This is a genomic window from Paenibacillus sp. LjRoot56 (genome assembly GCF_964253335.1).
Lineage (GTDB): Bacteria > Bacillota > Bacilli > Paenibacillales > NBRC-103111 > Paenibacillus_E > Paenibacillus_E allorhizoplanae.
The window spans coordinates 230,687-288,357 of record NZ_CAXURV020000004.1; the positions used below are offsets into that span (position 1 = coordinate 230,687).

Annotated in this window: 56 protein-coding genes and 1 pseudogene (2 of these 57 running past the window's edge); 14 read left to right on the forward strand and 43 right to left on the reverse strand. The window is 43.5% G+C overall.

All coding sequences use genetic code 11. The features are described from left to right. On the forward strand, positions 1-1,110 hold the 3' portion of the coding sequence (gene ablA, locus ACSQ8O_RS26690) for a lysine 2,3-aminomutase (protein WP_436244133.1). Its footprint begins 288 nt before the window's first position; 1,110 of the gene's 1,398 nt are visible here — the last part of the coding sequence; the start codon falls outside the window, past its left edge; its stop codon occupies positions 1,108-1,110. 348 nt (positions 1,111-1,458) lie between these two features. Here ablA and ACSQ8O_RS26695 read toward each other — a convergent pair whose 3' ends face one another. The 5 genes from ACSQ8O_RS26695 to ACSQ8O_RS26715 are packed head-to-tail and all read right to left on the reverse strand — an operon-like array spanning position 1,459 to position 5,789. Next, positions 1,459-2,748, reverse strand: coding sequence for a peptidase (locus ACSQ8O_RS26695; protein ID WP_436244134.1), 1,290 nt, complete (start codon positions 2,746-2,748; stop codon positions 1,459-1,461). 34 nt (positions 2,749-2,782) lie between these two features. Next, positions 2,783-3,445, reverse strand: a complete 663-nt coding sequence (locus ACSQ8O_RS26700; RefSeq protein WP_436244135.1) for a 3-oxoacid CoA-transferase subunit B — start codon at positions 3,443-3,445, stop codon at positions 2,783-2,785. After that, positions 3,412-4,143, reverse strand: coding sequence for a CoA transferase subunit A (locus tag ACSQ8O_RS26705; RefSeq protein WP_436244958.1), 732 nt, complete (start codon positions 4,141-4,143; stop codon positions 3,412-3,414). The genes ACSQ8O_RS26700 and ACSQ8O_RS26705 overlap by 34 nt, the downstream gene beginning before the upstream one ends. After that, the gene (locus ACSQ8O_RS26710; RefSeq protein WP_436244136.1) at positions 4,143-5,495 is read right to left on the reverse strand and encodes an aspartate aminotransferase family protein; all 1,353 of its coding nucleotides are present in this window, start codon (positions 5,493-5,495) and stop codon (positions 4,143-4,145) included. Before ACSQ8O_RS26710 ends, ACSQ8O_RS26705 begins: the two co-directional genes overlap by 1 nt. Before the next feature lie 30 nt (positions 5,496-5,525). Beyond that, on the reverse strand, positions 5,526-5,789 hold the full coding sequence (locus tag ACSQ8O_RS26715) for a YokU family protein (protein ID WP_436244137.1): 264 nt from the start codon (positions 5,787-5,789) through the stop codon (positions 5,526-5,528). 186 nt (positions 5,790-5,975) lie between these two features. Between ACSQ8O_RS26715 and ablB the strand changes: the two genes are divergently transcribed. Next, the gene (gene ablB / locus ACSQ8O_RS26720) at positions 5,976-6,833 is read left to right on the forward strand and encodes a putative beta-lysine N-acetyltransferase (protein WP_436244138.1); all 858 of its coding nucleotides are present in this window, start codon (positions 5,976-5,978) and stop codon (positions 6,831-6,833) included. Between the two features lie 29 nt (positions 6,834-6,862). Here ablB and rpoN read toward each other — a convergent pair whose 3' ends face one another. Continuing rightward, a complete protein-coding gene (gene rpoN, locus ACSQ8O_RS26725) occupies positions 6,863-8,170 on the reverse strand; it encodes an RNA polymerase factor sigma-54 (RefSeq protein WP_436244139.1) in 1,308 nt (435 codons plus the stop codon). Between the two features lie 473 nt (positions 8,171-8,643). Here rpoN and ACSQ8O_RS26730 point away from each other — a divergent pair, with 473 nt between their 5' ends. Continuing rightward, positions 8,644-9,681 carry a stalk domain-containing protein gene (locus ACSQ8O_RS26730; RefSeq protein ID WP_436244140.1) on the forward strand — a complete coding sequence of 346 codons (1,038 nt, stop codon included), beginning with the start codon at positions 8,644-8,646 and terminating at the stop codon, positions 9,679-9,681. A gap of 148 nt (positions 9,682-9,829) precedes the next feature. Here the strand turns inward: ACSQ8O_RS26730 and ACSQ8O_RS26735 are convergent. From ACSQ8O_RS26735 to ACSQ8O_RS26755, 5 genes and pseudogenes are all read right to left on the reverse strand, one after another. Next, a pseudogene (locus tag ACSQ8O_RS26735) lies at positions 9,830-10,048 on the reverse strand (helicase-related protein); the annotation flags it as partial. Positions 10,049-10,091: 43 nt separating this feature from the next. Next, the gene (locus tag ACSQ8O_RS26740) at positions 10,092-11,300 is read right to left on the reverse strand and encodes a GTP-binding protein (RefSeq protein ID WP_436244141.1); all 1,209 of its coding nucleotides are present in this window, start codon (positions 11,298-11,300) and stop codon (positions 10,092-10,094) included. A gap of 97 nt (positions 11,301-11,397) precedes the next feature. Next, positions 11,398-12,336 (reverse strand): metal ABC transporter substrate-binding protein, encoded by a 939-nt coding sequence (locus tag ACSQ8O_RS26745; protein WP_436244142.1) that lies wholly within the window; start codon positions 12,334-12,336, stop codon positions 11,398-11,400. A 15-nt stretch (positions 12,337-12,351) separates the two neighbouring features. Then, positions 12,352-13,221 (reverse strand): metal ABC transporter permease, encoded by an 870-nt coding sequence (locus tag ACSQ8O_RS26750; RefSeq protein WP_436244143.1) that lies wholly within the window; start codon positions 13,219-13,221, stop codon positions 12,352-12,354. Then, positions 13,167-13,874 (reverse strand): metal ABC transporter ATP-binding protein, encoded by a 708-nt coding sequence (locus ACSQ8O_RS26755; protein ID WP_436244144.1) that lies wholly within the window; start codon positions 13,872-13,874, stop codon positions 13,167-13,169. The genes ACSQ8O_RS26750 and ACSQ8O_RS26755 overlap by 55 nt, the downstream gene beginning before the upstream one ends. Before the next feature lie 266 nt (positions 13,875-14,140). Between ACSQ8O_RS26755 and ACSQ8O_RS26760 the strand changes: the two genes are divergently transcribed. Both ACSQ8O_RS26760 and ACSQ8O_RS26765 read left to right on the forward strand, forming a co-directional pair. Then, positions 14,141-15,100 carry a permease gene (locus ACSQ8O_RS26760; RefSeq protein ID WP_436244145.1) on the forward strand — a complete coding sequence of 320 codons (960 nt, stop codon included), beginning with the start codon at positions 14,141-14,143 and terminating at the stop codon, positions 15,098-15,100. 30 nt (positions 15,101-15,130) lie between these two features. Then, entirely contained in the window at positions 15,131-16,087 is a 957-nt protein-coding gene (locus ACSQ8O_RS26765) for a TIGR03943 family putative permease subunit (RefSeq protein ID WP_436244959.1), read from the forward strand. Between the two features lie 25 nt (positions 16,088-16,112). Here ACSQ8O_RS26765 and ACSQ8O_RS26770 read toward each other — a convergent pair whose 3' ends face one another. The 3 genes from ACSQ8O_RS26770 to ACSQ8O_RS26780 all read right to left on the reverse strand — a co-directional run bounded on the left by ACSQ8O_RS26770 (position 16,113) and on the right by ACSQ8O_RS26780 (position 19,234). Continuing rightward, entirely contained in the window at positions 16,113-16,823 is a 711-nt protein-coding gene (locus ACSQ8O_RS26770; protein WP_436244146.1) for an AAA family ATPase, read from the reverse strand. 183 nt (positions 16,824-17,006) lie between these two features. Then, complete coding sequence (locus tag ACSQ8O_RS26775; RefSeq protein WP_436244147.1) at positions 17,007-18,485, reverse strand: Lsa family ABC-F type ribosomal protection protein; 1,479 nt, start codon at positions 18,483-18,485, stop codon at positions 17,007-17,009. 104 nt (positions 18,486-18,589) lie between these two features. After that, positions 18,590-19,234, reverse strand: a complete 645-nt coding sequence (locus ACSQ8O_RS26780) for a peroxiredoxin-like family protein (RefSeq protein WP_436244148.1) — start codon at positions 19,232-19,234, stop codon at positions 18,590-18,592. 188 nt (positions 19,235-19,422) lie between these two features. On the opposite strand from ACSQ8O_RS26780, the gene ACSQ8O_RS26785 reads away from it, so the two are divergent. Both ACSQ8O_RS26785 and ACSQ8O_RS26790 read left to right on the forward strand, forming a co-directional pair. Next, the gene (locus ACSQ8O_RS26785; protein ID WP_436244149.1) at positions 19,423-20,445 is read left to right on the forward strand and encodes an ATP-binding cassette domain-containing protein; all 1,023 of its coding nucleotides are present in this window, start codon (positions 19,423-19,425) and stop codon (positions 20,443-20,445) included. Next, the gene (locus tag ACSQ8O_RS26790) at positions 20,442-21,254 is read left to right on the forward strand and encodes an ABC transporter permease (protein WP_056621616.1); all 813 of its coding nucleotides are present in this window, start codon (positions 20,442-20,444) and stop codon (positions 21,252-21,254) included. The genes ACSQ8O_RS26785 and ACSQ8O_RS26790 overlap by 4 nt, the downstream gene beginning before the upstream one ends. Before the next feature lie 99 nt (positions 21,255-21,353). On the opposite strand, the gene ACSQ8O_RS26795 is transcribed toward ACSQ8O_RS26790, so the two are convergent. Together ACSQ8O_RS26795 and ACSQ8O_RS26800 are read right to left on the reverse strand one after the other, a co-directional pair. Then, positions 21,354-22,313 carry an NAD(P)-dependent alcohol dehydrogenase gene (locus ACSQ8O_RS26795; protein WP_436244960.1) on the reverse strand — a complete coding sequence of 320 codons (960 nt, stop codon included), beginning with the start codon at positions 22,311-22,313 and terminating at the stop codon, positions 21,354-21,356. A gap of 48 nt (positions 22,314-22,361) precedes the next feature. Beyond that, positions 22,362-23,663, reverse strand: a complete 1,302-nt coding sequence (locus ACSQ8O_RS26800; RefSeq protein ID WP_436244150.1) for a DUF4309 domain-containing protein — start codon at positions 23,661-23,663, stop codon at positions 22,362-22,364. Between the two features lie 265 nt (positions 23,664-23,928). Here ACSQ8O_RS26800 and ACSQ8O_RS26805 point away from each other — a divergent pair, with 265 nt between their 5' ends. Both ACSQ8O_RS26805 and ACSQ8O_RS26810 read left to right on the forward strand, forming a co-directional pair. Beyond that, the gene (locus ACSQ8O_RS26805) at positions 23,929-24,486 is read left to right on the forward strand and encodes a DUF2569 domain-containing protein (protein ID WP_436244151.1); all 558 of its coding nucleotides are present in this window, start codon (positions 23,929-23,931) and stop codon (positions 24,484-24,486) included. Between the two features lie 253 nt (positions 24,487-24,739). Beyond that, positions 24,740-25,144, forward strand: a complete 405-nt coding sequence (locus ACSQ8O_RS26810; protein WP_436244152.1) for a CBS domain-containing protein — start codon at positions 24,740-24,742, stop codon at positions 25,142-25,144. Between the two features lie 74 nt (positions 25,145-25,218). On the opposite strand, the gene ACSQ8O_RS26815 is transcribed toward ACSQ8O_RS26810, so the two are convergent. From ACSQ8O_RS26815 to ACSQ8O_RS26845, 7 genes are all read right to left on the reverse strand, one after another. Then, positions 25,219-26,343 carry an HD-GYP domain-containing protein gene (locus tag ACSQ8O_RS26815; RefSeq protein ID WP_436244153.1) on the reverse strand — a complete coding sequence of 375 codons (1,125 nt, stop codon included), beginning with the start codon at positions 26,341-26,343 and terminating at the stop codon, positions 25,219-25,221. A 137-nt stretch (positions 26,344-26,480) separates the two neighbouring features. Continuing rightward, a complete protein-coding gene (locus ACSQ8O_RS26820; protein WP_436244154.1) occupies positions 26,481-26,984 on the reverse strand; it encodes a hypothetical protein in 504 nt (167 codons plus the stop codon). 152 nt (positions 26,985-27,136) lie between these two features. After that, positions 27,137-27,328 carry a YgaP family membrane protein gene (locus ACSQ8O_RS26825; RefSeq protein ID WP_436244155.1) on the reverse strand — a complete coding sequence of 64 codons (192 nt, stop codon included), beginning with the start codon at positions 27,326-27,328 and terminating at the stop codon, positions 27,137-27,139. A 154-nt stretch (positions 27,329-27,482) separates the two neighbouring features. Then, entirely contained in the window at positions 27,483-28,265 is a 783-nt protein-coding gene (locus ACSQ8O_RS26830) for a Crp/Fnr family transcriptional regulator (RefSeq protein WP_436244156.1), read from the reverse strand. A 12-nt stretch (positions 28,266-28,277) separates the two neighbouring features. Then, the gene (locus ACSQ8O_RS26835; protein WP_436244157.1) at positions 28,278-29,369 is read right to left on the reverse strand and encodes a GerAB/ArcD/ProY family transporter; all 1,092 of its coding nucleotides are present in this window, start codon (positions 29,367-29,369) and stop codon (positions 28,278-28,280) included. Further along, on the reverse strand, positions 29,366-30,529 hold the full coding sequence (locus ACSQ8O_RS26840; protein ID WP_436244158.1) for a Ger(x)C family spore germination protein: 1,164 nt from the start codon (positions 30,527-30,529) through the stop codon (positions 29,366-29,368). The genes ACSQ8O_RS26835 and ACSQ8O_RS26840 overlap by 4 nt, the downstream gene beginning before the upstream one ends. Then, complete coding sequence (locus ACSQ8O_RS26845; RefSeq protein ID WP_436244159.1) at positions 30,526-31,920, reverse strand: spore germination protein; 1,395 nt, start codon at positions 31,918-31,920, stop codon at positions 30,526-30,528. Before ACSQ8O_RS26845 ends, ACSQ8O_RS26840 begins: the two co-directional genes overlap by 4 nt. A gap of 269 nt (positions 31,921-32,189) precedes the next feature. Between ACSQ8O_RS26845 and ACSQ8O_RS26850 the strand changes: the two genes are divergently transcribed. Then, positions 32,190-32,663 (forward strand): DUF2975 domain-containing protein, encoded by a 474-nt coding sequence (locus tag ACSQ8O_RS26850; protein WP_056621603.1) that lies wholly within the window; start codon positions 32,190-32,192, stop codon positions 32,661-32,663. Positions 32,664-32,812: 149 nt separating this feature from the next. Here ACSQ8O_RS26850 and ACSQ8O_RS26855 read toward each other — a convergent pair whose 3' ends face one another. The 9 genes from ACSQ8O_RS26855 to ACSQ8O_RS26895 all read right to left on the reverse strand — a co-directional run bounded on the left by ACSQ8O_RS26855 (position 32,813) and on the right by ACSQ8O_RS26895 (position 44,120). Beyond that, positions 32,813-34,051: an ankyrin repeat domain-containing protein gene (locus ACSQ8O_RS26855; protein WP_436244160.1), complete on the reverse strand. Its 1,239-nt coding sequence runs from the start codon at positions 34,049-34,051 to the stop codon at positions 32,813-32,815. 217 nt (positions 34,052-34,268) lie between these two features. After that, positions 34,269-34,847 (reverse strand): S-layer homology domain-containing protein, encoded by a 579-nt coding sequence (locus ACSQ8O_RS26860; RefSeq protein ID WP_436244161.1) that lies wholly within the window; start codon positions 34,845-34,847, stop codon positions 34,269-34,271. A 7-nt stretch (positions 34,848-34,854) separates the two neighbouring features. Further along, entirely contained in the window at positions 34,855-36,129 is a 1,275-nt protein-coding gene (locus ACSQ8O_RS26865) for a neutral/alkaline non-lysosomal ceramidase N-terminal domain-containing protein (RefSeq protein WP_436244162.1), read from the reverse strand. A gap of 1 nt (position 36,130) precedes the next feature. Next, a complete protein-coding gene (locus ACSQ8O_RS26870; RefSeq protein WP_436244163.1) occupies positions 36,131-37,348 on the reverse strand; it encodes a DegT/DnrJ/EryC1/StrS family aminotransferase in 1,218 nt (405 codons plus the stop codon). A 9-nt stretch (positions 37,349-37,357) separates the two neighbouring features. Next, positions 37,358-39,100 (reverse strand): hypothetical protein, encoded by a 1,743-nt coding sequence (locus ACSQ8O_RS26875; RefSeq protein WP_436244164.1) that lies wholly within the window; start codon positions 39,098-39,100, stop codon positions 37,358-37,360. A gap of 42 nt (positions 39,101-39,142) precedes the next feature. Beyond that, positions 39,143-40,378, reverse strand: coding sequence for a DegT/DnrJ/EryC1/StrS family aminotransferase (locus ACSQ8O_RS26880; RefSeq protein WP_436244165.1), 1,236 nt, complete (start codon positions 40,376-40,378; stop codon positions 39,143-39,145). A gap of 164 nt (positions 40,379-40,542) precedes the next feature. Further along, entirely contained in the window at positions 40,543-42,165 is a 1,623-nt protein-coding gene (locus tag ACSQ8O_RS26885; RefSeq protein WP_436244166.1) for a hypothetical protein, read from the reverse strand. A 122-nt stretch (positions 42,166-42,287) separates the two neighbouring features. After that, positions 42,288-43,175, reverse strand: coding sequence for a carbohydrate ABC transporter permease (locus tag ACSQ8O_RS26890; RefSeq protein WP_436244167.1), 888 nt, complete (start codon positions 43,173-43,175; stop codon positions 42,288-42,290). Between the two features lie 15 nt (positions 43,176-43,190). Then, positions 43,191-44,120 carry an ABC transporter permease gene (locus ACSQ8O_RS26895; RefSeq protein WP_056621596.1) on the reverse strand — a complete coding sequence of 310 codons (930 nt, stop codon included), beginning with the start codon at positions 44,118-44,120 and terminating at the stop codon, positions 43,191-43,193. Positions 44,121-44,308: 188 nt separating this feature from the next. Between ACSQ8O_RS26895 and ACSQ8O_RS26900 the strand changes: the two genes are divergently transcribed. Next, complete coding sequence (locus tag ACSQ8O_RS26900; RefSeq protein WP_436244168.1) at positions 44,309-45,694, forward strand: extracellular solute-binding protein; 1,386 nt, start codon at positions 44,309-44,311, stop codon at positions 45,692-45,694. A gap of 81 nt (positions 45,695-45,775) precedes the next feature. On the opposite strand, the gene ACSQ8O_RS26905 is transcribed toward ACSQ8O_RS26900, so the two are convergent. Both ACSQ8O_RS26905 and ACSQ8O_RS26910 read right to left on the reverse strand, forming a co-directional pair. After that, positions 45,776-46,051, reverse strand: a complete 276-nt coding sequence (locus tag ACSQ8O_RS26905) for a hypothetical protein (RefSeq protein WP_436244169.1) — start codon at positions 46,049-46,051, stop codon at positions 45,776-45,778. Next, positions 46,048-46,308 (reverse strand): hypothetical protein, encoded by a 261-nt coding sequence (locus tag ACSQ8O_RS26910; RefSeq protein ID WP_436244170.1) that lies wholly within the window; start codon positions 46,306-46,308, stop codon positions 46,048-46,050. The genes ACSQ8O_RS26905 and ACSQ8O_RS26910 overlap by 4 nt, the downstream gene beginning before the upstream one ends. Positions 46,309-46,321: 13 nt before the next feature. Between ACSQ8O_RS26910 and ACSQ8O_RS26915 the strand changes: the two genes are divergently transcribed. From ACSQ8O_RS26915 to ACSQ8O_RS26925, 3 genes are all read left to right on the forward strand, one after another. Then, positions 46,322-46,459 (forward strand): AraC family transcriptional regulator, encoded by a 138-nt coding sequence (locus ACSQ8O_RS26915; RefSeq protein ID WP_436244961.1) that lies wholly within the window; start codon positions 46,322-46,324, stop codon positions 46,457-46,459. A 114-nt stretch (positions 46,460-46,573) separates the two neighbouring features. Next, on the forward strand, positions 46,574-46,717 hold the full coding sequence (locus ACSQ8O_RS26920; protein ID WP_157257064.1) for a hypothetical protein: 144 nt from the start codon (positions 46,574-46,576) through the stop codon (positions 46,715-46,717). A 37-nt stretch (positions 46,718-46,754) separates the two neighbouring features. Then, positions 46,755-47,756, forward strand: coding sequence for a metallophosphoesterase family protein (locus tag ACSQ8O_RS26925; protein ID WP_436244171.1), 1,002 nt, complete (start codon positions 46,755-46,757; stop codon positions 47,754-47,756). A 302-nt stretch (positions 47,757-48,058) separates the two neighbouring features. Here ACSQ8O_RS26925 and ACSQ8O_RS26930 read toward each other — a convergent pair whose 3' ends face one another. From ACSQ8O_RS26930 to ACSQ8O_RS26970, 9 genes are all read right to left on the reverse strand, one after another. Next, a complete protein-coding gene (locus tag ACSQ8O_RS26930) occupies positions 48,059-49,402 on the reverse strand; it encodes a sugar phosphate nucleotidyltransferase (protein WP_436244172.1) in 1,344 nt (447 codons plus the stop codon). Between the two features lie 39 nt (positions 49,403-49,441). Further along, on the reverse strand, positions 49,442-50,557 hold the full coding sequence (locus ACSQ8O_RS26935) for a glycosyltransferase family 4 protein (protein WP_436244173.1): 1,116 nt from the start codon (positions 50,555-50,557) through the stop codon (positions 49,442-49,444). Then, positions 50,554-51,378: a DUF6492 family protein gene (locus ACSQ8O_RS26940; RefSeq protein WP_436244174.1), complete on the reverse strand. Its 825-nt coding sequence runs from the start codon at positions 51,376-51,378 to the stop codon at positions 50,554-50,556. Before ACSQ8O_RS26940 ends, ACSQ8O_RS26935 begins: the two co-directional genes overlap by 4 nt. Positions 51,379-51,514: 136 nt before the next feature. Beyond that, positions 51,515-52,612, reverse strand: coding sequence for a toxic anion resistance protein (locus ACSQ8O_RS26945; RefSeq protein WP_436244175.1), 1,098 nt, complete (start codon positions 52,610-52,612; stop codon positions 51,515-51,517). A 6-nt stretch (positions 52,613-52,618) separates the two neighbouring features. After that, positions 52,619-53,278, reverse strand: coding sequence for a hypothetical protein (locus tag ACSQ8O_RS26950; protein ID WP_436244176.1), 660 nt, complete (start codon positions 53,276-53,278; stop codon positions 52,619-52,621). 143 nt (positions 53,279-53,421) lie between these two features. Continuing rightward, entirely contained in the window at positions 53,422-54,219 is a 798-nt protein-coding gene (locus tag ACSQ8O_RS26955) for a carbohydrate ABC transporter permease (RefSeq protein ID WP_436244962.1), read from the reverse strand. 152 nt (positions 54,220-54,371) lie between these two features. Further along, entirely contained in the window at positions 54,372-55,253 is an 882-nt protein-coding gene (locus ACSQ8O_RS26960; protein WP_436244177.1) for a carbohydrate ABC transporter permease, read from the reverse strand. A gap of 66 nt (positions 55,254-55,319) precedes the next feature. Next, complete coding sequence (locus ACSQ8O_RS26965; RefSeq protein WP_436244178.1) at positions 55,320-56,648, reverse strand: ABC transporter substrate-binding protein; 1,329 nt, start codon at positions 56,646-56,648, stop codon at positions 55,320-55,322. A 127-nt stretch (positions 56,649-56,775) separates the two neighbouring features. Then, on the reverse strand, positions 56,776-57,671 hold the 3' portion of the coding sequence (locus ACSQ8O_RS26970) for a response regulator transcription factor (RefSeq protein ID WP_436244179.1). Its footprint extends 565 nt past the window's final position; the window shows 896 of its 1,461 coding nt (coding positions 566-1,461); its start codon lies beyond the right edge, outside the window; the stop codon is at positions 56,776-56,778.

The window sequence follows — 57,671 nt, forward strand, 5'->3', positions numbered from 1 at the left end:
GATCTTGAAGATCCTCTTTTCGAAGATGAAGATTCCCCTACCCCTGGACTAACACATCGATACCCGGATAGAGTGCTGTTCTTGGTAACGAATCAATGCTCCATGTACTGCAGATACTGCACGCGCCGCCGTTTCTCTGGTCAGGTGGGTATGGGCGTTCCGAAAAAGCAGTTGGATGATGCGATTGCTTATATTCGAAATACCCCGGAAGTGCGGGACGTACTGCTGTCTGGTGGAGATGGCTTATTAATTAACGACAATATTTTGGAGTATATTCTGAAAAATTTGCGAGCGATCCCCCACGTGGAAATTATTCGGATCGGTACTAGGGCTCCTGTTGTTTTCCCGCAGCGGATTACAGAGCATCTGTGCAATATTATCCGCAAATATCACCCCGTATGGTTAAATACGCACTTTAATCATCCTCTGGAAATTACGGATGAAGCGAAAAAGGCCTGCGAAATGTTAGCGAATGCCGGTGTTCCACTTGGCAATCAATCCGTCATTCTCGCGGGCATCAACGATAGCACCTATATCATGAAGAAGCTCATGCATGATCTTGTGAAAATTCGTGTGCGTCCCTACTACATTTATCAGTGCGATTTATCCGAAGGCATCGGTCATTTCCGTGCACCAGTGTCCAAGGGACTTGAGATTATTGAATCTCTTCGCGGTCACACCTCAGGGTATGCGGTGCCTACCTTCGTCGTTGACGCACCTGGCGGCGGTGGAAAAATTGCGCTTCAACCCAACTATCTCATCTCACAAAGTCAGGATAAAGTAATTTTGCGTAATTACGAAGGCGTTATTGTGGGGTATCCCGAGCCGAAAAACTATATACCAGGCCGTGCAGATGAATATTTCAACGAAGTGTACGGCATCCAAAAACAGCCGGAAAGCACCGGCATTATTGCCCTCATGAAAGATGAAAAATTCAACTTAGTGCCAGAAAATTTGCGCCGAATTGGTAGAAGAAAGACGTATCAGGAAACACCTGATCACCTGTCGCTGAAGGATCGACGTCCAATGCGGGATGAAATGAAGGATAAATTGATGAAGGCTCAGCAGAAAGAGAAGAAAGTGAGTGCAACAGAGCTGCCGATTGAATAATCGAAATTTCGGTAGCTCTACAGAACAGGCAAATGATGAATAACTGGATTTCCTGTAGCTAATATGACTAAAATGGCACTCAAGAGGCAGATAACTGGATTTCCTACAGGTAATTCAGCGATAACTCCCCAGAATACCTCAACTCGGCTGAAATATCTGGAGGTTTTCCAGCTAAACTCAGAGTTGGCGGAATCGGCTTGAGATTAGCTGTATGTTTTCCATTTATCGTGTCAGCTTGCATGAGGCGCACCTGCTGGGAGCGCTTGAAAATATCCTTATACACAAAAAGCACCTATTATAGGTGCTTTTTGTGCTGCCAAACCACCTGCGCCCTCAAACGCAACATCCCTATGCCTCCGTCTCATCCAAACCACACCACTGAATGATGGTCATGGCGATAATCTCCGCAGCCTCGAACACACGTTCCAGCTCAATATGCTCATTCGGATAATGGGCAACTTGTGTAATCCCTGGACCGAAAACGATACAAGGAGTATCACCAACCTGGGTGAGTAACCCACCGTCTGTCCCCCATGGGGAGGCTTCGATCACGGGTTCTTCCTGTTTAACCGCACGGAATTGCTGCATAAGCACCTGCATGAAAGCATGTTCGGGATCGACGTTGCCTGGCACCCATTGCGCGCCGAACCACTCCACACTTGGCGGGTGGTCTTCGAACCACGGGTCTTTCTCGCTCAGCCTCGCCATCCACTGACGCATTTCCTCCTTGGCGCCATCAAGCGTTTCCACCGGAGCGACGCCCATGCGCCCCTCCAACTTAACCGTATCGGAAACAGACGATGGCCAATTACCTCCCTGAATAACGCCGATATTAATGGGTATCGGAATCGGATTATTGGCATACAACGGATCTGTGATCCGTGCATTTCGTTCCACCTCAAGTTCCCTAATATGCTGAATGACAGCGATGCTTTTCTCAATTGCGCTAACACCTTCATACCGAGTTCCACCATGTGCCGAGCGCCCTTTCACCTCTATCCGGAACCACATAGAGCCTTGTTGCTTTGGAAAGATGTGCAAATTGGTAGGCTCGGGAATGAGCGCTGCATCGGCCTTATAACCTTTTACAATGGCAGCCAAAGTCCCCGCTCCTCCACTTTCTTCTTCAATGACACTTTCGAAAATAACATCGCCTTTCAACTTAATCCCGAGACTCTGAACAGCCTCGATCGCCATGAGCAAAGAGACATTCCCGCCTTTCATATCCGTTGCCCCGCGACCATACAGCATACCGTCCACCACATGACCGCTAAATGGATCATCATGCCATTGTGCTCGATTTCCTTCTGGCACGACATCCATGTGACCATTTAGTAAGAGAGAACGTCCGCCTCCGACACCTTTCAAAACACCAACCACATTCGGACTCCCTGTAAACTGGTTTCTTGGGGAACAAAAATACGGATGTGTCGCCAGTACCACACCATCGGGTTCCCACAGATCAACGTCGAGCGATAGCTCCAGCAATTTGTCGGCGATGAGGAATTGAGCCCTCTGTTCATTCCCTTGTGTACTGGGCATTGTTACCAACTTCTGAAGAAACTCTGTGCCGTCCTCACGATGAAGACTTATCCATTCATGAATGTGCTTTTGCAGCTCAACTAGACTAATAGGCAAAGGAATTCCCTCCTTCAAACCATTCTCTGGCAGATTACGGGATGTACACAATGGTTTCAGGAATAAGTAAGGCAGCCTCCGTATGTCGAACAACTTCTTCTACCGTATAGGGCAGCATGACTTCTTTTAAAATCAACCCTTGCTCCGAAACTTCCATGACAGCCATTTCCGTTATGATCAATTTCACACAGGCCACTGCAGTTAGGGGCAAGTCGCATTGTTTTTTAACCTTAGACTCCCCATTTCGGTTGACATGGTTCATGAGAACGATGACTTTTTTGGCTTTTTGCGCAAGCTCCATCGCTCCTCCGATTCCCGCCACCCGTTTCCCAGGTACGATCCAATTCGCGAGATCCCCTCGTTCACTCACCTCTAGTGCCCCAAGGATCGTAATATCGATACAGCCTCTTCGTATCATGGCAAAAGCAATCGCACTATCACAGTAGGAAGCGCCAGGATGAATCGTGATTGGGTATCCGCCAGCGTTGCACAGGAAAGCATCTTCCTCCCCTGGAAGAGGTGCACCACCCGCGCTCAATATGCCATTCTCTGCGTGAAAAACGACATGAATACCCTCAGGTACATAATCCGCAACCTTCGTCGGAATACCGATACCTAGATTAACAGCCATCCCGTTCTTCAATTCTTGAGCAGCCCGCTTTGCTATTCGGTCGCGGGTTTCTTTTCCCATACCCATTCCCAAGTCACCCCTCTGCTCAAGATCACCATATCCACGAAAATGCCTGGTGTGACTATACTTTCAGGGTCCAGCTCGCCGAGTGGTACAATCTCATCGACTTCGGCGATCGTTATTTTGCCCGCCATAGCGACGAGTGGATTTAGATTTCTACCGCTTTTATCATAGATGAGATTCCCGTATGGATCGGCTTTTCTCGCATGCACGATGGCAACATCTGCCGTCAAAGCCGGCTCTACCAGATACGTTTTCTCGTCGATAGACACGATATTCTTTCCCTGCTCCATGATCGTTCCGACGCCGACATCCACCAAGATCCCGCCTAGCCCAACACCACCGGCCCGAATTTTTTCACATAGTGTTCCTTGCGGGTAAAAAACGACTTCCATGGTGCCTTGCTCCATCATTTGACCAGCGTTAGGATTAGAACCAATATGGGAAGCAATGACTTTCTTCACACGTCCTGCCGTAACTAAACGCCCGATGCCGATGTGGGGAAATCCCGTATCATTGCCAATAATGGTTAAGTCCCTAGCACCCTTTTGAAGGATGCCCTCGACTAATGTAGGCGGCGTTCCAATCCCTCCAAACCCACCGAACATCAACGTACACCCATTCGATATCGATTGAAGCGCTTCTTCCAAGCTTCTCACTTTGCCTTCGCCTTCGTTCACACGAGTATCCGCTCTTGGCACCATCATATCTCCTCCAATGTGGATGGGGTAAGCTCTGCCATGACTTCCCGAATGGATTCAGCCAATATCCCCACAAGTTGGTCCATTTCCTCTTCAGAGATAATCAAAGGTGGTGCAATAATAATCGCATCCCCTTCCCCGTCGATCGCACCAGCAGCAGGGTATACAAGCAACCCTTTCTGAAAGGCATTCTCGATGATCCTAGACGTAACACCTAATCCAGGTGCAAATGGTTGCTTGGTAGTCCGATCCGCAACAAATTCGATAGCCAGAAGCAGCCCTTTGCCTCTCACATCACCGATGATCTCGATCCCATCAGCCAATAGGCGCAGCGCGTTCAATAAATGACTGCCTTTATTTGCTGCAGCGCTGACTAATTGATGTTTGTCGATATACGTAAGTACCGCCAACGATATCGCCGCCGATTGCGGATTGGCACTGTACGTATGACCAGACATGATACTTTTGGTGCCCTTTAGAATAGGCTCCATCACATGATCTTTGACAAGCGTCGCTGCCATCGGTGTATAGCCAGCGCTCATCCCTTTGCCCAATGCCATGAGATCGGGTTCAACCTCATCGTGCTGCATACCGAACATCGCTCCCGTTCGGGCAATACCTGTCATGACCTCATCGGCGATGAATAAAATGTCGAACTGCTCGCAAATGGCTTTGATCCTCTTGTAGTAGCCTTCTGGCGGAACAATGGCTCCCCCTGCTGCTCCAATGATTGGCTCCGCGATGAACGCGGCGATATGTTCTGCTCCGATCCGCTTGATCGCCGTTGCTAAATCGTCTGCACATGCTAATTGGCAATTCCCTACGGCTTTACCCAATGGACAGCGGTAGCAATAAGGCGGCATGACTACCGGGAAATCTTCTAATAAGGGGATGAATCTCCTTCTTCTCAGAACGTGACCTGACATCGAAAGTGCACCTAGCGTGATACCGTGATAGCTCATTCGCCTAGAAATCACTTTATTTTTACCAGGTCTCCCTTTCTCCTGCCAGTGTTGGATGGCAATCTTCATCGCCGTTTCCGTGGCTTCTGATCCACTGTTCACAAAGAAGGTCCAGTAATCGTTGCCAGGTGCTAGATCACTTAACTTTTCTGCCAATTGCTCAGCGGGCTCACTTGTAAACTGTGAACGGTAGACGAAGGACACTTTGTTCGCTTGCTCCATCATCGCATCGATGATTTCTTGTACCCCGTGCCCTAGACCAGCTGTCACGGCTCCGGAGCAACCGTCGATATAGGCTTTGCCTAGCTCATCGTAGAGATATACACCCTTCCCATATTGAATCGTGGGATAATGGTGATCCAAAACCGGCTTGATGACATGCTCCCGCTTCATAGGGCACCCCCACAGATTTGCAGCTAAGTGCTATTTTAGAAATATATTCTTTACCCGCGGAGCCTTTAACAGATCTTCATAGCGAAATGCCGTTCCAAGTGCAGAAACATCATGCCAATATAAGGTCTCTTCAATTTGCTGTGCGGTGCTCTCTAAAACATACGTACGGCAGTTGGCACATTCAAGCGCAGGAATGTCAAGTATTTTCACTGCTAGTCTCCCATCAGGCATAATCCAGTAGCAATCTTTTACACTTTCACGGATATCTTCCGTTTCACACCACATGCAATTCATATGCGTGCACCCACCTTCATATGGTATAGAACATTCTTACGCCTAACTTGTAATCATGCAAGAAAGATGCCAACTTTTCAGAGTGGGCATTTGCTCACTTGGTTGGCTAATTATGTGGGTAAAGCCGCAAAATTTTTGGCAGTTGTTATTATTTTGCAGCAAATTGAGGGTTAAGGGGGATGCTGGATGCCAAGTGATCTGCCAACCTATACGAATGAAGTTGAGAACGGCACCAACTATACGATTATGTTTTGCCTTGATTTTACGAATAAAAGGTTGCGGGTGGATGACTATTCGGGAAAAATAGATGTCATTTACAAGCGAGTGGTCGAAATTGCCAAAACACATGCTCTGACCAAGGTGTTTATCAAATCACGAGAAGTGGATTGGCAGACTTTTTTATCCAAGGGATGTATGCTGGAAGGTATATATAAAGGATATTTCAATGGAAGTGATGCCTACTGTATGGCCATGTATGATGACCTCGCGCGCAGAACTAGCGACTATTGGCTGGAAGAAGATCAGATTTTACAGCAGGTTCTTTCTCTCCCGGTTAAGCCCGATCGCCCCTTGGTTCCGAGCAACATGACGATGCGTCTCGCTCGATTGGAGGATGCTGAACAGCTCTCCCAGTTATACAGCCATATTTTCCAAACCTACCCTACGCCGATGAATGATGCCATATATGTGGCGAAAACCATGCGGGAAGGAACGATTTATTACCTCGTTGAAACGCATGATCAACTGATAAGTGCCGCTTCGGCAGAAATCAATTCAGTCTATGCGAATGCCGAAATGACAGATTGCGCAACGCTCCCAGCTTATCGTAATCAAGGTCTTATGCGTCTGCTTATACATGCATTAGAAGCTGAGTTAGTTGCTCGGCAAATCACCAGCGCTTATTCATTATCTAGGGGCCTTTCATTCGGTATGAATGCCGTTTTCTATCAAATGGGGTACGGATATTACGGCAGACTTACAAAAAATTGCGACATTTATGACAAATTTGAGGACATGAATTTATGGGCCAAATCATTGAAGTAAAGTGCTAACAATACGTTACTCCCTTCAAACTATATGCGTTTCCTTCTCACAGAAGAAGAAATACCGAGTTCTTCACGATACTTGGATATGGTACGGCGGGAAATGGAAATGCCCTCCTTCTTCATGAAATCTGATAGCTTTTGATCGGAATAAGGTTTTCTGGGATTCTCTTCACTGATCCATGTCTTGATTCTCGATTTAACATGTTCCGAAGAAGCAGACTCCCCTATGTCCATTTGCAGACCGGAGGGAAAGAAATACTTCAGTTCGTAGATGCCCCAAGGGGTTTGGGCGTATTTCCCCGCTGTAGCGCGACTTACCGTTGATTCATGTACACCCAATTTAACAGCAATTTGCTTTAAGGTCATAGGTTTGAGATGGGCGTTTCCATGCCAGAAAAAGTCACTTTGCTCCTCTACGATGGCTTGCGTTACTCGGAATATCGTTCTTCGTCTTTGTTCTAAGCACTTCAGGAAGAACTTCGCGGCATGTAATTTACCAGAGAGAAACTTGGATAACTCGATATTGTCACTATGCTCTGTGGCCATTCGTTCGTAATAACCACTAACCGAAAGTCGAGACGAAGCTGCTTGATGCAGCAGCACAACGAATTGTTCACCCGCTTTCTCAATACTGACTTCCGGAATGATAAAATGAACCGTTTCTATATGAAAGGCTGCGCCAGGTCTAGGGTTCAATCCTTTGATGACATCGATCGCAGCCTGAATTTCTTGTGTAGACACATGGAGCAACGTCGTTAATTTATGAATATGGTAATTGGCAATATCATTCAAATGTTTCTTAATTAATAAAGAGACTAATGGAAAGCTATCCGCTAGTGCCTGGACTTGAAGTAGTAAACATTCCCTCAAATCTCTTGCCCCAATACCGCGGGGTTCAAGGCTCTGCAAAATCCTTAACGCACGCTCCACTTGAGCAAGATCGATCTTACACACCTCAGAAATTTCGGATAAGGTAGATCTTAGAAAGCCATTATGGTCAAGATTTCCAATCATAAATGAGACAGTATGTCGAATGAGCGGCGGTATTTTTTTAATAAAGCCTAATTGCTCCTTTAAGTGCCTCTCAAGGGATACCTCATTCGATGGGAGGAAAAGTAAGGGGTCGTTATTGGGATCAGTTCTTTTAGCTCCACGGAAAAATGTTGGTGTGAGGTTGTAAGCATCCCTTTTATTCTCGGCTATTTCCAATACCGGGTTTTCAGTAACTTCTTGTTGAATAACTTCTAGCAATTCCGGTGTCGAGAGCTTGAGGATCGTAATCGCCTTACGTAGTTGGGGGGTTATCTGCATCTTCGTCGTTTGCTGTTGGAACATTCCGTAGCCTGGGCGCATGTGCATCACCCCTTTTCCTTGTTGCTTCTATATGTATTCATTACGGATAACTTTTAACCAGATCTGTGTATATTGTCTGATGAGAGCGGACATAATATTTTATGACGGTGACGCAGTGGTGAGGTGTTGTGTCGCAGACAATTTACACAAGGGAATTTGTTATTGAATCCATATGGAGGCGAGGAGATGTGCCGCATACCACTTACTGTAGTATCTTTACTGCAATGATGTGATGAGGTAGTTACCGAGCGAAGTAAGGTTCAAGGCAAGAGCTCCATCAATTAACGCACCGTCAAAGAGGCTGTCCGACAAGTAGATTCGTCTACTCTAGGGCAGTCTTCTTTATTTTAATAACGATTGAATTCTCCCATTCTTTACCACCATCCCCTACGGACTCAAGGAAATTCTGCTAAACGAAATATATAGGCATTAACAGAAAGTTGAGGACGACAAGTATGCGAATTAGAAAACAAATCTTTCGATGTGCCCATATTGCGTTATTGAGCATGATCCTGCTCCATGCAACATCTGTAAAGGCTGCGGAGAATGCGTCGCCTACTGTGTTTTTGGATGGGCTTCCTCTGTCCTTTCAGACACCTCCTGTGATTGAAGAAGGCTATAGCCTCGTGCCTATGAGAGCCCTTTTTGAAGCGGAAGGTGCTACAATTTCATGGGATGAGAACACGCGAACGGTGACAGCTGTAAAAGATGGCGCTACAGTAACTTATCGAATTGGTGACTCATTTGCATATAAAAATAAAGAACGGCTGGAGCTGCCCCTACCTGGCAAAATTATTGATGGCTTCACGATGATGCCACTGCGATTTATTAGTGAGACGCTAGGTAATCTCGTGAAATGGCATGACTACTCCCGCTCGATTACAATCTCATCTGTACACGACAATGAAACCACGATCCAATATGGTGTCAATTTGCGCGATACGCCAGCTAAAGATGACGATACCCACATTCTTCGTATGCTTGCAAAAACAGAAAAAATCCACGTCATTCGTGAAATCAATCCAGATTGGTTAGAGGTACAAGCACAAGACGGCACTATCGGTTTCATCTCCTCTGCTCCGCAGTATTCGGATTACACGAACACGTCAATAGCGATAAAACAAGCGGATGCTTTAATTACTTTCGGGTCCAAATTTATAGGAACACCTTACGAGTTTGGTGCTGCTTCGGGACAAACGAATACGTTCGATTGTTCGTCTTTTGTACAATATGTTTTTGACCACGTATTGTCGAAGGATTTGCCTCGCGTCTCCTACGACCAAGCGCTGCAAGGGAAAGAAGTCAAGCTTGATGACATTCGCAAAGGGGATCTCCTCTTTTTCACGGCACGCGGGCTAGATATCGGTCACGTAGGTATTTATGCAGGCAATGGACGCATCCTTCAAACGTATTCCAAAGAGGATGGCGTCCACTTCACAGCTTTCGACGAGAAATGGAAGAAGCGTTTTGTTACGGCTAGGAGATTGTTCTAACTAATAGCGCCCTTTTGGGGCGCTATTGTCCGTTCGCGAGCGGCCACGGGTACCGATAAGGCCCTTTTCGGGCCTTAAGTCGGGCAAAGCCGCCGCAGTCGCAGCCAACAGAGACTAATAGCGCCCTTTTGGGGCGCTATGTCCATTCGCGAGAGGCCGCGGGTGCTGCTTGGTTCTCGACCGCGGGTGCCACCAGCGGTCGAAGTGGAACACGTTGATTCGCCGCGGTCAAGTTTAACGCGACGACGCCGGCTTTTAGCGACAGCACGAAAATACTCGGCTCCTCGCAGTCAGCGGCTTCGAACCGCACAATCATGCAGTCGCGCTCCTTCTGCGGCGTGCTCCCGTTGAGGTAGAACACTGGCTCTCAGCGCTGCGCAAAGAGTTCACTAACATTCAGCACAATAAAACTAAAGGACACATTCTTCCTCGATTTCCATGATGATATTAGGCAGCTCATCGCGGAACTCTTTCCAATCTGCGAGCATCTCAGCATCTGTCAATAAACAGGCATCAAGGGATGCCATAATTCCATGACGATCCATATCTATGCCAATGAAAACAATTTGATTGATTCGGTCCCCATAGGTGTTATCCCAATGTGTGCATGTATCGGCATCCTCTTCCAAAACAGCTAATCTTTCCTCTTCAGAAAGCGCTGAAATCCAATAGCCCGCAGGACCAAACCGGATAGATGGCCCAGCTTGGCTGAGGCTTTGAGCGTAATTATGGCGCGTTGCCAACCACATAATCCCTTTGGATCTGACGATTTCTGCTGGCCAATCTGCCATCCAAGTCATTAGTCGTGAAGGCTCGAACGGGCGAACTCTTTCATACACAAACGAAGTAATTCCATACTCTTCCGTTTCAGGCGTGTGCGATGCTTTCTCCAATTCTCGCATCCAACTAGGAGAACTACTAGCTTCATCGAAGTTAAACAGCTGTGTATTCAGAATTTCAGCAGGATCTACCTGACCGTGTATGGCAGGAATAAACTTTGCTTTCGGTTGTAATAGCCGGAGCACACCTTCAAGCTCATTCAATTCCTCGGCTTCCAGCCGATCACACTTATTCAAAATAAGCACATCACAAAATTCAATTTGATCAATCAGCAGATCTACAACTTCACGCGTGTCGTCTTCACCAATAGCTTGCCTACGTTCAAGAAGTGTTTCACCTGAGAAATAATCGGTCCAAAATCGGTAAGCATCTACAACGGTCACCATACAGTCCAATCGACACAGCTGGGAAAGATCTATACCTTGTTCTTCGTCCGAATAGGTAAAGGTTTGAGCAACAGGCAACGGTTCACCAACACCAGTCGATTCGATCAGAATATAATCAAATTTGTTTTCCTTGGCAAGTCGTTCAACTTCCTTCAATAGATCGTCGCGCAAGGTGCAACATATGCAACCATTGGACATTTCAACTAAGCTTTCTTCTGTTCGAGAGAATCCGTTGCCTTGTCTGATGAGATCAGCATCAATGTTAACCTCGCTTAAATCATTCACAATGACGGCTACTTTCAAGCCATTTCGATTATGGAGAACATGGTTTAACAACGTAGTTTTCCCGGCTCCCAAATAACCGCTTAGTACTGTTACAGGTATTGTCTGCATGGATAATGAACTCCTTTTATTTATTCGTAAATTTTACGTATATGCTACAAATAAAAAGCAAACTTCAGTTTGCATCACATTACATAACCATTTATTGTTATTCATCTAACGCTTTCTTCAATGCTTGGAGATTATTCGTCATGACACTTATGTAATCCAGGTTATTCTTCTTATCCTCAGCAGTCAAACCTTCAAGTGGATTAAGAACATCTGTATGTGCATTGATTTCCTTGGCAATCGTTGTTGCAACCTTAGGATCCACTAACGTTTCAAAAAAGATCGTTTTGACTTGCTTCTCCTTCACAAACTCAATGATATCTGCCATTTTGTCTGGTGCGGGCTCTTCTTCCGGTGAAAGACCAGCGATGGGTACTTGTGTTAAACCATATTCCTTGGCCAAATAACCAAATGCCGCATGTTGGGTTACGAATTCTTTATGTTTCACCGATGCAAGTGCTTCTCGGAACGTTCCATCCAGCGCTTTGAGCTTAGTGATGTACCTATCCGCGTTATTCCGATAATCATCTTTGTGTGTGGGATCAACCTCTATTAGTCCTTGTGCGATCGCTTCTACTTCACGTTGAGCTAACACCGGGGATAGCCATACGTGAGGATCCAACTCATGACCATGACCTTCTTCTTCCTCCTCTTCCTCTTCTTGATGTATACCTTCAATGAGATCAATTCCCTTACTCGCCTCAACGACAACACGCTTCGTATTCGCAGTGCTTTGCAAAGCTTGCTCAGCCCACCCTTCAACGCCGCCATTGTAAATGAATACATCGGCCTCCTTCACTTTTTTCATATCTTTGGCACTCGGCTCCCAATCATGAGGCTCTGAACCAGCAGGAATTAACGCGACGACATTCGCATGCTCACCAGCAACTTGCTTGGTGAATTCATACATCGGATAAAAGCTTGTGACAACATCGAGTTTTCCATCGCTTGAGACGGTGTTAGATGCGCATCCTGTCGTCATCAGTACAGTTGATAGACCCGTAACAATCAGTGATTTGGTAACCCATAACGATTTCATTTTTAAAAATTCCTCCTAATTGGTTTGTATTAAAGGCACTGGAGCCTGCTCTTCCATGATATTTCTATTGGTTGTCTTACGAAATCGCACTACAGCCTTTTGGATACCTAAACCTAAGATGAGTAAAAACAAAAGTAGGATCGCGATCGTTCCACCTGGCGGTGTACTGAAGGAATAAGAAGCTGTAAGACCTGAAAACACACCTAGTAACCCGACTCCCATCGCAATCAAAAGTGAAGCTGTAAAACTGTGCGCAATCCGTATGGCTAAGGCTGCCGGAAGAACAATGAGTGATGAAACAAGCAGCACCCCAACGATGGGCATAGCTGCTGAAACAATCATCCCTGTTAAGACGCTAAATCCAAGTGAAATCCATTTTACAGGGATGCCATTCGTTCTCGCGGTATCTTCATCGAAGGTGATTTGGTACAGTTGACGACGGAACAAGAAGAAAAATAAGCCGCCGATTACTGCCACAATAAACATGAGTACAAGTTCTGTTTCATTCACAGCCACGACAGACCCGAATAGATACGCGGATAACCCCTTGTTCATGCTGGGACTTAGGCTCATGATAATAACGGCTGAAGATAGCCCCCCAATCATAATAATGGCAACTGAGATCTCACTAAATGATTTATACGACCGCCTGACATATTCCACAAGGACAGCACCTAACGTCGCCACGACAAAGCCGCCTAATGTTGGATGAATATGGATAAAAGCACCGCCAGCCACACCAGCTAACGAGACGTGAGAGAGCATATCGGCCATTAACGCTTGTCGGCGAAGCATTAGATAAACGCCTAGTAACGAGGCAATGATCGCAATTAGCCCACCGGCACAAAATGCCCGTTGCATGAAGTCGTAGTGCAGCATTTCCATCCGCCTTCCTCCTTTCTTTCTAATGCAATGACTCTGTCAATGTACGGAGAGACCTCTTCCAGATTATGCGTGACCATGACAACCGTTCTTCCAAGCGTCTTTGTTTGAACATGCATCAGTTCATATAATCCAATACGGCTTTCATAATCCATACCTGTCGTCGGCTCATCCAATACAAGCAGATCTGGTTCTTGCGCAAGCGCTCTAGCTATGCAAATACGCTGCTTCTGACCGCCTGATAACTCGCCGATTCTACGCTTGCGCAACTCCCACATCCCCAGTTGCCGAAGGGCGGTTTCGGTTACGTCTTCATCCTCTTTGCGAAGTTTGCTAAATAAGGGCACCCTAGAATATCTACCCGAGCGTACAAACTCCCAGATATTACTTGGAAAACCGCTGTTGAAACCCGCGATCTGCTGGGATACGTAGCCTACTCGTAGCTTCTCTCCTCTCAAATTCGTCTGTGATAAAAACAGGTGACCTTTCCATGGCACAATTAAACCCAACATGAGCTTAAGTAAGGTTGATTTTGCCGCGCCATTAGGTCCAATGACAGCAACGAATTCACCAGACTGAATATCCAATTGTACATCTTGAATACAAGCAATATCCGCATACCCAAACTCCACCTGCTGCATAGAGGCAATTAGCATCCCTCTCAACTCCTCGACATTTATGCGTAAATTTTACGAATACATCATAGAATGAATAAAAGTCCGTTCGCTTGCTAGGAACGCCAACAATTCCTAAACAAACCGCGTCCTTTTAATCGTAATATTTACGTATTACAACGAGTAATATATCTTGCTTTTTCTGCGCTGTCAATATCGTGCTTGCAAGAAATACCTAATTCGCTTATGATTTTATTCGTAAACATTACACTTAAAAGTAAGTATAAGTAAATGAAGGAGCCTACAACATGCAAAGTAATTCAGCAATCTTCCTAAACAGCTTTTTTACAATTGACCATTTGCAATCCTTTAAAACAATTTTCATCAGCCTGATCCTTGAAGCCTTACCGTTTATTTTACTTGGTGTCTTGCTTTCGTCCTTGCTGCAAACATTCGTGCCCGAGTCAACCATTCGCCGGTTCACACCTCGGAACCCCGTTCTTGGCATTCTATTCGCTTGCCTAATAGGTATACTTTTCCCCATGTGTGAATGTGGTATGATTCCAATCGTTCGTAGACTCATCTTAAAAGGAATGCCCGTTTATATCGCTGTCGTTTTTATTATCGCTGGCCCCATCCTTAATCCAATTGTCTTCGCGGCTACACTTATGGCGTTTCGCAATCATCCTTCCATCGCTTACTCTCGGATGGGACTTGCCTTCATCGTCGTCATCATTATTGGATTGATACTCTATCGGCTAGTCAAAAGAAGCCCATTAAGACTAGGTCAAAATCATGAGTCCAAAGCACCTCAGCATGACGAACATCACCACCATGATCATCATCACCACCATAGTGATAACCCCAGTAAAGTAATGACATTTTTCGTACATAGTTCAAGCGAGTTTTTTGAAATGGGTAAATTTCTTGTCTTTGGCGCACTACTCACCGCACTCATTCAAGTGTTTATGCAACGCGAGAGCCTACTTGCCATTGGGCAAGGCCCCCTCTCATCTCACTTCTTTATGATGGGCTTAGCGTATATTCTTTCCATTTGTTCGACATCAGACGCTTTCGTAGCTTCCTCTTTCCAAACCTCGTTTACATCCGGTTCCTTACTAACTTTCCTTGTCTTCGGACCTATGTTGGATTTCAAAAGTACGCTAATGTTGCTTTCGGTGTTTAAGATCAGATTCGTCTTGCTTCTAGTACTTTTAATCTCATGCACAGTTCTTATCTGCTCACTGCTTTGGGAACAAATTATCTAACTCATATTAGGAGGGATTCGTTTGAATCACATGCGTAAAACAAGCTATCATCATTTTCTTCGCACTCTAATTTTGCTGGGCTTCTCTAGCTATATTGTTGTCCTAACGAAATCAGATTCACTACAGTTGTATATCGCCCCGCGTATGATGATTTACGTTAAAATAGCTGCTGTCGTATTGTATATCATTGCATGCTTTCAAGGTTTCATGGCACTTCGTTCCTATTGGGGTAAACCTGTAGACTGTGACTGTAGTCAGCCAGCTCCGCGTTCATTTCTGCGAAATATCGGGGCATATGGGTTACTCGTGCTACCACTGATGATCGGTTTCCTACTACCAGATACTGCGTTGAATAGCACAATGGTCGCTGCCAAAGGGATGAATCTTTCTGCTGCCACAACGAGTATGACGACTCCCCGTCCTGAATCGTATAATTTACCAAGCTTCCCTAAACCAGCCACAAGCAGTCAAACTTTGCGAGCTAGTCAGCCTGAAGCTGCACAAGTTGCTCAGCCAGAAACTGATATCGAGCAACTATTTCAGTCCCCTGATGAGTGGAACGAAGACTTTGCCAAGATGGGAGTCATTCTTTATAAAAAGGATCGTATTCTCGTACAGCCAGAAATTTACATGGAGATATTGTCGACGATTGACCTTTTCAAGGATAACTTTATAGGCAAGGAAATAGAGTTAACAGGATTTGTATATCGTGAAGAGGACAACATGAGGATGAATCAATTCGTTGTTGGACGATTCGCGGTTAGTTGCTGCTCAGCGGATGCTTCTCCTTACGGGGTCTTGGTGGAATTCCCCACAGCGTCAAATTACCCCCAAGATATGTGGGTTAAAGTCACTGGAACCATTCAAAATGCTCATTACAATGGAAACGACATTTTCAAAATAGACGCCACTAAAATGGAAAAAATCGAAGCTCCAAGTTCGCCGTATGTCTATCCGAATTTCGAACCACTGACCATTCTAAAGTAGTTAAATGACAATGAGCTGATCAAAATCAATCTTTGAACAGCTCATCTAGAATCATTTTTCTATTGTCTAGAAACCGTTTGGTAATCATATAGTGGAGCGTTTCCTCGTATTGGATGTCACTTATGGGTTGATCATCAAAAGTAAGAATCTGGGCATCGGGATATCCAAGCAGTATGGGAGAATGCGTAGCAATAATGAACTGAGCTTCCTTCTCCAAATCTTTGATAACACGCATTAAGGCCAATTGTCTTGCTGGCGATAAGGCTGCTTCTGGTTCATCTAGGAGATAAATTGCTTTTTTACCAAATCGATGCTTAAAAAGAGAGAGGAATGCTTCACCGTGCGATTGTTCGTGTAAGGAGCGGCCACCGTAATAGGGTAAGCTTTCAGGCATCGTATCTAAATAGCTAGCAAAGTTATAAAAAGTCTCTGCTCGGAGAAAGAACCCATTCGTAATCTTCGGCATCCAAGAGAGCCGTAAGTGCTCCCCCAGAATGGAGTGCGCTGCGTCGACGTCATACACATTGTTTCTCCCACCACTTGCTGTGTTAAACCCACATTGGTAGGCGATGGCTTCAAGAATGGTTGATTTGCCTGAACCATTCTCTCCGACCAGGAAAGTGACATTCTTCTCGAAAGTAATGGAAGTCAATGATTGGATGGATGGGATCGTAAACGGATATTTCTCAGCCTCGATATTCCCTTGCTTTTGAATTTCCAGTTTTCTCAGATACATGATTGCTCAACTCCAAATGAAATTTCCAAGCCTATCTTCTATTCTACGGTTTTCTAACTCGAAGTAAAGAAATGCGCCACCTCTATAATTAATGCCATTAATTATAGCATTAAATAAGAAAATAACGAACAAAACAAAAAAGCTAAGCGCCATTTACGCAGCTTAGCTTTTTCTTCAATTACCTTAAAGCTCAATAATCTTTGTTGCTACATTGTCGCAAAATTCCCTGTCATGCTCTACAAATAGAAGAGTTGGTGCATGTTCAAGCAATAGTTCTTCGATCTGCATTCTTGAGATCACATCAATAAAGTTAAGCGGTTCATCCCAAATATGCAGATGTACTTTCTCACTCAAACTTTTGGCGATCAGCACTTTCTTCTTCTGGCCGCCGCTAAAGGAAGATATATCTTTTTCAAATTGCACTCTAGCAAAATCCAGCTTCCTTAATATCGCCTTAAACAGGCTCTCATCAATCCCATTGTTCTTCGCATAGTCGGTTAAATTACCATGTAAATGCGAGGTATCCTGGGAAACATAGGATATTTGAAGTTGGCTTCCCTTTCGGAAAGTTCCTGTATAATCGATATGCTCACCACATAGCAGCTTGATTATACTTGATTTGCCAGAACCATTTTTACCTGAAAGCGCAATGCGTTCACCTTGTTCGATCGTAAAACTAACATCCTGGCATACTATTTTCTCGCCGTAATGTATCGAGACATGTTCAAGCGCAGCAAGTTGGTTTTTGTGGTAAGCAAGTTGGGTTATCTTGAGGTCTTCAGCACTTTCAATATTTTTGAGCAGCTTTGACCTTTCGTCAATGGCCGATTCTTGTCTTTGCTCAATGGATTTAGAACGTTTCATCATCTTCGCAGCCTTGTGACCAATATACCCCTTATCTACCTTGGAACCCGAATTTCTAGTGCCATTCTTCGTTTTCTCAACTTCGTGAGACCAATTGCTCGTTCGTTTAGCCGCATCGGATAATCGTTTGATATCCTTCCTCAGCTTCTCATTCTCAGCGAGCTCATAGTGATCTTGCCTTTGCTTATTTTCCCACCAATCGGAGAAATTACCCTTTTGAATTTCGATATTGGTCTTATTAATGGATAGGATGTGGTCTACACAATTATCCAGAAATGATCTGTCATGTGACACTAAGATATAGCCGTTCTTCGTATTAAGATACTCACTGACCAGCTTTCTTGCATTCATATCGAGATGATTGGTAGGTTCATCAATTAACAAGAAGCTATTTTCCTTCAGAAATAAAGCAGCTAACAATACTTTCGTTTGCTCACCGTTTGACAATGACTCGAAGGGTCGATAAAGAACGTCCTCAGTAACCTTAAGTAAAGTGAGCTCGCGCATTAATTCCCAATGTTGATAATCTGGCAAAATCGTATTGATAATATCCAACGTTTGATCTTGTTTGTTGTTGACTTGAAAAGGGAAATATTCAAAGCTGACATTCGCAGAAATATGTCCGCTGTATTCGTACTTACCAAGCAGCAAGCTGAGAAAAGTTGTCTTCCCTCTCCCATTTCTTCCTGTAAAACCTAATTTCCAATCGGTATCGATTTGAAAATTAACGTCCTCGAATATATGATCATAGCTGCCATCATAGGCAAACGTTAGGTTTGAAACATTGATTAATGACATGTTGGGATCCTCCTATACCATGCGTAATGCATGAACTCATCATAGCATATTAGGATTTACCAATTCGAAGGAAAGGATAACTATAGATAAATTCTCCTATCCATTTATAGCTTTTTCAATTGTGTGATGAGATCTTGTGGCTCCATACGTGTCATGAAATCGGGGTTTGCTTGCGTGAAGCGGACTACCCGCTCCCTATCTAACAAATAAATACCCGGAATCGGCAATATCCAACGATCAGTCTTATTGAATGCTGTGAGATCTCTACCGAGGATATGTTTGAATGTATGTTGAAGATAATCAGGCATTTCGAATAACAGGTGATAACTCTCAGCGACAAGTCCATGTGGATCGCTCAGCACCTGGAAAGTTAACTGTTCTTTCTCTTTTTGCGTTAACGAATTGTCAGGACTTTGCGGGGTAATAGCTAGCAACTGGGCACCATACTCATGAATCTCTGGCACAATTTCCTGATACGCTCTTAACTGAATATTGCAATAAGGACACCAACTGCCGCGGTAAAAGGTGAGGATAACTGGACCTTTGGTCAGTTCATCGTATAATGTTATTTGCTCGCCTAGCGGATTGGTCAAAACAAAATTCGGAGCGATGTCTCCTACTTTTAATCCGTAAACACGCCCTGATTGCTGTTGCTCATCTATGTGACGGAAAATGTGTGACTGTGCTTCAACAGGTACCCTAGCTATAAATCCCGACTTTGCTTGTTCCAATTGCTCTTTCATAGACATGCTGCATCTCTCCTTTTTTTTGGCTAAAAAAGATACCGAATGGTATCTTTCATTGTAGCATATAACCAATTATTTACAAGAGCGTATGCAAAAAATGAGGCGCATCTTCCATACATACATTTGTTTACATTCAGTTTAAAAATGTGCGATACAATCACGTCATCAATTGTTATTTAGGAGGAATTGCTTTGGATTCTTTACAAAGAAAAGGATTAGCGCAACAAGGTGATTGGGCCGTTGAAGCGCATGGGCTTATCAAAACTTTTGGAGAAAATCGCGCGGTAGATGGTGTCAATTTGAATGTGAAGGCAGGAACAATTTACGGTGTTCTAGGCCCGAATGGTGCTGGGAAAACGACGACAATCAATATGCTAGCTACCCTTCTCAGACCTGATGCAGGTTCAGCCAAAATCTTCGGCTACGATGTTGTGAAAGAGTCACAGATCGTTCGTCAATTGATCGGGGTGACTGGACAATACGCGTCTGTCGATGAATCGTTAAGCGCAACTGAGAACTTAATAATCTTCTCCCGTCTTCTTGGGTTAAGCCGCAAAGAGGCGCGTCAAAAGTCAGACGAATTACTAGAACAATTTGGACTAACTGAAGCTGCGAAACGGCCATTGAAAAATTTCTCGGGCGGTATGAGACGCCGATTAGATCTTGCCGCGAGTCTTATTGCACAGCCTCCACTCATCTTCTTAGACGAACCTACGACGGGGTTAGACCCTCGGACACGTTCTCAGATGTGGGATACAATCCGTCGACTGGTCGACACAGGATCAACAATATTGCTTACAACACAATACCTGGAAGAGGCTGACCAACTCGCAGACCGAATCGCCGTCATCGATCGTGGGCGCGTCGTCGCTGAGGGAACTGTAGATGAGCTTAAAGCTTCTGTCGGTACCTCCTCCTTGCAGCTTAGCGTCCAAAATCCGTTAGATATTGAACAAGCTCGCAGAACCGTTGAGCAAGTGCTGAAAGTAGCTTCAACTGTTGTTGCTGGTAAGATCTCCGCTCCGATGGCGAATGCAGATCGTGTGACTGACCTTCTTATCTCCCTGCGCGAAGCAGGCATTCACTTGGCTGAGATGAGTGTACAGAAGCCAACATTGGATGAAGTATTTTTAACGATTACAGGTCATGGCGTACAAGAGAACGATACAGAGACGTCTACGCCAACAAGTAACAAACAGGAGGCAAGAGTATGAGTGTATCGATTAAACCCGTTTCTGAACGCCATCTGAGAAACCACACAAGCTTTCGTCAGTCCGTACGCAATTCCCTTACAATGGCCTATCGTGGTCTCCTGAAGATTCGACGTACACCAGAGCAATTGTTCGATGTCACACTTCAACCGATCATCTTCACGCTGATGTTTACTTATATTTTCGGCGGAGCCATATCAGGTGATGTCGTAAGTTATTTACCCGTTATTATTCCAGGTATTCTGGTTCAGACCGTAATAACAACCTCCATCGTGACCGGCGTCCAGTTACGAGAGGACATGGATAAAGGCGTCTTCGACCGATTCAAATCACTGCCAATTGCACGTATAGCACCACTTGCAGGCGCATTGTTGGCCGATACCATTCGGTATACCATTGCAACCGTATTAACGTTCTCTATGGGATTCATCATGGGATATCGACCTGAAGGCGGTTTGGCCAATGTGGCGATCGCTGCGCTGCTTGTTATTTTCTGCTCATGGGCGATCAGCTGGATTTTTGCTTTCTTTGGCGTCATTGCTCGCACAGCATCCAGCGTTCAAGGGATCTCGATGCTCGTCCTTTTTCCTCTTACGTTCCTTTCTAACGCGTTCGTTCCTGTTGATACCATGCCGAACTGGCTTCAATGGTTTGTTAAAATCAATCCGATCTCACACCTCGTCTCTGCCGTTCGTCAACTTGCGAATCAAGGTACGGTAGGTTGGGATCTCACCATTTCACTCTTCGGCGCTATCGTCATTGTGGCTATATTTGCACCAATTACGGTTATTGCTTATATGCGCCGTACGTAACGTTTCAACATAAAGAGGCTGTTCTCAAGTAACATTTCTACTGAGAACAGCCTTTTTCTCATGAATCCTAGGATTATTGCAAGCTAAACAATTGTTTATTCATCGTACACGAACCATAACTTTCCCGGTGTGCTGCCCTTCTCCAAAGTATCTTAAAGCTTCTGCAACATCACCTAATGGATATTGACGATCAATCACAGGTACTAATTTGCCGGTCTCATAGAGTGCCATCAATTCATTTTGATCCGTATAATTAGGTTTATGCATTAAGAGTCCCATTTTCTTCGTTCCTATCCAAGAAATCAGGGGTCCAAGGAACATCATTTGGAAAATCCGAGGCATGGTGCCTCCCACCATCACATAACGTCCATCCGAGCTTAAGGCACGTTTACAGTCGAATATCGACCGATTACCCACAATATCAAGAATAACGTCATACTTATTCCCACTTATGGTGTAATCCTCTTTCCTATAATCCATCACATAGTCTGCACCAAGCGCTTGAAGTTTTGGCAGTTTCTTTGCACTGTCGACTGCAGTCACTTCTGCTCCAAATAATTTGGCTAGTTGAATCGCGAATGTTCCAACACCGCCACCTGCGCCATTGATTAAAACCTTTTTGCCCTTCTGTATAAATCCTCTACCCCGTAAACCTTGCAAGGCGAGGACTGCAGCTTGGGGTATAGCCGCGGCATCTTCATAGGTTATATGGGCCGGTTTCTTCGATAATGCCATTTCTGATGCGCACACATACTCCGCAAATCCGCCCCAACTACAGCCGGAAATATCTCCGAATACGTCATCACCAGGAACAAACTGCTTTACTGCTTTGCCAACCGCTTCAACACGCCCTGCAATATCTGCTCCAAGTATGGCGAATTTGGGCTTACGAACGCCGCCTATTCGCACTAGGAACGGCGTACCTCGCAGCAAATCCCAATCCCACGAATTAATGGATGCCGCATGTACGTTAATCAATACTTCACGATCTTTTGGCTGCGGCTTTTCCACTTCTGTATAAATCAGTTCATTCGGACTGCCGTATTTCGTGTAGATCACTGCCTTCAAGTGTGCACCTCCTCACTGATTCAACTCCACTCCTTCAGTTCAGCTACTCTTTCTTTTTAACATCACGGATTCAACTTGCCCAGTTGGGGTTGTAGCATTAACATACAATTCATAATCACCAGCTTGGTACATTAAGCTCCAAATACCATCTACACCATTCGTTTCACTTATTGGGTTTCCTAACGACTTTTTGATTTGAGGCAACGTGTACGGCACGGAAGCGCCCAGAATCCGTATGGCACCGATCTTCTGGTCTGGCGGCCAGAAGTATAATTCATAATTATACCATCGTTGGAATTCGACTTGCCTAGAACCAACTTCATGAGGCTTCCCCCATTTTGCGACTATTTCAGCCTCAGTGGCACCGATGCCATATTCGACTCCGCGAATTTTACCCATTGCAGCTAGTTCGATGAATTTCTGATCCAACACAATAGTGTCCTTCAAATGCGAGATCGTTCCCTCATCTCCAGGTATAGGCTCCTTCCCCTCCACAAGTGGAAAATTGGAATAGGTATTCTGAAAGATAACGTCCCTAATACCTGGTCCTTTTAATTCCAACAACAAATAATCATTGATCAGATCTATATTACTATTCGCGGGATATTGATACGACTGGTAGGAAATATACACTTCTCCTGCCGAATTCATGACTTCCTCCAACTCCACCGAATCAGAAAAAGACGAGGATGACTTAATCAATGCATATGTGCGATCACCAAAAGTACGATACTCTTTTTTCCACTCCGGCTGTTTCAGTAATGCTTGGACCCACTCTTTTACATCTCCAGGTGCTCCTGCTAGTGGAATCGAGGTATAGGTCTCATTAATTTGATTCTCTTGTGGCATATAATCCATAAAACCACTAACGATCCAAATCCCATCATGAGAATAATCTTTTTTCATATAAACCATATAGGCATGTTGATCGTTAGTCGTTATGAGTAATGAACGGGGACTTACGGAGTCACTGATCGTTTGAAATGACGTGACTTCTTGGTTTAGTCTTGCTTGGACGAACTTCTGCAGAACCTTGCTGTACACCTTGTTTTCGGGATTTGCCTGCAGCTCTTTTAGCTGATTCTCCGTATATTCGAATCCTTCTGTGCTATCATGAACTCTTGATAATATGCGCAATAAGGTATCCCTATCCTTTAAATTCGCACTTATTTGTGCAACGCTTGGTGTAGCTATGCTCTCCACTTTAGGAGCAGGATTTGGTTCCATGGGTAACTCAGTATCTGGCTTTATGGTGAGTCTTGCGATCGAATATCCACACCCTAAACCTACGATCAACACACTAAGAAGTATCGCTACATATTTTGGGGGCATCAGATTCATTTCTCACTCCTCATGGTTATATTCATTCTACACGATTGCACCTAACAGCCATTTTCACATCTCATCCCTCATGCTCATTCCTATTCAATTAGACGTGTGCAGTATAGGAATGTTCTGTGTGAAATGGGGGTTTTGGTAATTTATTTACAATTTTTATCGACAAATTCTTTATGCTATTTACGAATTGGAATGGAGGATTAATATGACACGTGCCGAATACATTAAATAGTTCCGAAACATCCATGTTTTGTAATTCCTCCTAAAATTGGAGAAGAAATTAGGTGTCTTAATGGTCAATCCGGATAATGAATTAACTTTGAAAACAGAGAATCTGCTACCCTCTGGAAATGAGCCGCCACAAGTCGAGCATGCTCATTTACGCGGATTTGGAGGTTGGTTATATGTTGTTTCCATAGGTTTGATACTAACCTTAGGGAACGCATTAATCTACATAATTAATACGTTATTACCTATTTACACTGATGGACTTATCACCGAATTGTATAAAGATGATTGGAAATACGGATTAATTATCATTTATGAAACTGTTACCTATTCTTTATATGTTGTGTTCCCTATTGTCTTAGGCTATCTAGGATGGAAAAAAATGAGACGAGTAAGAACGTTGGCCATTATTTTCTATTTAGTTAGTTTCGTATTTAATGTCATTTACTATTTTATTTCGAATTCAATCGTCGGGCTAGCGACACCTGAGTTTATGAATGAACAGGGTAGAAATATTGTAAAATCCTTGATTACTTGTTTGATTTGGATACCCTACTTTATTAATTCGAAAAGAGTTAAGTATACATTTGTAAATTGAGCGATCATCAACAAAATATGAACGACGATGCGGGGTTGTCCATCGAAGTAGAAACACTACTTCTGGGTAGCCCCTTCCCATTTTTCATATTAAAAGCCATAATTTTACTCAAATCGAAGATCTTCAATGTTACAAAATATCAAATATTCTCATATTTCCATTTATTACACTCATCAATTGTGCACTCTTTTGGTCGGATTTATGTTTTAATTAAATAGTGAAACTAATTCGGGATGAAAAGGAGCGAAACAAAGTGGAAATTAAATCGTTTTTACTACCTAAAGACAAAGTATCTTACCTGACGACGTCGGCTTCGATGAAAGAAGCGATGGAGCGGCTGGAAGCTTGCCATTATACAGCGATTCCAATTATCGATGAGGAAGGGAAATATGTGGGCACTTTATCCGAAGGAGATTTATTATGGAAACTGAAGTGCACGCCCGGCCTGTCCTTCGTTAACATGGATGAAATATCTGTCACCAACATTCGAAAACGAATTTATAACGAGTGCGTCGCCATCGATGCACATATGGAAGATATGTTAGCACTAGCTGCTGACCAGAACTTTGTTCCCGTTGTAGATAAGGATCGCGTTTTCTTAGGTATCATTCGACGCAAGGACATTATTGAATATTATACAAGAAATATTACGGATTAATCGGTTAAACAAAAAGCAGAGGTAAGATAAGGGATTTATCCCTTTCCTATCCTCTGCTTTTCATATATCCACAGTCATTTATCTCGATAGTATATGGCACGCTCACTAATATTATCGATCATCACATGAAGTGCAAGCGATAAATCAATTTCATAATGTGTTTTCAACTTTTCTCCACGCTCATTTTTAAGGACCCTGACAACAGGTCTAGATGGTATGAAGGAATTTTGTCGACATACGACGCCAATTTCTCCTGTGCTTAACTTCACACCTTGTCCTACCGGGAATATGGCCACCTTATTTCGAAATTGGGTTACTTTTTTAATGTCATATAAACTTCCAGCATTCGCATAAAGAATTTCCAAAGCATAGTGAGGTGCAATGGAATTCCGATAAGCCCTTGGATGGGTCATGGCATCATACGAATCGAGCATACCAATCCACCGAGCATACTCATGTATCTCCGCCCCCTTGAGATGGTAAGGATAACCGCTCCCATCAATCCGCTCGTGATGCTGTAACGCACAGATGGCACTCAGCAAAGGGATCCCTATATCCTGCTTGAGCATGTTAAATCCTAATTCTGTATGTCGCTGAATTTCTACATACTCGCTCGCAGACAGTTTTGAACTACTTAATAATAACTTGGAAGGAATCTGGATGTTCCCTACATCATGGAGCAATGCTCCTAATCCTAATTCAATTAACTCTTTGTGTGAGTACCCCTGAAGCATGCCAAGTTTAGTAGCATAGACACATACATTGATCGCATTCTGGCAGAAGTGCTGTTCCAATGTAGTTGCTGGAGCCATATTTAATGTGGTGATGGAGACGGGATCTTTTCTCCCTTTATTCATATCATCTAGCACTTTTGACATACCCTCGAATAGCAGCCGCGATATTTCTGTGGCGTTCGTCGTTCCTCCCAATGTTGAGGTTGCGCTGAATTTTGTATAAATTCTAGACAACGCCATCCGCAGCAGAGCGCGGGTATCCTCATGAATCGAATCTTCAATGGGGATATCTTCCGTTTCCCTATCTTCGATATACAAGAAATCAAGTCCCATTTGGACTAATTTTTTAATCATAAATTGTGTAAGTTCAACGCGATGTCCAAGCATGACTCGTCCATGTTCGGACATAACGGCTTTACCAATCCGCATACCCGGTTGGCATAGGGCCGTAGGAACTATAATCATGAATATTACCTCCGCCAAAAGATACATATTTATCTGTATTCTTTTTTAGTATACGGAGTCGCTCATAAATAAACTGTCGAACACTGCAAGTTATGAAAAAAATATTCTCAAAGTCCTATTCATTTTAAACTTTATTTCTAACTTTTTTTCCGCTTCCCCCAAGGCTTAAACACCGATAGTAGATACATCGCGATTAATGAAAGTAACTGAAGTCCTATGCCTATAAATAACCATAGCATGTTGGAAACGTATGCACCTTGGTTCGCACTCTCTCCTCCAACTTCAGTTAACATGGATATTCCATTCAACGTCCAAATGTACATACCTATGGGACCTACAATAACCGCGACAACTGTAAGCACTTCTTTGGCGATGATCCAATAGTATTTTACCAAACCCCAGTGAGTCCCCAGCGATAATAGCACACCTGTCACGATGGTCCCAATCACTGATGCTCGTACAGAAGTTACGGCTAATACGTGCATGGCTTTATAACACGAAAGTATTAACCCCGAATCACTTGTGCTCACGACTGTTATGCTCAGAATGAGAAACGTCACACTTGTCCCTAACATGATGGCTGCGAATAAAATATGTAAACTCAGCATCCATTTTTTCTTGGTCATCGAAAAGTTTTTCATCGTGTGAGACTCTCCCTTGATATCTTCTTACCTTTAAGATAATCAATTGAAGTTAACTCCTTCTAAAGCAATTCTTAAATATTCATAAACTGATTCATTATATAAAAGAGGGGCAGCAACATGCCCCCCTCTCTACAATGTTCTAGCCATATTTATCTGAGCCTACAAGTATTACGACCTAATAATTTATTGATTCCACATTTCTGTGCCAAACCAGTAATCAGAAGTGGTACGGCAATCAGTCCTACTAATTTCCAATAGCCTGGAAGTACGTAAAACAAAGATAATAAGGCAATTCCTAAAATAACGCGGATGGCGCGGTCTGTTCCTCCAACGTTTTTCATGATATATGTCTCCTTTCTTGATCTAGCGAGTGGTAATAAAGTTCTTACAGTTATGATGATATCAGGGTTACTGAAATCGAACCGTAACTTTGTCACATAGCAGAAGTCCTTTAAAAAAACCACCCAATGGGTGGTTTGGTTTATCAATAACGTTTCAATTGAATTCCATATATCGTTGAAGAGCTCCTCGATTTGTAATCGTAATCTTTCCGCGCGTAAGTTTAATAATTTCTTCCTTCTCAAGCCCTTTCAACGTTCTGCTGATTACCTCTCTAGCTGTGCCGAGCTCCACTGATAAGCTGTCATGGGTGATATATAAAGTATCGGTGTTACCGTTTTTTTCTGTCATGTGAATCAAGAATTCCGAAATTCGCCCCCGAATGGATTTAAAGTTGACGCTGTCCAGCAAATTGGACATACTAACAATCCGTTTGGCGAATGATTTAAAGATGAACTGTCGAAAATTCCGATAGCGATCTACCCATTCGCGAAAAATCTCAGAAGGAATCAACAGCACCAAGCCAGCCGTTTCAACGCATGCTGTTGCTTCATATTCCCTCTCACCTAAAATACTTGAGGTCATCAATGGACAACATTCGCCGCTCTGAATCCTGTACATCGTAATTTCCCTACCGCTCGTGCTTATTTTATACATTCTGACTGTGCCATCCAAAATCAACACGACGTGCTCCAGAAAATGTCCTTCTTCAATGATATAATTGGGTACCATTTCAATGACCTTTATGCCTTCATGATTCCAATCCTGTTCGGAGATGTCTGTCAAACTAGGAAATATTGAAATGATTCGTGCTAGATGTTCAGCGAGAATCAACGGATTCAGCTCCTTAAAAAATGCTTTTTTTCGTAACATCTTAGCATAAAAGCTAATGGAAATCTGTGATAAAGTCACAGATGCATTCCGAATTATCTTCGTCATCAATTCCACCAGTCACACCTCTTGCACATGTCTCCCTCTAATAAGACTAACAAGTAGAAAAACTAAGGGAAGACCGACGATGAAAATAGGAAAAACAAAATCAGTCCAGACTAAGTTTGCATAATCTAAAATCCCATAAATGTTTGCAGGTATTAATGAAATAGCGAAAATGACGGGTGCAGTTATTGCGATCATTCCCCGCCATTTCTTGACTCCAAATAATTGTGCAGTTCCATAACTGTTAATGAACAAGTAAATAGACAACTTTACTAATACGCAAAAAATCCAGATGAACACAATCCAGACGTCCATATTTTGAATAAAATCCAAATAATTAATGAATCGAACCATAGCAAAATACGGAAAGTACATGCTCGAACCGATATGTATGCCGAACGTTGAAATAACCATCATTGTGGCAATAATGGCAAGCAAAGATGGAATGCAAATGGATAATAGAATCGGTTTAAGCAGCTTTTCCGGCTTAGAGATAAATGGCGTTAACATCATAATCATCATGGATTCCCCAAGGAAGGAGGCATTTACTAATGATCCTTTCAAAATCGGTAGGACACCAGAATCCGCATAGATCGGCAGAAGGAGCGATAGATGCAAATTAGGTATATTTAATGCAAATGTAATCACAATGCCAAAAAGAATCAAGGGTCCAGCCAATTGGCTGAAACGTGCAATGGCTTCGACGCTGCCAGCGTAGGTTATATAGATCATTGCCGCTATCATCAAAGCTGAGATACTCCAAACCGGTGTATCGTGGAATAGAATCTGCTTAATAAACAATGAGAATATTCGTAAAATATCGGCAGATACAGAATACCATACCAGAATATACAACAAACCAATTAACTTTCCAACCCACTTTCCGAAAAGCTTTTGAGCAAACTCTACCAGCGTCTGGGAAGCATGTCGCTGACTCACTCGAACTAAAACAAACGTTACGACCAGACCAATCAAACCCGCTACTGCAAGTGAGATCCAAGCGTCTTGTTTCGCGATTTCAATCGTTGGTGATATGGTTAACCAGATCGACATCGAGATTTCTAATGTTGTAAACATCCAAAATAACTGCCACGTTGAAATTTTCATTCTTTCCCTCCTTTCCTAATGATTCGCTTGCGGATATCTCCCGTACTCTGAATATTCAACTTGACATCAACGGTTACTTCAATGGTCGGGAATATGTCATCCCACCGATCTCGTATTTCTTTCCATTGATACGGATGTTCTCTATGAAATTCTTCGCCGATTCCGAAAACGTCCTGTCCAAACTGAGACTGAATATTCTTTATTGTTTCTTCTACTCTCTTTGCTTTAATTGTGTTTAATTTTTTTTCTACGTATATGCGTTCAGCAGATTCAGAAAGATCAATATCTGTATTATTTTCAAGCACTCTTCCTGTTCCCATTAGTTTTATATAAACCTTTAGTTTATTACCATCATATCTAGTTCGGATGGTTTGTTTTAAATTAGATTCATATAAAGCTATGCTTCCTTCCTCTAACTCTTCCGTCACGAATTGATTTTTCAATACACCTTTCACCCAAAATAATTCTAGAGATTCTCTACCACTCACTTCTCCAACCATTTCCAAATTTTTATTGAATATGGCAACTGATCTGACATTAAATACTTTGTCTTTCTCTTGCTTATTCATTGGTGAAATCTCAACCATTGGCATAGCAGGGCGAATACCGTCCCGCCGCGCATCAATTAAGACATCTCGTAAAGCAGTGTCTCCTAATCGACAATAACGGTCTTGATCAACAGCCACAATCGCTGAAAATTGATTGAACGGAGAGTTAATATTCAATACTTCCTTTCCTTCAGCGTTATTCACAACAAAAATATCTGTCCGCAGACGCGTATCCGTATTTCTTGTGAATTGATCCATGATATCGATTAGCCCTTTTCGAGCCAGCTTTTCTCCGATAAATATGGATCTACGATGCCCTAGGAAAACTTTACGGGGTAGCTTGTCTTGAATTTGTTGCGTCAAATCTACCATTGATAATCCCGTAACCGTTAATACAATGTTTGCTCTTTCACTCTTTCCCCCACCGCCTCGGATACTCCTGAAATCAGCGGGAACCGCGATTTGAGCGCTTTTTTGAAGTTTACCGTTTTCCGCTATATCTAAGGCTGTTCCAATCCAGAATGCATAATCGTTAATTTCATTTCTGTCCCAGCATCCAGAGAGGATCAGTACCAGTATCAAACAAATGATGGAATTCCGTTTTTTTTTCATTGTTTTCGTATTGCTGATACGTACCGTTTATTCATTCGTACAAGCGTATCCTTCCAGAAATTTGGCCCGATTGGCGCTAACGGTGATAAATACGGTAATCCGAACGATTTGAGTGTCACAAGATGAATCATGATAAATATAATGCCAATTGCAATACCATACAGGCCGAGGACTCCGCCTAAGATTAGCAGCGGAAACCGCAGCATACGAAAAGGTAATGCAAGACTATAGCTAGGAAAAGCGAACGAGGCAATCCCAGTACCTGCCACAATCATTACGATGGGAGCAGAGATAAATCCGGCTTGGACAGCAGCTTCCCCAATAACCAGTGCACCTACGATACTTACTGCTGACCCGATGGCTTTAGGTAATCGAAGACCGGCTTCTCTTAAACCTTCGAACATAAGTTCCATCAATAAAGTTTCAATTACCGATGGAAACGGAATTCCTTCTCTAGCCGCTGAAATGCTAAGCATCAGCGCAAGTGGAATCATCTGTGGATGGAACGTCGTTAGCGCAACATAGATGGACGGAACTAGACAAGACATAATGGCTAGTAGGAAACGTAAAAGCCTAACTGATGAGACATATAAAAAGCGCTCATAATGGTCTTCTGCTGCTTGAAAGCCTGCCCAGAATGTCATTGGTAACAGTAGTGCATTCGGGGATCCATCGACAATAATAGCCACTCTACCTGATAATAAGCTGGCGGATACGCTATCTGGACGTTCTGAATTTTGAATTTGCGGGAAGAGAGAAAATGACTTATCCTCAATAAATTCCTCAATATAACCTGAATCCAATAGTTGATCTGTTTTGAAAGATTGAAGTCTCGCTCTAACTTCTTCAAGCAACTCTTGCTTAACTACATCTTCAATGTACGCTACGACAAACGAGGTATTGGTCATCTCTCCTGCTTGATGATATTCAAATTTAAGTTTTGAATTACTTATTTTTCTTCGAATCATGCTTAAATTTGTTTTTAAGTCTTCGGTGAATCCCTCTCGTGGACCGCGAATAGACGCTTCATTTGTAGGTTCATTAATCGCGCGTTGCTTAAAAGCGGTTATATCAGCTAAGTAAGCAAAAGGCTTACCATCTAGTAAGATGGCCGTACTTCCTTTCAAGACTTTTGCTACAATTTCTGAGATGTTTGTTGCCATTTCGTACTGTGTCAGTCGATCAACATCGTGACTTATCATGCATGCTGAAATAATCTGTTCCAATTTGCTAGAATCCGTTAATTCTTGTATATATACAAGCAGAATGTTGGACTGATCAGACAACTTTAACGGTCTTAATACGACATCAGCACAATTGTGAAAAATGACCTGCAACGTATCATGATTGATTTGAAGGTTCTCGCTCACATTCGCAGGAATATCCGGCATCTCATCGTATCCCCCTTCCCAAAAATTTCATTGCATATTATGTGCGATTAGGTATTGCCTTATTCGAGTAAGAACGAAGAGAAGCACTGCGCGCGGCAGTGCTTCCTAGTAAGCGCATATCTTAGTAATGAGCAATGTTTTTTTCTTTTTGAAAAACAAAATAATATTCAATAACAACAATAATATAATATTAAACAATACAAATTTATTGTAAAACGATAAGTCATATGTTAAAATCATGTTGTCATTAAATAAGCGAGGTGTATGATATGAATGTTAAACGAGGTTCAACTACTTTCTTAAAGGTAATTATTTTTCTGGCTGGAATTGCAGTGCTTGCTTTGTGCATCTGGTTACCTCAAATAGCCGTTAAAGATGCAAGGGTACATCCAGATACGGCTTACTTCGTGATCCCCTTTTTAGTATGTACATACGGATTCTGTATTGCGTTTTCTGTTGCGTTGTATCAAGCATATAAACTATTAACTTACATCGAGAAGAACAATGCTTTCTCTGAACTATCCTTTAAATCTTTGAAGATTATAAAGAAATGTGCTTTTACAGTTATTATTCTCATTTTGATAGCAATAGTAAGCTTAAGGGTGCTTGCTAAAGTTACAGTAAGTGATGATGCAGCGGGTCCTACATCATTATGTCTAATGGGTATTCTAGCAACAAGTATCTTCGCAGCCATTGTGGACGCACTTCAAAAGCCATTAAAAAATGCCCCAGATATTAAGTGAAAAAACGAATGATTAACGTATTGCAAGACTTTAATATAGCCAAAGAAAAAAGCAGCCGTCGGCTGCTTTTTATATACCAATGAAATTTGAAGTCGATATACAATATTGACATAATCAAGGTTGAATATTAACTTATCCATCTTCAATCCTTATTCTAAAAGCTTTACGATTTCATCCCTTATTTTTTCGTCTACAATATTCTTAGCTTTATCAAGTGGTGTAACGCCATTCTTGTCTTTCGCCTGTGGGTTCGCTCCTTTATTCAACAACAATCGGATTACCTCACTGTTTCCTTCCATGGAATGTTGATTGAATTCTACCGCGTAAGAGAGCACTGTATTGCCCTTATCGTCGGTTGCATTGACATCTGCATGGGCGTTAATCAACATTTCGACCATCGTATACACACCTTGAATAGAGTCATGGCCATAGGAATTAACTGCCCTCATGAGAGGAGTCAGCCCTGACCAATTACTTTTTGCTATCTGATTGGGATCTGCACCGTGCTCGAGCAGCAACTGAACAATTTGCCGAGATTGTGGCATACTCATACTTACAGCGGCTAACAGTGGCGTTGCGCCATCTGAGCTAGTAGCGTTCACATCGGCCTTATACGCTATAAGATTTTTCGCAATTTGGACGCTCTCATCGTTCAATCCCGAATTGGCAAAGGGATGAAGCGTCGAAAGCAGAGCCCCTCCGCCCAAATTCGGATCAGCTCCCAACGCTAGCATCTTGTTCACCAAACCAAGTTGTTTTTTACTCGATACCTGCATTAGCGGCGTCATTCCATTTGCAAGTACGTTCACCTTAGGTCCAGCATCCAGAAGACTTCCCACTAGATCAATGGATCGTTCTGCAGCATAATGCAACGGGGTGTAACGATTGGACGCATCGACGATATTAAGATCAACTTGCTTTTGAATCAATAGTTCAACCAAATTAATAACATGCGGCTTGCCTTGATACATATGAGCCATTTTAAAAATCTGTATAAAAACGGAGTTGAGTTCAGTTGGAGCTATCGCATCGATTTGACTTTTAGTTTCGTTCATTTCCCCATTCTCTGTCGATTTCAATAATTGGAGGGCAGTCATCTCTATACGCGATTGCAACTGCTCAGTTGGTGTACCGTACTTTATGGATATTTGCTTGTCAGCCTCATTGAACTCAACTTGAGCTCTCATACTTTCAGCTACGAAACGGATAGGCACATAAGCATGTCCATTATAGTTCAAAACAGTATACTCACTATCTACTTGTTTAATAACCCCATTAAATAGAAACTCCACCTGGTACTTCACTGCTTGAATAGCATCTGAAGCATATACAGCAGTAGAAAAAGTAATACCGGCACCCAAAACCATTCCAAGCACTATTTTTTTCAATGAATATTTCTCCCTTTTTCATAAAGTAACATTCGTCTTGGATACTAAGCGGTTTCCACTCACCACAAGCACCCCTTTACACGATTCCACTCCTATTAAGTTCTTCAAATTATTCCCAGATCCTTTCTTTACTTTATTAGCAATAAGAGACCCACAGCAACGAGCTGAGGGTCTAAGATGATATGTTATTTTCAATCATCATTCTTCGTTGATGACTTTACTCTACAATTAACGATTGGATCTCTGGAATGGATTTTAAAACCCTCATTATGACACTAATTGATTCTGCACGCGTTGCTTGATGATCTGGAGAAAATGTATTGAAATCTGATCCTTGAATAATACCAGCACGAGTTGCATCTTCAATTGAATCTTTTGCCCAGTAATTTTGTTTTACATCACTGAATGATTTCGAAGATTGAGATTTCAATTCCTTAAGATTAATAATTCTAGATAAAATGATAATCATCTCGGCACGACTTATATTTCGCCCTGGTTGGTAAGAGTTATCATCATAGCCAGAAATAATACCATTCGATGCTAGAATTTCAATTTCATTCTTTGCCCAGCTGTCCTTAATATCATTGAGACTGGTTTTATCGTTACCCTGAGATAAACCAAAGGCTCTAACTACCATCGCGGTGAACTCAGCGCGTGTGACGGAGTCATTAGGTTTAAATGATCCGTCTTCAAAACCATTTATTATTGTAAGTTTAGTCGCTGCAGAAATATCACGGAAGCTCCATGACTGATTATCTACATCTTTAAATACGACAGAGGTTTTGATATTTGACACTCGTTTTTTAGATCAAAAGGTTTACTAATGCTTCTTTCACCGTAGACTCAACAGTGATATCAAAGCTCGAAGGCATCGCAAAGTACAAGGTGGATTCGTGGGTCTCATAACCACCTTCTATTAACTGCTGCGCAGTTGGGATGTAACCAAACATACCATTCGTGTAACCGATCGGCAGCACGTTTCCTTTCGATATCTGCTTGATATACAGCCCGTAATCGACAACTACTTCGGCATTCATGCCGAGGAGCGAGAGCTCTTCTCCAAGCTTTAGTTCTATTAGCTCTAAAGGAATACTAGGCGACAGACATTCCAATCGCGCTAGCATGAGGCTACTCCACTCACCAAGCACACCTGACGATTGAGCTGTTAACTCTAGTTGACTACGCTCTGGCAGCGACTTTAGCGGTAGCTCAACCCGTGTCGTACGCCATTGCAGATCGCAAGGTGTTATCTGCTGCATCGGTTTATCTAATGTATTTATTACGCACTCTGCAAAATCATTACCGACTTGCATAACCACATCATTATTTCCCCGAATAACCTGCTCTCCATCACCTGGATTTATGTCACCGCAAGTGCCCTGCAGGAAGGCAGCCACTGTACCTTCTCCTACGAATTGCTCCACAGCCTCCATAGCGACGCCAATATATTCAGATGAAACGAAATTATCACGCGTTATGACCGGGTGGCAAGCATAATGAACAAACAGTCCCTTTGTGGTCCCATCAACTTTGCGAAAACGAATGACACGCAGTTCATGATCTGCTGGTCCTGTTTCCGGAAGCGATTTCACCACGCCGCGTCGATTTATCCCTAGCGGCGAATAACCGCTGCTTTGCTCGATTTGAACTGGCTCCGCTTGCAGGAACGCCGCTTCAATGCCACCGATAACAATATGTTCCAGCAAAGCTATATAATTCTCATCCATGACACCTAAGTAAGAGGTGAACAAGCTGCTCGTTTGCGGACCAGAATGCGTGTGGGTACCGTGTAAAAGAATGGCATCTTCTGCAATGCCGAAGCGTTCATGAATACGCCGCTTAAGCGTTGGTACGCGATCACTCCCCCACCAAATTAAATCTGCAGAGATGAGAACGGCATAGCACTTATCATTATCTCCATCCTTATCACCCGTCACAAACACAAATATTCGGGCAAACAAGCGATGCGAGACACCTTCGAATGCGCCAAGTTCACTGCGAACTGCAAATCCAGCCAGCGGTACTGAAAACTCAGGTGTAATATCGACCTTACTAACACCAAGTCGAATAATCATCATATTAATACGATTCCATTACCTTGCGAATAGCTGCAGCAATGTCATGCATGGCTTGTTCATCAGCAAGCAGCACATTTTGCGAGAGCCACAGTACTTCCTTGTCACTTAGCCGTTCACTTACTGGACAGTTATAAGGCCTATCTTCACCCGTCAATGCTCGTGTGGCGTTCACAATCGCCTCGTTTCGATTCAGTGGTACGTACCCATAACTTATTGGTATGCCTTCGGCGTTAACTTTTCGAATGAAGTCGTTCTTGTCGATCCGCGCAGTGACCGTAGAATCAAGCTTGAACATATATAGGTGATTCGCATGCCGTGTGACGCGTGGATCGGTCTTCACAACTGTGATGCCATCAATTTGGCCAAGCAACTCCGTGAGCAGCTTTGCATTGGATTCTCTGAGGAGCATCTGCTCTTCCAAACGGCTCATTTGGGCAAGTGCAATTGCCGCTTGCAGCTCCGTCATGCGATAATTTTGCCCGATGCGATCATGCTGATACCAAGCGCCTGATCGCGAGCGACCGACATTGCATAGCGACCAAGCGATTTCCGCCAACTCCGGATTATTGGTGAGAATAATGCCCCCTTCACCGCTATTCAGGTTTTTGCTGGATTGTAAGCTGAACGTCCCGAAATCACCGATCGCCCCTACACGTCGACCTTCCCAGCTTGCCCCAACAGCCTGGGCCGCATCTTCAATTACGCGAAGTTTATGCACAGCAGCTACCTCGTTGATACGGCTCATGTTCGCTGGAGCTCCAGCTAAATGAACGGGAATAATAGCCTTTGTTCGCGATGTAATAGCGCCAGCTACCTGATCTGGATCGAGAAGCAGTGTATCTTCTTCAATATCAACGAACACTGGAATAGCTCCAAAAGCTAGCGCAGCTGCTGCCGTTGCAATAAATGTATATGGCGGTACGATAACCTCATCACCAGGTTTAACCCCTGCTGCTTGCAATGCGACTGTGATTGCAACGGTTCCATTTACGACGCTTATCGCATGAGTCGCATCGTGCAGATCCGCAAAGCGGCGCTCCATCTCAGGAAGCTTTGGGGTATATTCAGGCGAATGTACAGTGCCCGTACCGCCCCATTTGCCCGAACGAATAACGTCAAGAATGAGCTGTTCTTCCATTGGCCCGAAAATTGGCCAAGCCGGGAATCCCACTTTCCGAACAGGAACCCCACCTTCTACAGCAAGTGTTGACTTCTCCACGTTCTCACCTCACCCAATTCTAACTTTTGATTCTACTTTCGTAGGCAAGACAACTTTACGGCATGGTATCCCAAACTGCTTTTCATGTCCCTTTTCAGGTATAAAATCCTCTGTTGGCGCCATCGGCACCCATATGACAAGCCCCTCTATGGCTTCGTTTGCCTCCAAATGAATGCTTCCGTTGTCTTCGCATCCCAAGATACGAACGGCTCTTCTTAAACGCGTCCAATCTTGAATTTCCTTTGATTTCCAGAATGTGAAGCCCATCTCTCTTGCTTGTGCGACGAGCATCCGGATGGCATCCCGAACTTCTTCCCTCGTACAAATGTGTATCTGATGGAATAGAAAATGAGCAACACCATTCACTTCCCGCACTTGCTGCAGAAACGGCTCAATCACCTTGTTGTCTGCGAGATGACCCAAATCCAGATCCTGCGTCAAGAATCCGATCTCTAAGATGGGATACAGGCGATTCTGTTCGTCAAATAACGCAATTGGAAAATAAGGAAGACAGGTGCCGAATAGGAAACCAACATTCCCCTTTTTACTCGGACCTCTGGTTTGGTCACTTGAAATTTCATTCTTCTCCAGCCATTGAAATAACTCACCCCACCCTTCCACACGGGTGTAATGGTTCTTGTTCGCCGTTACATGATCTATGCCCGTTGCCTGCTTCAACCAGTTAACCTGCCGGTCAAACTCTGATTCGTCCCAGAAACCATTGTCTTTCTCTAATGCGTTGTAGTGGAAAGCGAGTTCGTGTCCTGCCTGCTTCACTTGTTCATAGATATGAGTGCTATACCCAGGCTCAATCATGCACCAAGTTGTTTGAATTTGGCATTCCGCTAGCAGTTCTAATGTCGCAACAGCATGTTCATCCTGATTCGAATCACTGTCATGGGACATGGTCACGATTTGACTGATCCCATCCGGCCAATACCCAGTGAATGGCAACGTCATTCCCTTATCAATTGCGCATTGCAACACATGTCTGACTAAAGCTTCTCGCCAATAATCAGCGTAGGGCCACGGAAAATAGGGAACGCCAGTATCTGTTTCTACTCGGTCGAATTGCCAATCCAAGGCTATTCGATCATCTGCTTTTAAAATATCTTCATTGACATTCGCGCTGCCATCTGCAGCCGGAACGCCATCGTCCAGAACAGGTCCCGTGCCTTGCTGCATGTGAACAACAGTCAGCGGGATGTTGACTGCCCAGCGATGAATGCTTCCCTGTCCGACATCAAAGGATTGAAGTGCAGGTCCCTTTTCTGGACCATCTGGACGTCCTTGTTTGATCGTACCAACAGGTCGGCATGCAACGGGGACGTCATCTCCCGTATTAGATTCACCAGCTTCTATCCAGGGGTTGGCGGATAAGAATCTCAGCGAATTCGGTTGCCCCGAGCGAGTTGCCTCTATCTCTGCATAGCCGACGCCTATGTCTCCTGTCTGGATGTATCCAAGTCGGAGAGCCAATGCGTTGATACCCGCGTACGAAATAAGGGTGCCGCCTTGCTCCACATATGACCACAAGATGGAAGACTTCGCTCCGCTCTCTTGGGAACAAGCCACGATGAGGATATCGTACTCTTGCAGGCTCATCGTATCTACCTTAGCAACAGATGTATATGAAATGCCAACATGCTGCAATATTTCTTCTACATATTTCTCAAATACGTTAAGTCCATATTTCCATTTGCGTGCAGCTGCTTCATGTTCAACGAGCACACCGACTTTGGCCATCTTCATTTTAATTCCTCCATCCGCTGTCGCCTACACGACTTCCAAGCCTTACTCATTGTAATGAGCAGCCACCTTGCGTATGCCGTCAATCATATCATCAATATCCTGTTCGCTAAAAAACTCGTTAATTGGCAGCCGGATGGCATGCTTCAGAATATGTTCAGCTACTGGGCATAGGCCTTCGGCATACGCGATATCTGAGAGGTCAAATGGGAAATGACTGCCTGTATACGCTTCCCGTTTCTGAAACATAGGCTGCATATAGACTGGTTGTGGAATGTATCCAGCTGAGCAGTCGATCCCTTCGGCTTGAAGCGCTTCTGCGAATTCATCCCTCGAACACGAGAGTACGGTAGGTTCTATCGTAAACATATAAAACCAATATGTGCACCGCCCGTCACTCGTCACTTCATGTGGAATGATTCCCGGGATGTCTTTGATACCGGATGTTAAACGATCACCGTACTGGCTGCGCTTATCACATATCCAATTTAATTTCGACAGTTGGGCAATGCCAACAGCACCCTGAAGCTCTGTCATCCGATAATTCGGAGCAAGTAAACGCATCTCGCGTTGTACCAGATTGCCGAAGCGACCGTAATTTTTATCTGCAAACGCATGCGTCCGTTCATAATCTTCCTCTAATTGGGAGTTGATGGTAACTATACCGCCATCTCCTGTCGAAATATGCTTATAATCATTGGTACTAAAGCAGCCATAATCCCCGATCGTACCAACCAAGCGATCTTTGTAATAGGTCAAATAGCTTTGCGCGCAGTCTTCAATGACAATCAATCCCTGCTCACGAGCAAGATCCATGATGGGATCCATATCTGCTGGATTGCCAGCCAAATGGACGACGATGATTGCTTTGGTCTTCGGTGTTATACGAGCTCGAATCGTTTCAGCCGTCATGTTGTACGTATGTGGATCCAGGTCCGCAAATACAGGAATCGCATTTTGATACAAAATGCCAATAATAGAGCCCGCATCCGTGATCGGACTTGTAATGACTTCGTCCCCAACACTTATGCCAGCTGATCCAATCGAAACATGAAGTGCACCAGTGCCCGATGAAGTTGCAACACTGTAGGTTACACCATATAACGCATTAAATCGTTCCAGAAACTGCTTCACTTTGCGGCCGGAATGATAAAATAGTGTATTTTGCTCAAGTGCTTCAACAAGCTCTTTGACCTCTTCCTCTCCAAATCGCCTGCCGGTACCGTAAGGTGTTGTTTTGATTTTGGATCCACCGAGAATGGCTAACTGTTCATCCATCATGCCAAACCCTCTCTCGTGTTGATATAGGATTAACCAATATAATTCAATAGGAATAATCAGAAATACATTCACAGCATGCCCCCGTGCTTTCATTATGAATACACGGGAGTCGTGCGGAATGTCTACAACTGTTCAAAGGTTTATTGACTTACTGAGCTTCTCGTCTATGGATTCTCTGACTTAAAGACAACTGGTGTTTTAAACACTTGCGAAATTGTTTTCGCATAATTATCGAAAATCTCTTTGCCGTGGTAAGTGGTCATCAGTTCTTTCCGATATTTCGGCCAGTTGCTTGCATCCTTCTCTTCAAAGAGGATCTTCACCATATACGCACGCATTTGTGTACGGAATGCTCCGATATCAAAGCCTGGCGGTGGAGCTACGTTTGTGCCGAGCAGGGGATACTTATAGGATTTCAGTTTCTCAACAATGGCTCGGTCATGGTCGGTTTCACGAGGATCGATAATCGTCAGACCAATCGGGCTCGGATCTTGCACACCATAAGCAAAGATCGAGCTATACACATCGAAGAAATTGCCGTTAGCTTGATTATCTTTGGTTATCGCATCCGGAATTAAGGTAATGGTGTTACCGCTCTTGGTATAGTTGGTGCCCTCTTTCCCAAAGTGCGAAAGCAAATAACCTTCTGGTCCAGCTAACCAATCCATGATTTCAATACTTTTTTTGATTTTTTCAGGAGGTGTCTTAGCGCCAAACAAGAATGGAACACCCGGCAATGCAGCATAGTTAACAGCATCCGGCATAATGTGGAACGGAACGAAGTCTGCGGTTTTGACGCCGCTGATATCAATGGTCTTCTTCTTCACGCTCGTAGCAACGTTATCAAAGGCCGCCGTGCGCAGCAAGCTTTGGAAAATCCCTGCTTTCCCGGCTTCTACCTTCTCGAGCTCTTGCCCTGGTTTAGCTAAAAACCAGTCAGGATCTACGATTTTCTGAGCCAAGACGGCACGAATATCATCGAGCACTTTCCCCGCCCGAATATCGGATTGCGGATCCACGTATTCACCGTGGGCTTGATCATACCAGAGATCGATTCCTAGTCCATTTTTATACCACTCTGGAAATTGTTTCGATACGCCAATGCCATTTCCGAATGTGGTGAAACCGTAGGTGTCATTTTTCCCATTGCCATCTGGATCATTAAACGTGAATGCTTTCATAACATTTATCATTTCATCATAATTCGTCGGCACCTTCAGGCCAAGCTTATCCAGCCAGTCTTTGCGCACATAATACGATTGATAAAGCTGCTTTTCATAAGGGACAGGAGCACGCATGAAGACTTCTTGGACTTGGTAGCGTTGGATGATTTCTGGGGTTACCCACTTGTAGTAGTTGGGCATCGTTTGCGGGTTCACGTAGGGGGTCAGATCGGCGACCGCTTTGTCAATAATAAATTGATTAGTTTGCGCGCCATCGGCCTGGAACATATCAGGGGTTGCACCAGATGAAATTTTCAAATTAATTTTGGTCTTATGATCTTCACCTGGAACGCCATATTCCATGTTTAGTTTGACGTTGAACTTCTGCTCAATGGCTTGACGAATGTAGTCCTTATCTGGGGCAGGCAATGACACATCATTGGTCGGTACAAAAGTTAACCAGTTCAGCGTCATAGGTGGCGCTTTCGTAGCTGCCGCTGTTTCAGGCGCAGATGAGGTTGCCGTAGATGCGGATGGTGTAGACGTAGCGTCGTCTTTCGAACAAGCACTCAATACAACCAAGCTGGCGATTACGCCGAATGCTACCTTTTTGCGCAATTTCATGCAAACGACCTCCCATTTGTACTCGAATTCATTCTCAAGTCTACTCTGGTTGTTGGTGTGACTGAAACGAAGCAAAACACGGCATCACTCCCCTCAAGGTTGTAAGTTCAACTGATCAACCATTACCCTTTGATGGAACCGACAAGCATTCCTTTGATGAAATATTTCTGAATAAACGGATAGATAGCCAATAGCGGCAATGTTGTCACAACAACCGTTGCCATTCGGATTGTGTCTGGCGGAAGTGTTTGTATAACTGATGGATTCGTATTCAACTCTTGGCTCACGCTAGATGTAACAATCATATTGCGTAGAATAACTTGAATCGGATACAGCGCTCGATCTGACAGATACAAGATGGCATTGAAGTAGGAATTCCATTGAATCACGCCATAGAATAAGCCAATCGTGACAATAATCGGCATGGATAAGGGAATAACGAGTTGGAATAACGTTCTAACGTCCCCACATCCATCTACTTTTGCCGACTCTTCTATTTCCGTAGGGAAATTGATAAAGTAGGTGCGCATTATGAACATGTAGAACGGTGAAACGAGTGTAGGGATAATGAGTGACCATATGGAATTGATCAACCCCAAGCCCTTTACGACTAGATAGGTTGGCACAATCCCACCGCTAAAGAGCATTGTGAACACGATCGCTAGTAGAAAAAAACGTCCTCCAGGTACATCCTTCTTCGAAAGTGGATAAGCTAGACAAATCGTGACTAACAGACTTAGGAGTGTGCCAATGACTGTAATCACAACGGATATCTTAAGCGCATCTGGTACAAGCTTGCTGCCGAAAATGGCTCGGTACGCCTGCAGCGTTACTTGCTCTGGGAATAGGACGAATCCTCCGTTTCGGATCAGTTCTTTGTAGGGAGTAATCGACTCGATGAACACAAAATAGAGTGGGAACACCGCAGATAAACAACAGAGCGTAAGGAAGACATAAATGACGACATCAATAATTCGATCCGATTTGGTCTTATGTACCGCATAGGACACAGGTTCCACCACCTCTTAGTAGATTCCAGAACCACCTAATTTTTTCGCGATTCGGTTAGCAGCAATGACGAGTACAAATCCAATGACTGATTTAAATACGCCCATGGCAGCCGGAATGCTGAAATCACTTTGTTCAATAATTCGGCGGAATATCCACGTATCTAGAATATCCCCGACAATCGTCACTCGCGCATTGAGGAATACATAAATTTGATCGAAGCCTGCATCGAGAATTGTCCCGAGCCGCAGGATTAACAATAAGATGAACACCTCGCGGACACCAGGCAGCGTAATATGCCAAATTTGCCTCCATCGCCCTGCTCCATCCACAACGGCAGCTTCATACAATTCTGGATTAATTGTCGCTAAAGCAGCTAAGAAGAAAATAGCTCCAAACCCAGTATTTCTCCATACATCGGTTAAAATGATGAGCGGCCGAAAGAGATCAGAATTCGCAAGGACATTCAATTCACCCCATCCCATATTTTGATAGAACGTTGTGACAAGCCCTGTGCCAGGAGAGAAGAATGAATAAACCAAACCGTATACGATGACCCATGATAAAAAGTAAGGTCCGTATGTGATCGTTTGAACGATCTTTTTAAACCAAGTGACACGGATTTCATTGAGCAGCAAGGCGAGAATTAGATCAGGAAGTAGATTAAAGACGAGTCGGTAAAGGCTGATGAGGAGTGTGTTTGACATAAGTCGGAGAAAATCAGGTGATTCAAAGATTGTTTCGAAATTGCGCCAACCCACCCATGGACTATCCCAGATGCCTTTGGTGACACTGTAATCCTTGAATGCGACGAGTAAGCCAGCCATCGGAATGTAGCGAAAGATAAGGAAGTACAATAAGCCTGGGGCCATTAACAGATAGAACCATCGATATCGATATACTTTTCGAATAACACGATTTGACTTGGCACTGATGATGGAAGCCATATGGTCACCCCCCCGTTTACAATCCCATTATAATTTAAAATCACAAAAAAATACAAGTGCTATACATGTTTAAAACATGTCTTTAAATCGACCAAAAGCCTTGCTAGTCCTCACTATTTTCTTGTTGTATATTTTCCAAATATTGTTTAGAATACATACAACTGCGCAAATAGGTGGCGATTCTAGTTATGAGAAAAAAGGACCAATATTGCTATTCTTCTTTGACCGATATCCTGCGGGAGCAAATTCTCTCGGGCTTTATTAAGAAGGATGAGTTCCTCATGTCCGAAAATGAATTAAGCAAATATTATGAACTCAGCCGCAGCTCCGTTCGCAAATCGCTCGACCTCCTGTTGAAGGAAGGGCTCGTTGTGAAAAAAGCCGGACTTGGCACCTTCGTCTCGCCTAATGTCACGGTACGGAAATCGAAGCGGAAAGTATTGCGTATTTTGACAATTACGCCCTCTTACTTTGTCGATCACTGCTTGCCATTCATTTGTGAAACGTTCGAACAACAACATCTCGACGTGGATATTAAATTGCTCAGCTTCCCAATCACACAATTCTGGGAGTCCCTTCATAAGTGTATTGAAATGGGCATTCAACCAGACATTTGTATTATTACGGACACGATCTTCCAAGAGCTTAAATCGATGGATGAATTCGTTAGTTTAGACAGGATTATGGACGATGAGCTGAATCGGATGTACCCTAAGGTGATCGACGGATTCCGCAAGGATGCCAGCGTCAAAGCCATACCTGTCACATTTTCAGGTATTTGCCTCGCCTACAATCCACGCATGTTCGACAAATACAATGTCGAAGAGCCACGTCATGGATGGGATAAGGAAGCGTTTATCGAGACAGCTAGGCGATTAACATTTGATACGAACGATGACGGAATTATCGATAATTATGGTTTTTCACTCCCTTCGACGCTTAACCGATGGAACGTAATCGCGATGCAGCATGGCTTTGACTTTCATAAGCCGAATAAGAAAGCGCTTCTAGACACGTTAACTTTTATGCACGATATGATCTATCGACAAAGGAGCGCGCTCGTTTCTCATATGCAACTGCATCGCGTTGCCTTCCAAAGCGAGCAAGTCGCCATGATGCTAACGACCACCATTGAGCTTGCTGGATTTGGCGACAAGCTGCCTTTCGAGCCCAAATTCGCGCCGATGCCATTCGGAGATTCACCGAATACATTGCTAATCGCGAATGCCTTGATGGTTCATTCCGCGAGTACGGAACGTGAACTGGCAATCCAATTCCTTCAGACAGCTTGCCATCCGGATGTGCAAGCCAAAATCGGCGAATCCCGCTTCCTCTCTGTTCTTCACGATATTAATACGATGATGTGGGACCCGTTTGATCTGGCGTCTCTCCATATTTCAGATGGTCAGTTACATGACGCCTTCTATCAACATGAAACCATCTCTAACACGCAAATGATGCAAGAGGTTAATCAGGAGATGATGTTATATTGGGAAGGTATGGAGTCGGCCGAGCAATGTGCGAAACGACTACAGAAGATTCTTGCTCCACGTAAGAAAGTGGCAAGCAGATGACCTATCGTGATAGTTTTCATCACTACAGCAACAGAAAAGCCGTCCCTAAGGATTTAACCTTTGGGACGGCTTCTTGCCCTTCTATTGCAGTTCAAACATGACCGCGTCTGCACGAAGGTTTTTGCCCGTATTCCCACTGAAGGAATTCGTCACATAGCCGCTAGTCCCTGCTGTGAAAGTGAAATTACCGAGCGTGTACCAACCACTAGTACCAGTTGTATAATCCACAGATATCGGACTGGAAAGTCCAGCAGCGGAATTAACCCTAATCTGCGCATTGTTGTCACTAGTCGAGTACACGATCCGATAAATCGAGACCTTATAGGTACCTGCCGCAAGAGTCGGCGTCCATTTCACACCTGCACCAGGTGTAAAGGAATATCGCGTTGATGAATTGTTAAGCCAAACAAACTGCTATCTCCAAATGTCCCAGAAAGCTCCGAGTATCCAGTTGTTCCGTTATCCACGATGATAGCGCTGCTCGCTGAATTATAGGTGTTATCTGCCCCGATGTTAGGCACATTTGTACTCGACACGGAAGCTCCGAAATAGTCTCTTCCCCCATTTGAAGTAATTAAAGAGCCGGCATTTATCGCAGGTGAGTCTTTACGCATTCAAAAAGGGAAGATCCTCCTTCAGGAAACTACCCTCACACTCGAAAAAATAGCAGAAGCTTGCGGTTATGCAAGTGGGTACTATTTTAGTCGTGTCTTTAGCTTGCATATGAGCATGAGCCCTTCGCAATACCGTAAGCTTCATCGATAATTTCGGCAATCACTACCGTTGTCCTGAAAAATGTGTGCCTTACTCATTTCATTCAAGTAGGATACTACATATGCTAATACTAGTTGGACAACCTGATTGCGGGAGGCGATGCGCGTGTTAAGCCCAGAAGATGCCAATATAATTATTGAGACCTTTTTGAGTCCAATGTGGTATTTCGTCACTTCCCAAGAGGATAAAGATGAGATTCACCGACTGGCCAATGCGTTAAGATTAGCTTCAGGTCAATCTCAGGATTAATATTCGTACGACATCAGGATTAAGGGGGAGGTTACTGGTGCTGAATGAGAATGATGCTCTCAAAATCATAGAATCATTTCTTCAACCGCGAATGACATTCGTGCAATCTCAAAATGAGAAAGACGAGATTCTCCGTCTAGCTAATGAACTACGTAAAGTTGCTGATACCTCCCCTTTGCTACGTTTTTCGGTTGTCAGTGATATTCACATTCAATACTGGGATACGCAAGCTCAGAGTAAGTTAAGTGATGCCTTAGAGGATTTAAACCAGTTAAATCCGAGTTTAGATGCGCTAGTAATTAACGGAGACCTAGGCGATGGACGTGCCAATGACTATGCTAAGATAACCTCCATCCTGCAGACAAATCCGCTACCCATGCAAATTTACTACACGATTGGCAACCACGATTACTACAAAGCCTATTACAATGCTGCTGGAGATTGGTCTCCAACCACATTCCCCAACGGCGAATCGGCCAGTGCTTCTTTGGAACGTTTTCTAGCTTTTACACAAATGCCTAGCGTCTATTACGATCGTTGGAATCAAGGCTATCATTTTATTTTCTTAGGTTCCGAGCGATATAGACAATCCGATCCTGCTAATCAGGAAGATGCCTGGTTGTCCTCCACGCAATTAAGCTGGCTGCAAAGTAAATTACAAGAGAACTATATCCAACATAAACCTCTGTTTGTATTTCTGCATCAGCCACTGCAAGGAACCGTATCTGGCAGTTTACCACGGGGGATTGTACAGCATAATGAATTGAAACAGATGTTATCCCAATATCCGGAAGTCATTTTTTTCACAGGACATACCCATTGGGAGTTGCGATTAACCTCAACGCTGATCAGGGATGTATTCACAATGGTTAACAGCTCTTCCGTGAGTTACCCCTACGATAGTAATGACCAGCTAATTCAAGGAAATCGTTCCGAAGGGCTGATTGTTGATGTCTACGAGGATCGCATTCATATACGGGGGCGAGATTTTGCGAATCAAGCTTGGATCTCCGAAGCAGATTTTATCGTAAAGCGATAAGATCATTGAACGATAATAGACCAGCCACGGTTACGTGACTGGTCTATTTTGATACGCCAGAATTTGTATGCTTTAGCTGTTGGGGTAAGCGAAGCTTGCCCCTTATTTATGGCTGTGTTAGTCGAAATAATCGACTATCTCGAGGGAAACTGGCGTATTCGGTCCTGAGTAAGTCGAAATAATCGACTATCTCGAGGGAAACTGGCGCCTTGAGCCTGAGTTAGTCGAAATAATCGACTATCTCGAAGGAAACTGGCGTATTCGGTCCTGAGATAGTCGAAATAATCTATATCCCCCTTATCCTACCATGTTTGTGAAAACCGAACGATATCTTCTTGTGGCAGTTCCTTCCCCAACAGAACTTCCATGAATTCAAGTTGGGTAACTGCCTTGATACCATGCTTAATGTCAGCAGGAATTAGCATAACGTCACCTGCTATCAGTCTATACAGTTTGTCCTCCATAAGAAGTTCTGCGATGCCTGAAAGAATCGTTAGACTTTCTTGTCGATTCTTATGCAGGTGATAACTGGTCATCTCCCCAGAGGTGAGCTTCACAAGTTTAAGCATACCCTCAGTCCCATTTTCATCATTCTTCCAATATCTCAAAATTTGATATGAGCCCCATCTTTTCTCCACATGCATCGGAATCTGAGTGACTTGTGCTAGCCTTTCCTTAATCAAATGGGCTTTCTCCTTGTTCGCAATCAAGATACCGTCCGAATTTGCCGCGACAACGAGATCCGATACACCAATGACTTCTATGGGATAAGGAAGTTCGTTGATAAGATGTGTATTTACGGAATCATCCGAGATCCTTCCTGGTCCAAAAACGTTTTGCTCACAATGAGGGGTCAGCGCCTTCCATGTGCCCACATCCTGCCATAAGCCTTCATACCTAATAACCACAGCGTTTTGACTATGTTCAACGACTTCATGATCATAACTTGTATTGGCAAGTTGTTCATAATTAGCCAGCCATGACTCTACTAAAGCTGGCTCCGCTTTGTCCTTCAAATAGGCTAACATGTACTTTAAAGGAAATGCGAATACACCACAGTTCCATAAAGCATTCTGCTCAATTAACTTAGAAGCAGCTTTCTCATTCGGCTTTTCGATGAAATGACCAATAAAAGAAAATTCCTCGTTCTCAATGGGGAGTACTGGAACAATATAGCCGAATTGATCGGAGGGCATTGTCGGGTTCGTTCCAAGAAGTGCAAGATCAGCCTTGGATCGTGAGAGGATCTCGGGAAAGCGATGTAGCAACTGGAAAAACGCGGAATCTGCATAAGTGTCCACTGGGAGAATACATATCGTTTCATCCGAATCAACTAGCATTCGCTCATGCAAATAAGTGACTGCTAAAGCGATGGCTGCATAAGTTCCTCGTTTATAGGGTTCACTTATGATAGGGATGTGTTCGCCAACATACGTACGAGTGATCTCTACTTGACTAAGATGTGTGACGATACATGTGGATGACAATAAACCTACCTCATCCAATTGTCTGCATATTCGCTCAATCATCGACTCTCTAACACCATTTGTGGATTTCAAAAGCTTAAGAAACACCTTGGAGCGAATCTCATTGGATAAAGGCCATAACCTTTTACCTGATCCTCCACACAAAAGTACAATACGCAAGCCAAATCCTCCTTTCCTGGGAGACATCACGCTTCACCCTTATTTCTTGGATTGAATGACTTTCTCTACTGCATGCTTCAACAGCATCCCTGCACGAGACCAAGTCAAAGGAAGGACATCTAATCTCCCCTGACTTCCCTTACGCTTACATAATGCAGGATTCTCGTAGGCCCTCCTCATATTCATTCGTAAACTATGATGATCAGGTTCAGCCCACAGTTGTCCCTTCTCAGCAAACAGGTAGCTGAATGAGCGCGATATGGCATGTCGACTATTCATGCTAATGGATGGGTTCTTCAATTGATAGGGAACGAGAAACGAGTTATTGTTTGTAAGGAAATCCATTTGTCCGCCCCAGGCCGTGGTGATGACAGGGATGCCACTGGCCAATGCTTCCAGAAAGGGAAGGCCTACCCCCTCCCCTCGCGACGGAAGGACGAAGGCATCTCCCAGTGTATACAGTCCTTTCATCTGCCTTTCGCTTAATCGTCTGCCAATAATGACAACGGGGGCTGTATCTTTGTGTAGACCCAATCTCTTTTTGTATTGCCAGATTTGACTCTGAATCCATTTTTCAGTCTCATAAGGTTCATAGCCATTCGTTTTGATCACAAGAATAACGTTATCTTTGGAGGAAAACTCTTCCCAGTACGCGCGCAATAAGCCTTCTGGGTTCTTACGGTGCTGAAAGCCAAATACAGACACGAAAGTAAACTTACCGGCAGCACGCGGCAATACAAACTTCTTATTGTTCGGATGAAAGGCCTTCGTATCTACACCATGAGGAACAATGTAAATGGGAACGGTAACCCCGCTGTTCAGAAGTGCACGCTTATTATGTTGCGTGGGTACACATACGGCATCAAATTTGTTCATATGAGAAAGCCATTCATTTGGCGTTTTACTTGTTTCCCAAACGGTATTTAGAATCATAGAATCATATAAACTTCGTGCACGCTCCCACTGCATATGGCTCGGAACATCGTGATAGATCAGCACTCTTTTGCCCATGAAAGGTCTTTTACTAACTCTAGAATTAACGAGCCTTACATCAACGCCTTTCCGTTTCAAAGAAGCAGCATAGGTTCTACTTGCATGACCGAGACCGCTCGCTTTGTGTACAGGTCCCTTCCAGACAACCACATAGGGCTTCATTGGGTCACCAACCTATGGGTTTTAACATATCCTTTGCGTTTATGCAGAGAAATGGATCTGTACCTTTTAGCTAAGGAAGACATCCTCGAAGGTGTAATTTGGGAATTGCTCAAATGTAAGCTCTTATTCATTGCAGGCTTTAAAATCATCTTATGAGCCTCGGATGCATATAGAAAATTGCCATACGTTTCAAATTCCGAAAAGGCAAACTGCTTGGATTTATTCATACTTTTCATAATGGCGGAATACCAGGAACTCTTATGTTTGGACTCAATGGTTTGTTTCAACTGCTTAACTTTAGACCTCTCGAACAGCATGTAATGAGTAACGAAGGACAATCGAGCTGATCGATTTCTACCCATCAACTTTCTATACGTATTGAAATATTCGCCCTGACTCCAGTTCCGACAATAAAATACCGTCTTATCACCAACTTTGAAAACATGTGGTCGTACGAGCACGGTATCCGCATCAATGACCATATAATAGTTGGATGTGCAGAGGGTATCTCCGTTCAATTTAAGCAACTGTTGGTACAGCCATCCAGTCCGATCCCACGTTTTGGACTGATAATGGATGTCCTTTTTCGTGATAGGGAGAACGGTATCTTCATGTACGAAGCGGCATCCTTTTCTCTCACATAGATCGAGTATCCGTTGTTTCCGCGGAGCCACAATGATGATTTCACCAATTGGATGCTTAACATATTTCCTTACCGCGTCAATGACTAGGGGGAGCGTCCCCAGATCCTTCTCAATTGCTGGGATTAGCACATCAATTTGGGGTGTCTTGCTAATCTCTTCTTTAATTTGCATAAACATTTACTCATCTCCATTATTCAAACGTATGGATTATCATATGTCAGGAGAACGAAATGGCATGGGTTAAGCGGCATGAGGAAAGCACAAAAAAGCCACCAAAGATTAGATCCTTGGCAGCTCTGTCAACTTATCCGATTTATTCCAAAAGTCCGCTAAGCTCAGACGCTTTTATTTCTGCATTCGTTTTATTCCCAGGCGTTAAGCCTAGCCTTTGCGTCATTTGCTGGCTGATGTTACCAAGCCGTTGCGTGTGCTCCGTTGCTGATTGGATGATTGTCCGATTTGACTGTTCAAATAAATCCAACGCGGCGAATAAGTCCGTCATGCCTCGCTCAATCGAATCCATTTGCAAACCTGGTTTCCCAAGCAGCTCATTCGTTCGTTGCGTCGTTTCTTTCAACAATCGCGAATTATCTTCAAACATTTTATTCAATGTCGAGTTCGCAGAATTGACGGCTTCAATTGTCTGAACTTGATCCTCAATGGCCATTGAAATCATGGCAGAGACTGTCAACAGGTTCTGTGTTTTGTCAATCGTCGCATCTACGGCATCAATCAGCTTATCGTTGTTGTCGTTAATGATATCGGTTCCTGCAATCGCTTGTTGATACAGGATCACCATCTCTTGAAAGGACTGAATCCGTGTCACTACCTTACGAAGTCCTCTCTCCAGATGTGTTTTACGATGTTCATTCTCGGGCTTGGCTATTTCAACTTCGAAAAGCTGCTTTAAATTCTCTCCCATCGCAATTCGCATTTGCAAATTATAGACAGACTCAATTGAATTTTTCTTCAGCGTCTTCATATACGCCATGTTCTCTTCTAGCGTTTCCTTCCCATTACGAAGGGATTGTACAATGGCATTTACATTTGTTTTCACGGACTGATACTTATAAATATAGTTCTTAAGAGGCGTCTTCTTCATCATTTTCTCAAAAAAGCCAAGCTGCTTGCTCTTACTCAACGAATCAATTTCGCCGCGCAACTTCAAAATGTTGTTTTGGACCTCTGAGCGTTTACCCGACATCAATTCATTCACTGGGCGTTCGAGCATCGCTAGGGATTGTCCAGCCTGTTCCATCGTTTTGGATCCCATGCGTCCAATCGAATCCATTAAGGTTTCTAATTCCATCGTATCGGTCGACGAAACTTTCTCAAGCAATTGTTTGGCTTCTTGCTCTACTTTCTGCAAATCAGTCGATTTTAATTGCACCAATTGGGTTGACAAGTTCATTCCTCCTTAGTCTGTTGAACGGTACCGCTGTTGAATTAATTCCATGCGTGTCTGCAATTCAATTAAGTCTTTTTGTTCAATTGTTTCTACATAGTCGGTGAGCTTAGAGTTAATATCCTTGATTCCTGTAAGAAGAAGACGACGATTCAATCGTTTTGCTTCCCCGCCTAACTTCAGAAAGGGATTAATCGCGCTATTTAAATCCTTAAAGATCAATCTTTGTATGTTATGATTCATATTTGCATCATTTAGCTCTTTTAATTGAGGAATTAACCGACCTACCCTAGAGAGCAAGCTAAGTGTCTTTTCGACAATTTCATCATCTAAGGTATTCTTCTGCCCCTCCGAGATCATTGTCTCTTCAATCACATGAATATACTCGGCAATCGGTCCCCAGAAGGGATCATTCTCAGCTTGGATTTCTGTATCGCTGGTCGGATTGGAAACCGGTGCTATCGTTTTATTCGTAGCAGGTTCGCTTATAGGTACATTAGTCGTTGTTCCCTTAATGGCTTTGGAAGAACGTTGGAGGACAAGAATAGTTCCAAATGTTAACGTTGCTGGTACTAATAAATTAATGGCTTCCGGTAAGAAATTAGTCGTAATGAGACTGACGACATATCCTGCAAGAGAGATGCCTGCTGCGACTTTGAATTGCTTTTGCATGATTCTTCACACCCCTGTTCCATCGTGTTACCCACTAAAATCATATCTCCCCTAGCGATTGATGTCAATTTATAGTAGGCAAAAAGCCAGTTAAACGCATCACGCGTCTACTGGCTTTCTCGACCTTCATCAACTTTATCTAATTATCCTTTCACAGCTGTATTGGAAATTCCTTGTATAATGAACTTCTGACCCAGCATGAAAACGAGAATCATCGGTAGAATAGCTGCACTCGCCGCAGCCATCATTCCGTTGTAATCCACATTAAATTCCATAATGAAATTCTGCAAACCCAATGGAATCGTATATAATTTGCGATCTGTCAGAAACACGAGTGCGTTCTCATAATCGTTCCAATGCCAAGAGAAATCGATGATCGCTAACGTTGCCATAGCAGGTTTAGCTAAAGGAAGCATCAGTTGAAGAAATATGCGATAATGACCGGCTCCATCCATGAAAGCCGATTCTGAGATTTCGGCTGGAATCCGAATGAAAAACTGTCTCATTAAAAACACACCAAAAATAGATATCATACCAGGCAGAATAAGTGCCCAAAGTGTATTATAAATACCTACCCATTCAAACATAATGAATTTCGGAACGAACAATACCTGAGGTGGAATCATCATCATTGATAAGTAGATTAGAAACAAAGTATCTCTACCTTTGAACGTAATTCTGGCGAAACTATAAGCAGCCAAGGAAGAGAGCAACGTCGCGCCAATTGTACAAACTACCGCTACCTTAATGGAGTTCATATAGTAAGTTGCAAAGCCCATGCTGCCTGTCCAAACTCGGATATGATGCTCCATATTAAAATGGGACGGAATCCAGCGGATGGGGTATTCAAATACTTCAGCTGGCGATTTAAATGACGTACTGATCATCCAAATGAATGGCATAATCATTGCCAGACCAAGGATAAACATGATAAGTGTCATTCCTGCTTTGATTAGGGTTGGGAGCGGAAACCGCCTCTTGGTTCGAGCTTTTGCACTTGCCCTAATGTCTGATTGCACAGTAGCCATAGAGGTTACCTCCTACTCAATTATTCGCCGATGAATCGGCTATCTTCAATACGGATTCAAATATCTTAATAATGAACCCATTTCTTTTGCCCAAACCATTGGACGAAAGTAATCGCCGCGATAATTAAGAACAATACCCACGATATCGTAGATGCGTAGCCCATCTCATAATAGCCGAACGCATTTTTGTAGACGAAGAGAGATAAAATTGTCGTACTGTTCCCAGGACCACCCTGTGTAATGGCTTGGATCAACCCAAACGATTTGATGGTCATAATTAGACCAGTAATGAGAAGTAAGAACGTCGTCGGGCTGACAATTGGAAAAATGATGGATTTAATTTTTACCCATCCGCTTGCGCCATCCACTTTGGCAGCTTCGAGCAACTCAGGGGAAATTTCCTGTAACGCGGCCAAATAAATAATCATATTATAGCCGAGCATGAACCAAATCCAGATGATATCAATAGCCATCATGGACGTTTCGGTTGTAGAGAGCCAACCCGGTGGATTCGACATGCCTATTGCTCTTAACAGTTGATTGATCGGACCTTCTGAGGGTTGAAACAATAGCATCCATACGAATGCAACAGCCACACCACTTGTAATGTAGGGTAGGAAATACATGGCTCGAAGCAATCCTTTGGCATACACATGCTTATTCAATACGAGTGCTACAAGAAACGCAAGCATAATGGAAATGGGTACTGACAGGAGATACCACCCCGTATTTCGGAGTGAAACATAGAAAAGATCGTCATGGATTAGTCGTTTGAAGTTATCAATGCCCACGAAATGATAATTGGGATTGGCGAATTGATAATTAGTGAAAATAAGGCCGAAAGAGAAAATTGCCGGTACTATAAAAAAGAGAAGAACACCCAGCATGTTTGGTGCAATAAATAAATAGCCGGTTAAACTTTGTCTGGCCATCCAGTTTTTCTTCACATCCGATAACCTCCCTTAGTATGCAGACAGGGGAACCAGCCGAAGCCACTCCCCCTGCTTTTCTAATTATTTGGTTGTTTTCATAAATTCATTATGCCGTTTTACCATAGCCGCCAAAGTTGTTGCAGTATCTTGCTTGCCTAAGAAAAACTTCTCATATTCCTCCCTGCGTAGGTCCATGACTTGTTGAGGCAGGTTACGCGTAAACGTAGGAGTCTTGTTCTCGAACAGTACATATTTCAAAGAAGGAATATCATAAGTACTCTCATTTTCACCTAATAACAGCTTCAAAGCATCTTCAACATTCGCATCTTTGGAAGCAGGAATTCGTCCGCCAGAAGCAAGTGGCAGTAATCCTCCGTCTGCATACCATTTCAAGAACTTCCATGCTGCATCTTTATTAGCCGTCTTCGCGTTGATCGAAACAAAATCGCCTAACCCACCACGACCGATACTATTTTGCTCATTGCTATCTAGTCTCGGAACAGGCGCGAATGCTATTTTGAACGTCCTTGGGTTATCTTTTAGGTTATTTGAATTTCGGAAAATCCAGGAACCTGCGTTCAGCATTGCGCTCTCACCTTTAAGAAACATCGTTTCTACAGGCATCTTGGTTGTCAGCTGTTCGCCAAGCATTGGCGTACTCTTGTCCTTCATCATGGTATTCAATGTATCTAACCAAGTACCCATTAATGGATTATCAAGATTTGAACTGCCATCTTTTTTCGTGTACCCATCGTGAGTCAAAGCGGAATCCAAGGAATCTGGGAACGACTCCAAATGCTGGACAAGTCCAAAGCGCTTATCGGCTTTCAATTTAGTGGCATAGTCCTGCATATCCTTCCATGTCCAGGAAGTAGGTACCTTAAGTCCAGCCTGATCAAGCATCTCTTTGTTAAACCACACGAAGAACGTACTTTTAACGGTTGGAATACCGTAATATTTACCATTAACTTGCCAATCCTTCGTCGTCGAGCCCATCTTCTGCTCAATGTTATAGTCGGTATAGCTGCTCAAATCCAACGCTACACCTGCATCTACACGTTTCTTCAATGCTGTCCCTGAATAGTTCACGAATAAATCAACACTTTGACCCGTGAGCAATGCCGTATCTAACTTCAGATTTCCTGCGTCGTCATTTACATAACGTTCGTACTCCACTTGAATATCTGGGTTTTTCGCATTCCAATTGTCAACCACAGCTTGAGGGCCGGATTCTGGCGGAACGCCTCCCCACATTTTCAACTTTACGACTTTACCAGAGGCTGCTGTAGTACTAGGACTAGTCGTACTAGCGCTGCTGGAGGATGAGTCACCAGAAGTATTACCGCATGCTGTAAGACCTAAAGTAAGAGCTAGTGCACCAAGCATCATTGTGTTCTTTCTCTTTGTCATTTGGATTGACCTCCTGCAATTGATTACTTACAGTACCTACTTTATCACCCATTACGAAAGCGAATAAGAAACAGAATCCATGAATCTATAGAACAAAAGTCAGATTGTCGAAAAAACACGAAAAGGTTTATGTTCGGTTTCTGAAGCTTGCAGGTGTCCCGCCAGTCGAACGTTTAAAAATCTTAATGAAATAATTATCATTCGCGAACCCGACTCGTTCACCAATTTCACTAATCGTTCGATCCGTTTCCCGCAGCAATCTTTGGGCATGTTCAATTCGAATCTGATGCAAATATTGAATAATACTGACGCCAAGTTTCTTCTTAAATAATCCGCTAACATATTTATCATCCATGCAAACTAACTTTGCTAAGGTGTCCAAGGTAATTTCCTCCACATAGTGTTCATGCAAATAGGAGATGATCTTATTGACCTCTGGATGATCAGATATAGGAATGCGCGAAGCGCTCAAGTGTTTGAAATGCGCTTCCAAACGAGCCATGAACACCAATTTTAGACGATGATGGTCGGATGCGAGTATCGCCTCTTCGTCAACCGTGCTGAGTTGAGATATTCTCGCGCACAAATGGGCAATTCTCGCGACTGCTTGCTTCACTTGCAGCTGCGGAGCTTGCTGAACTTCGAATTTACCCCACAGCTCATTCACAGCGCCAACCACGGCATCCCATCTTAGCTGCTCCAAGTTGTGCCAGATTTCATGCTCCAACCCCCACGTATCAGCAATTTCACGCAAAGGTGTGCCTGCAGAAGTGCATAGTTTCGCCCTGAAAGTGGGATTGTACCATTCCAAATTCAATGCAATTTGAACGCTTTTCCACATATCCATGAGCTGTGCAGCAGAGATTAATTCCGTATAGATTAGGCTAAACGGCAAGGCATTTTCTGAAGGCATGTTGAACTGCAAATTTGTTGGTAACCACATAAATAGGTAGCTAACACCGTCCATGGTCAGCAAATGCCAAACAGCTGCGGATGCAACATCGTTATCTATTAATTGGAGTG

Excerpts from the sequence above, each read along its gene's own strand:
- ACSQ8O_RS26700 (WP_436244135.1), bottom strand. The coding sequence starts at position 3,445 with ATGGGTATGGGAAAAGAAACCCGCGACCGAATAGCAAAGCGGGCTGCT.
- ACSQ8O_RS26705 (WP_436244958.1), bottom strand. The coding sequence starts at position 4,143 with ATGGTGCCAAGAGCGGATACTCGTGTGAACGAAGGCGAAGGCAAAGTG.
- ACSQ8O_RS26710 (WP_436244136.1), bottom strand. The coding sequence starts at position 5,495 with ATGAAGCGGGAGCATGTCATCAAGCCGGTTTTGGATCACCATTATCCC.
- ACSQ8O_RS26715 (WP_436244137.1), bottom strand. The coding sequence starts at position 5,789 with ATGAATTGCATGTGGTGTGAAACGGAAGATATCCGTGAAAGTGTAAAA.
- ablB (WP_436244138.1), top strand. The coding sequence starts at position 5,976 with ATGCCAAGTGATCTGCCAACCTATACGAATGAAGTTGAGAACGGCACC.
- rpoN (WP_436244139.1), bottom strand. The coding sequence starts at position 8,170 with ATGTTCCAACAGCAAACGACGAAGATGCAGATAACCCCCCAACTACGT.
- ACSQ8O_RS26730 (WP_436244140.1), top strand. The coding sequence starts at position 8,644 with ATGCGAATTAGAAAACAAATCTTTCGATGTGCCCATATTGCGTTATTG.
- ACSQ8O_RS26740 (WP_436244141.1), bottom strand. The coding sequence starts at position 11,300 with ATGCAGACAATACCTGTAACAGTACTAAGCGGTTATTTGGGAGCCGGG.
- ACSQ8O_RS26745 (WP_436244142.1), bottom strand. The coding sequence starts at position 12,336 with ATGAAATCGTTATGGGTTACCAAATCACTGATTGTTACGGGTCTATCA.
- ACSQ8O_RS26750 (WP_436244143.1), bottom strand. The coding sequence starts at position 13,221 with ATGGAAATGCTGCACTACGACTTCATGCAACGGGCATTTTGTGCCGGT.
- ACSQ8O_RS26755 (WP_436244144.1), bottom strand. The coding sequence starts at position 13,874 with ATGCTAATTGCCTCTATGCAGCAGGTGGAGTTTGGGTATGCGGATATT.
- ACSQ8O_RS26760 (WP_436244145.1), top strand. The coding sequence starts at position 14,141 with ATGCAAAGTAATTCAGCAATCTTCCTAAACAGCTTTTTTACAATTGAC.
- ACSQ8O_RS26765 (WP_436244959.1), top strand. The coding sequence starts at position 15,131 with ATGCGTAAAACAAGCTATCATCATTTTCTTCGCACTCTAATTTTGCTG.
- ACSQ8O_RS26770 (WP_436244146.1), bottom strand. The coding sequence starts at position 16,823 with ATGTATCTGAGAAAACTGGAAATTCAAAAGCAAGGGAATATCGAGGCT.
- ACSQ8O_RS26775 (WP_436244147.1), bottom strand. The coding sequence starts at position 18,485 with ATGTCATTAATCAATGTTTCAAACCTAACGTTTGCCTATGATGGCAGC.
- ACSQ8O_RS26780 (WP_436244148.1), bottom strand. The coding sequence starts at position 19,234 with ATGTCTATGAAAGAGCAATTGGAACAAGCAAAGTCGGGATTTATAGCT.
- ACSQ8O_RS26790 (WP_056621616.1), top strand. The coding sequence starts at position 20,442 with ATGAGTGTATCGATTAAACCCGTTTCTGAACGCCATCTGAGAAACCAC.
- ACSQ8O_RS26800 (WP_436244150.1), bottom strand. The coding sequence starts at position 23,663 with ATGAATCTGATGCCCCCAAAATATGTAGCGATACTTCTTAGTGTGTTG.
- ACSQ8O_RS26815 (WP_436244153.1), bottom strand. The coding sequence starts at position 26,343 with ATGATTATAGTTCCTACGGCCCTATGCCAACCGGGTATGCGGATTGGT.
- ACSQ8O_RS26820 (WP_436244154.1), bottom strand. The coding sequence starts at position 26,984 with ATGAAAAACTTTTCGATGACCAAGAAAAAATGGATGCTGAGTTTACAT.
- ACSQ8O_RS26825 (WP_436244155.1), bottom strand. The coding sequence starts at position 27,328 with ATGAAAAACGTTGGAGGAACAGACCGCGCCATCCGCGTTATTTTAGGA.
- ACSQ8O_RS26830 (WP_436244156.1), bottom strand. The coding sequence starts at position 28,265 with ATGACGAAGATAATTCGGAATGCATCTGTGACTTTATCACAGATTTCC.
- ACSQ8O_RS26835 (WP_436244157.1), bottom strand. The coding sequence starts at position 29,369 with ATGAAAATTTCAACGTGGCAGTTATTTTGGATGTTTACAACATTAGAA.
- ACSQ8O_RS26840 (WP_436244158.1), bottom strand. The coding sequence starts at position 30,529 with ATGAAAAAAAAACGGAATTCCATCATTTGTTTGATACTGGTACTGATC.
- ACSQ8O_RS26845 (WP_436244159.1), bottom strand. The coding sequence starts at position 31,920 with ATGCCGGATATTCCTGCGAATGTGAGCGAGAACCTTCAAATCAATCAT.
- ACSQ8O_RS26850 (WP_056621603.1), top strand. The coding sequence starts at position 32,190 with ATGAATGTTAAACGAGGTTCAACTACTTTCTTAAAGGTAATTATTTTT.
- ACSQ8O_RS26865 (WP_436244162.1), bottom strand. The coding sequence starts at position 36,129 with ATGATGATTATTCGACTTGGTGTTAGTAAGGTCGATATTACACCTGAG.
- ACSQ8O_RS26875 (WP_436244164.1), bottom strand. The coding sequence starts at position 39,100 with ATGAAGATGGCCAAAGTCGGTGTGCTCGTTGAACATGAAGCAGCTGCA.
- ACSQ8O_RS26880 (WP_436244165.1), bottom strand. The coding sequence starts at position 40,378 with ATGATGGATGAACAGTTAGCCATTCTCGGTGGATCCAAAATCAAAACA.
- ACSQ8O_RS26885 (WP_436244166.1), bottom strand. The coding sequence starts at position 42,165 with ATGAAATTGCGCAAAAAGGTAGCATTCGGCGTAATCGCCAGCTTGGTT.
- ACSQ8O_RS26895 (WP_056621596.1), bottom strand. The coding sequence starts at position 44,120 with ATGGCTTCCATCATCAGTGCCAAGTCAAATCGTGTTATTCGAAAAGTA.
- ACSQ8O_RS26900 (WP_436244168.1), top strand. The coding sequence starts at position 44,309 with ATGAGAAAAAAGGACCAATATTGCTATTCTTCTTTGACCGATATCCTG.
- ACSQ8O_RS26910 (WP_436244170.1), bottom strand. The coding sequence starts at position 46,308 with ATGCGTAAAGACTCACCTGCGATAAATGCCGGCTCTTTAATTACTTCA.
- ACSQ8O_RS26935 (WP_436244173.1), bottom strand. The coding sequence starts at position 50,557 with ATGAAGCCCTATGTGGTTGTCTGGAAGGGACCTGTACACAAAGCGAGC.
- ACSQ8O_RS26940 (WP_436244174.1), bottom strand. The coding sequence starts at position 51,378 with ATGTTTATGCAAATTAAAGAAGAGATTAGCAAGACACCCCAAATTGAT.
- ACSQ8O_RS26945 (WP_436244175.1), bottom strand. The coding sequence starts at position 52,612 with ATGAACTTGTCAACCCAATTGGTGCAATTAAAATCGACTGATTTGCAG.
- ACSQ8O_RS26950 (WP_436244176.1), bottom strand. The coding sequence starts at position 53,278 with ATGCAAAAGCAATTCAAAGTCGCAGCAGGCATCTCTCTTGCAGGATAT.
- ACSQ8O_RS26955 (WP_436244962.1), bottom strand. The coding sequence starts at position 54,219 with ATGACACTTATCATGTTTATCCTTGGTCTGGCAATGATTATGCCATTC.
- ACSQ8O_RS26965 (WP_436244178.1), bottom strand. The coding sequence starts at position 56,648 with ATGACAAAGAGAAAGAACACAATGATGCTTGGTGCACTAGCTCTTACT.